This is a genomic window from uncultured Porphyromonas sp. (genome assembly GCF_905372525.1).
Taxonomy (GTDB): Bacteria; Bacteroidota; Bacteroidia; order Bacteroidales; family Porphyromonadaceae; genus Porphyromonas.
The window spans coordinates 1-41,789 of sequence record NZ_CAJPPN010000020.1 but is presented as its reverse complement, the minus strand read 5'-3'; the positions used below and the strand labels follow the sequence as shown (position 1 = coordinate 41,789).

The 41,789-nt window shown below is 55.8% G+C and carries 29 protein-coding genes; 8 read left to right on the top strand and 21 right to left on the bottom strand.

Translation table 11 applies throughout. The annotated features are described in order from the left end of the window. Positions 1–950: 950 nt before the first annotated feature. From QZ170_RS05205 to QZ170_RS05140, 14 genes are all read right to left on the bottom strand, one after another. Entirely contained in the window at positions 951–3,293 is a 2,343-nt protein-coding gene (locus QZ170_RS05205; RefSeq protein WP_297178150.1) for a penicillin-binding protein, read from the bottom strand. A 24-nt stretch (positions 3,294–3,317) separates the two neighbouring features. Then, a complete protein-coding gene (locus QZ170_RS05200) occupies positions 3,318–3,782 on the bottom strand; it encodes an FtsL-like putative cell division protein (protein ID WP_297178147.1) in 465 nt (154 codons plus the stop codon). Next, positions 3,782–4,705: a 16S rRNA (cytosine(1402)-N(4))-methyltransferase RsmH gene (rsmH, locus tag QZ170_RS05195; protein ID WP_297178144.1), complete on the bottom strand. Its 924-nt coding sequence runs from the start codon at positions 4,703–4,705 to the stop codon at positions 3,782–3,784. The genes QZ170_RS05200 and rsmH overlap by 1 nt, the downstream gene beginning before the upstream one ends. A 195-nt stretch (positions 4,706–4,900) precedes the next feature. Then, positions 4,901–5,716: a purine nucleoside phosphorylase I, inosine and guanosine-specific gene (locus QZ170_RS05190; protein WP_297178141.1), complete on the bottom strand. Its 816-nt coding sequence runs from the start codon at positions 5,714–5,716 to the stop codon at positions 4,901–4,903. A gap of 135 nt (positions 5,717–5,851) precedes the next feature. Next, entirely contained in the window at positions 5,852–7,954 is a 2,103-nt protein-coding gene (locus tag QZ170_RS05185; RefSeq protein WP_297178139.1) for an Ig-like domain-containing protein, read from the bottom strand. A 67-nt stretch (positions 7,955–8,021) separates the two neighbouring features. Further along, positions 8,022–9,347, bottom strand: a complete 1,326-nt coding sequence (locus QZ170_RS05180) for an L-serine ammonia-lyase, iron-sulfur-dependent, subunit alpha (RefSeq protein WP_297178137.1) — start codon at positions 9,345–9,347, stop codon at positions 8,022–8,024. A gap of 58 nt (positions 9,348–9,405) precedes the next feature. After that, positions 9,406–10,257: a 5'-nucleotidase, lipoprotein e(P4) family gene (locus tag QZ170_RS05175; RefSeq protein WP_297178134.1), complete on the bottom strand. Its 852-nt coding sequence runs from the start codon at positions 10,255–10,257 to the stop codon at positions 9,406–9,408. A gap of 22 nt (positions 10,258–10,279) precedes the next feature. Next, complete coding sequence (locus QZ170_RS05170) at positions 10,280–10,873, bottom strand: thymidine kinase (protein WP_297178131.1); 594 nt, start codon at positions 10,871–10,873, stop codon at positions 10,280–10,282. A gap of 3 nt (positions 10,874–10,876) precedes the next feature. After that, entirely contained in the window at positions 10,877–11,326 is a 450-nt protein-coding gene (gene tsaE, locus QZ170_RS05165; protein WP_297178129.1) for a tRNA (adenosine(37)-N6)-threonylcarbamoyltransferase complex ATPase subunit type 1 TsaE, read from the bottom strand. Positions 11,327–11,437: 111 nt separating this feature from the next. Continuing rightward, positions 11,438–12,310: a carbon-nitrogen hydrolase gene (locus QZ170_RS05160; RefSeq protein WP_297178152.1), complete on the bottom strand. Its 873-nt coding sequence runs from the start codon at positions 12,308–12,310 to the stop codon at positions 11,438–11,440. 95 nt (positions 12,311–12,405) lie between these two features. Then, positions 12,406–13,473: an agmatine deiminase family protein gene (locus QZ170_RS05155; protein ID WP_297178126.1), complete on the bottom strand. Its 1,068-nt coding sequence runs from the start codon at positions 13,471–13,473 to the stop codon at positions 12,406–12,408. A gap of 23 nt (positions 13,474–13,496) precedes the next feature. Next, positions 13,497–14,135 carry a nicotinate-nicotinamide nucleotide adenylyltransferase gene (locus QZ170_RS05150; protein WP_297178123.1) on the bottom strand — a complete coding sequence of 213 codons (639 nt, stop codon included), beginning with the start codon at positions 14,133–14,135 and terminating at the stop codon, positions 13,497–13,499. After that, positions 14,128–15,315 carry a nicotinate phosphoribosyltransferase gene (pncB, locus tag QZ170_RS05145; RefSeq protein ID WP_297178120.1) on the bottom strand — a complete coding sequence of 396 codons (1,188 nt, stop codon included), beginning with the start codon at positions 15,313–15,315 and terminating at the stop codon, positions 14,128–14,130. Before pncB ends, QZ170_RS05150 begins: the two co-directional genes overlap by 8 nt. Positions 15,316–15,537: 222 nt before the next feature. After that, entirely contained in the window at positions 15,538–17,682 is a 2,145-nt protein-coding gene (locus tag QZ170_RS05140) for a S46 family peptidase (RefSeq protein WP_297178118.1), read from the bottom strand. 726 nt (positions 17,683–18,408) lie between these two features. Between QZ170_RS05140 and QZ170_RS05135 the strand changes: the two genes are divergently transcribed. After that, positions 18,409–19,011, top strand: a complete 603-nt coding sequence (locus tag QZ170_RS05135; protein ID WP_297178115.1) for a master DNA invertase Mpi family serine-type recombinase — start codon at positions 18,409–18,411, stop codon at positions 19,009–19,011. Positions 19,012–19,023: 12 nt separating this feature from the next. Beyond that, complete coding sequence (locus QZ170_RS09125) at positions 19,024–19,479, top strand: TaqI-like C-terminal specificity domain-containing protein (protein ID WP_365300019.1); 456 nt, start codon at positions 19,024–19,026, stop codon at positions 19,477–19,479. Here QZ170_RS09125 and QZ170_RS05130 read toward each other — a convergent pair. The 6 genes from QZ170_RS05130 to QZ170_RS05105 form a co-directional block, all read right to left on the bottom strand. Further along, complete coding sequence (locus QZ170_RS05130; RefSeq protein ID WP_297178112.1) at positions 19,469–22,819, bottom strand: TaqI-like C-terminal specificity domain-containing protein; 3,351 nt, start codon at positions 22,817–22,819, stop codon at positions 19,469–19,471. The two genes, QZ170_RS09125 and QZ170_RS05130, sit on opposite strands and share 11 nt — an antisense overlap. Before the next feature lie 15 nt (positions 22,820–22,834). Then, positions 22,835–26,293 (bottom strand): helicase-related protein, encoded by a 3,459-nt coding sequence (locus QZ170_RS05125; RefSeq protein ID WP_297178109.1) that lies wholly within the window; start codon positions 26,291–26,293, stop codon positions 22,835–22,837. Positions 26,294–26,318: 25 nt separating this feature from the next. Then, a complete protein-coding gene (locus QZ170_RS05120) occupies positions 26,319–26,951 on the bottom strand; it encodes a ribonuclease H family protein (RefSeq protein WP_297178106.1) in 633 nt (210 codons plus the stop codon). A 1-nt stretch (position 26,952) separates the two neighbouring features. Next, entirely contained in the window at positions 26,953–27,663 is a 711-nt protein-coding gene (locus tag QZ170_RS05115; RefSeq protein ID WP_297178103.1) for an NAD-dependent deacylase, read from the bottom strand. Between the two features lie 2 nt (positions 27,664–27,665). After that, the gene (locus QZ170_RS05110) at positions 27,666–29,846 is read right to left on the bottom strand and encodes a S46 family peptidase (RefSeq protein ID WP_297178100.1); all 2,181 of its coding nucleotides are present in this window, start codon (positions 29,844–29,846) and stop codon (positions 27,666–27,668) included. A 202-nt stretch (positions 29,847–30,048) separates the two neighbouring features. Next, complete coding sequence (locus tag QZ170_RS05105) at positions 30,049–31,143, bottom strand: metallophosphoesterase (RefSeq protein ID WP_297178097.1); 1,095 nt, start codon at positions 31,141–31,143, stop codon at positions 30,049–30,051. Positions 31,144–31,333: 190 nt separating this feature from the next. On the opposite strand from QZ170_RS05105, the gene QZ170_RS05100 reads away from it, so the two are divergent. Continuing rightward, positions 31,334–31,837, top strand: a complete 504-nt coding sequence (locus QZ170_RS05100; RefSeq protein ID WP_297178095.1) for a 3'-5' exonuclease — start codon at positions 31,334–31,336, stop codon at positions 31,835–31,837. Between the two features lie 172 nt (positions 31,838–32,009). Here QZ170_RS05100 and QZ170_RS05095 read toward each other — a convergent pair whose 3' ends face one another. Further along, positions 32,010–33,428, bottom strand: coding sequence for a hypothetical protein (locus tag QZ170_RS05095; RefSeq protein WP_297178093.1), 1,419 nt, complete (start codon positions 33,426–33,428; stop codon positions 32,010–32,012). Positions 33,429–33,926: 498 nt separating this feature from the next. Between QZ170_RS05095 and QZ170_RS05090 the strand changes: the two genes are divergently transcribed. From QZ170_RS05090 to QZ170_RS05070, 5 genes are all read left to right on the top strand, one after another. Beyond that, a complete protein-coding gene (locus QZ170_RS05090) occupies positions 33,927–35,264 on the top strand; it encodes a DUF4105 domain-containing protein (RefSeq protein WP_297178090.1) in 1,338 nt (445 codons plus the stop codon). Then, positions 35,261–36,853: an alkaline phosphatase family protein gene (locus tag QZ170_RS05085; protein ID WP_297178086.1), complete on the top strand. Its 1,593-nt coding sequence runs from the start codon at positions 35,261–35,263 to the stop codon at positions 36,851–36,853. Before QZ170_RS05090 ends, QZ170_RS05085 begins: the two co-directional genes overlap by 4 nt. A gap of 112 nt (positions 36,854–36,965) precedes the next feature. Then, positions 36,966–40,268, top strand: coding sequence for a preprotein translocase subunit SecA (gene secA / locus QZ170_RS05080; RefSeq protein ID WP_297178083.1), 3,303 nt, complete (start codon positions 36,966–36,968; stop codon positions 40,266–40,268). A 617-nt stretch (positions 40,269–40,885) separates the two neighbouring features. Beyond that, positions 40,886–41,179, top strand: coding sequence for a hypothetical protein (locus QZ170_RS05075; RefSeq protein ID WP_297178080.1), 294 nt, complete (start codon positions 40,886–40,888; stop codon positions 41,177–41,179). A gap of 34 nt (positions 41,180–41,213) precedes the next feature. Further along, positions 41,214–41,759, top strand: a complete 546-nt coding sequence (locus tag QZ170_RS05070; protein WP_297178078.1) for a 1-acyl-sn-glycerol-3-phosphate acyltransferase — start codon at positions 41,214–41,216, stop codon at positions 41,757–41,759. Positions 41,760–41,789 lie beyond the last annotated feature (30 nt).

Sequence of the window (41,789 nt, the reverse complement as noted above, 5' to 3'; positions counted from 1 at the left end):
GGGTACACTATCGTATACACGCGTGTACACTCTTGTGTACACGTGGGTACACTATCGTATACACGCGTGTACACTCTTGTGTACACGCGTGTATACTTTTCCCTCCTAGATAGCAGGGATATGTCCACTAAGCATACATCTAGGGTACAGCTACTTCCGTATTCGGTCTATACCCCTCGGCGACTTCATGCTTGCCCTCCAGCGTATTCATGGATCTGCCCTAGGAAAGGAGGTGCAAAATAGCTAACCTTAGCTCAGCCTTCATCTCGCCGGGGAGACTGCTTCAGCATGTACACGTACGAGCATGATAGGCACATATAGGGGGGTAATGGGCATACCGAGTGGAATGTGACGAAGAGACCGGGGGTGAGGGACGGGGGTACTGAGTGAGGAGGCAACGGGTATACCGAGCGGGAGGTGACGAAGAGACCGAGGGCGAGGGACGGATATACTGAGCAGGGGGTAACGGGTATACCGAGTGGGATGAGGCGAAGAGACCGAGGGCGAGAGACGGGTATACCGAGTGGGATGTGGTGAAGAGACCGAGGGTGAGGGACGGGGATACCGAGTGGGGTGGCAAAGAGTATACCGAGTGGGGTGTGACGAGGAAACCGAACACGAGAGACGAGTATACCGAGCAGGAGGCAAAGGGTATACCGAGCGGGAGGTGACGAAGAGACCGAGAGCGAGAGATGGGTATACCGAGTGAGGGAGTAACGGGTATACCGAGTGGGATGTGACGAAGAGACCGAGGGCGAGGAGATGCTCCAACAAAAAATGCCCTCGTCACGTAGGTAAGGCGACGAGGGCGAACTTTATTCGTCCTCGACTTGGGCTGTCCCGTGCTCCTCAGTGCCTACTCGATGAACTAAGGATAGACCCTTAGCCGAAGGGGCACACTAGGGGAGGCTACCCGAGCCTCCCCACTCCTTCGGGGAGCGTATAATGGGCTAGCGAGCGAAGCCCAGCTGTAGAGTTACCTCCGTCCCCCGACGTGCAGGGCTACCCGAGGGGATAGACTGCGAGAGGACGTTGCCCGCACCTATGAGACGTGGGGTATAGCCCATCTTGCGCAGGAGATAGCAGGCATCCATAGCACTCATCCCCACGACTGCGGGGATCCGCCCAAGGCTCTGTGTGTAGGAGCGGACGTGCATCGCAGTATCGATCTGGATATAGCTCCCCGTACTCTTGGTAATCTGTGGCGTGGGGAGTCCTAGCTGAGAGAGAAGCGAGATGAGGGTCGTAGCCCTACCCGAGGCGATGGGGCGAGCATAGGCCGAGGGGTGGCGAGAGGTAGGGAGGGAGTCTATCGGTATAGGTGCCTCTAGCGCCAGCAGGCTCTCCGCTATCCTACGTATGATCGGTGCCGCCATCACCCCACCACCTGCACTATACTGGCTGGAGGGCTTGCGGATAACAGCGATACAGGAGTACTTGGGAGCCTCAGAGGGGAAATAGGCGCAGAAGGAGACCTGATGACGCACATGCCCCGTGGAGTCTCGGTAGCCCCCTCGACCCGAGGAGAGCTGTGCCGTACCGCTCTTGCCACTGATAGCGACGAAGGAGGAGCGTGCCTTCTTCCCCGTCCCCTCGGTGACTACCCTTCGGAGCATTTCCTGGATCTCACGAAGCGTCTCTGGCTTACAGATCTGTTCGCGGACGACTGTGGGCTCAAAGGTCTTGAGGATCGCATCCCGCTGACGGATCTCGGTGACGAAGTACGGGCGCATGTAGCGTCCCCCATTGGCGATCGCATTGAAGAAAGCCAGCGTATAGATCGGGGGGATCTGGGTCTCGTAGCCATAGGACATCCAGGGAAGTGTGGTAGCCGACCAACGGTCTGGGTTATCCGAGCGCTTACGGATACGGGCACGAGCATAGCCGTCGATCTCGAGCTTGAGGTCCTCCCCGAAGCCTAAGTCACGGATCTTCTGTACGTAGTCGTCGGGGCGATGGGCATAGCCACGATAGATGATCTTAGCTACGCCCACATTGCTGGAGTTCACGATCGTCTGAGCTACAGATAGGCGTCCATAGCCCCCATGATGAGCGTTGTGGTCTCGCACCGTGGAGCCCCCGACCTTCCACAGGCCATTGCCGACATCGATCGTATCGTTGGGCTGGACGACACCATCATCGAGAGCAACCATCATCGAGGCGACCTTGAAGGTAGACCCTGGTTCGCTCATATCTGCTACAGCCATATTGGTCGTCTCACCATAGCCCCCCGAGGGCATACGCTGTAGGTTGGAGATCGCCACTACCTTGCCCGTCGGCACCTCCATCAGGACGACCGTCCCGCTCTCGGCCTCGAGCTTAGAGAGCTGCTCCCTCAGGTTACGCTCCACGATACTCTGGATATTCATATCGATCGTGGTATAGATGCTGGCACCCTCTACAGCGGGCTCGGTGACGATACTCTCGTAGCGCCCAGCGTTGTAGAAGCGTACGCCATGCCCTATCTTGCCTCGCAGGTAGCTATTATAGCTCTTCTCGATACCACTACGGCCATCGGTGAGCCCATCCTTGTTGGATACCGAGTAGAGCTGTCCGATGGTACGATAGGCCAGCGACCCATAGGGATAGATACGCTTGGTACGATCCTCTCGGATAAGGAGCTTGCTGAAGAGGCTCTCTCGGAAGCGACCACGACGAGTGGGGATAGGAGCAAAGGGGGCAGAGCTCTGCATCCCCTGGAGCTGCATGTAGGAGAGGTCTAGGCTGACGACGGCACAGTGTCTATCCTTGCGCTTGAAGCCCTTGCGCCAGTGTTCCTTGAGCATAGCTCTGGATAGGCCATGCTTGCCTAGGTCGTATACGCTATCGACGAGGGAGGCTAGATCCTCTAGCCCCTGGTCAAACTCCCGCTGGAGCTCTAGTACCCGAGCCCTCTGGAGGGAGTCCTTGGACGTCTGCCCCTTGGGAGGGAGCGGACGGTGAAGAGGGGCAAGTACCTGAGCATTGAGGTCAAGGAAGAGACGGTAGTAAGGGGAGGTGATCGCTACGGGATGCCCCTCTCGGTCATGGATCGTACCTCGCAGCGGGGTCTCGGTGATCGCCCTAGGGGGGTTAATCACCCGAGCCATCTCACGGTAGACAGCCCCATCTGCACTGAAGATGAAGAGGACAATACGTACTACGACGAGGAGCATAATCACGGCGAAGAGAGCCATGACATAGGGATAGCGGTCCTCGGTCAGTCGCTTCCATTCCTCTCCACGTCTTTGTCTAGATAGCACCCCCATGAAGAGGACGGAGAGTGCCCTGAGGATCTTTCTTAGCCTATTCATTCAGTCATCCATATAGAGGGGGCGCTACTTCTCCGGTGTAGGGAGCGCATACTGCCCCGTGTCAAGGAGTAGATAGGGAGGCTGGGTGGCGGGGACGAGGGGTAGATGGTACTCCCCTACTCGATCTAGGATATTGCCGATACGCTCGTACTCGATACGCTCGGCAGAGATGAAGAGCGACTTGTAGCGTATATCTCGTAGCTTCATCTCAAGTGATGTGACCTCACGTAGGTTGAGGACATACACATAGGGCCAGGCAATACTCACGAGGCCACAGATGATCACGAAGACCATAAAGAGCCAGTTGCGTCTCAGCCAAGGAGTATTGAGGAAGTCCTCCTCCCAGCCCTCGAAGAGCGACTGCTCTTCATCCTCATCCTCCGGGCTCTGCATCCTTGGCTCTCCCTGTGGGAGCTCGTCCGAGAGAGGGTGATTGACCTCCTCTGACTCTGTATATGGTGTGGGGGTGTCCATTCCTTGTACAGTCATTATAGTAGCTCGGCGATACGTAGCTTAGCACTGCGGGAGCGGGGATTGGTAGCCTGCTCCTCGGGGCTAGGTGTGATGGGTCTACGGGTCACGAGACGCCACGAGGCACGTCCAGCCCCATAGATCTGTGCCTCTGATGGGGAAGTCTCCTCGGCACTGCGCAGGAAGTTCTTCACGATACGATCCTCCAGCGAATGGTAGGTCATCACGACGAGCCGCCCTCCGGGTCTGAGGACACGCCGACTAGCCTCTAGGAATTCCTCTAGCGCCGTGAGCTCCTCATTCACCTCTATGCGTAGGGCTTGGAAGATACATGAGAGCTGCTTCTTCTCTTGGTCGGGACGTACTGCAGGGCGCACCGCAGAGATGAGGTCTCCTACTGTCGAGAGGGGACGTAGGCTACGAGCCTGTACAATGAGCTGTGCCAGCCTACGGCTTTGCTTGAGCTCCCCGTAGCGATAGAGGATATCAGCTAGCGCTGCTTCCTCATACTCGTTCAGTATATCACGGGCAGACCGACCCTCGCGATTATTCATACGCATATCCAGCAGAGGGGACTCCGCTCTGAAGCTAAAGCCCCGCTCTAGGTCATCGAAGTGGTGGGAGGAGACCCCCAGATCTGCCAAGATAGCATCCACACGCCCGAGACAACCATAGTAGTCCATGAAGCGATCCAGATAGCGAAAGTTACTTGCGATGAAGGTGAAGTGCTCGCCCTCCTCGGCACGAAGGGCTGCGTCGGGATCTTGGTCAAACGAATAGAGATGTCCCTCCCCTCTGAGGTGGCTTAGGATCGCACGGGAGTGTCCTCCGCCACCAAAGGTCACATCTACATAGATACCCTGCTCTGTGAGGCACATGCCCTCTAAGCATTCCTCGAGGAGGACAGGTACATGATAGTCTTCTGCTCGTACTATACTCATCTAAAATCTATTATCCTAGCAAAGATACGTAATATAGCCTATATCACCGATAGCAGCATAGATACCTACTAGAGCGAGATAGCCCCACTCTCCCATCCCGACGATATGATACGTAGGGGTGGAGGAGTGGGGCTATCTCGCTCCGCTCTACTTAGGGAGCACCATTCCACGGGGGATGGGACTATCTAATCCGTCCTAGATCTGGCGCAGGAGCTCGCTGAAGATGCGTCCCATACGGTCGGAGGCGGCATTAGCGGCACGGATCACATCGTCGCCGTCATTGACGAAGTCGTCATCGAAGTGCCACCCTTCGTTCGTGATCACCGACATACCGAAGACACGGATACCAGCATGGCGAGCTACGATCACCTCGGGTACGGTACTCATACCGATGGCATCACCACCTGAGCGTGCCCAGTAGTTGTACTCTGCTGGGGTCTCATACGAAGGCCCTGTAAGGCCGACGTAGACACCCTCCTGCACATGGATACCGAGCTCCTGAGCGATAGCCTTAGCCTTCGTGATGAAATCTCTATCGTAGGGGCGGGTCATGTCGGGGAAGCGTGGGCCGAACATCTCCATATTGGGCCCGATGAGTGGGTTGGGGAGGTTATTGATATGGTCTCGGATGATCATCAGATCCCCTACTCGGAAGGTCTGATTGATCCCCCCGGCAGCGTTCGACACTAGGAGGTTCTCGATCCCTAGGAGCTTCATCACCCGTACGGGGAAGGTCACCTGCTCCATAGGGTAGCCCTCGTAGTAGTGGAAGCGTCCCTGCATGCAGAGTACGGGTACACCGGAGAGCGTGCCTGCGATGAGGTTCCCCTTGTGCCCTATCGCAGTGGAGTGTGGGAAGTGTGGGATCTGGGTGTAGGGGATGACCGTCGGCTCCTGGAGCATCTCCCCGAGTCTGCCGAGACCACTACCGAGGATGATAGCGGTACGGATATCCTTAGGTAGGCGTGAGGCGAGGTAGTTAGCTGCCTCGTGATAATGTTGTTCGAGCATTGCTGAGTAGTCTTACTGATGGTTGCTAATGTCTATTGCCTGAAGAGCATAGCAAATATAACAATAATCAGGCAAGGGGAAGGGATGGGGTGAGCCTTGGCTCCAGGGGGACTGCTTGATGCCTCTAGGCTGTCGCTACTTCTTGCGCCCCCAGCGCTTGTAGTATTCGATGTTCTTATCCTCCCGCTTCTTCTTGGCTTCATCGGGCTTCACCTTGCGTAGGGCTTCGGGCTTGGAGAGGAAGGGCGAGGTCGCATATACCTCCCACTTCTCTTCCGAAGTAAAGCCCTTCTTTATGGTGAAGGTCTGTGGACAGTAGTACACGGGCTCTGGATCTCGGCTGGGATAATCTCCCGGGGTGAAGGCTCCATTAGCATCCTCATCCAGAATAAGTCGTAGGTAGTACTCCCCGGGCTTGAGGTCTCGGAAGGTCACTTGGCAGGTCTCCAGCGCCTTGGTGGGGAGCGTATCCCCCTTCGCTAGGCTATTAGGGAGCGGAGGACTCATAGACCCTCGAGGGCTTGAGGGGAGGCTATCCCCCTTTGCTCGCTGCTTCTGCTGCTGGATCAAGCCCTGAAGCATCGGGTCTTCCTCTGGTCTAGGAGTAGCTAGGGTGTCCGTCCCCTTCTTAGTGCCTGTGGAAGCAGTTATGGGGTGGGCTAGCTGTGTGGCTAGTACGAGATCGCCCTTGTCGAGGAGCTCTACGAGGGCATGTTCCTTGACACCATGGAGCGTCACGGTGAGGTGCCCGAGCTCTGCCTCGGCCTCTGTCGCCTGAGTGAAGGCGACCGAGTCTGAGGCTACCCCATAGAGGTCTCGTAGGGCTGCCGAGTCTATCTTGACCTGGTACTTATCCCCATAGCTACGAGCGAAGAGGAGCTGATAGCGCAGGCGATCAAGGCTATCCTGCTGTAGGGTGAAGGGGTGCTTCGTCGTAGTAGAGTCTCGGGTCACCTCTAGGTGGATGGTCTCCTGAGGTAGAGCCACGAGGGGACGTGTCACGGTGAGGATCAAGCTGTCCCCTGGGGTACCTGCCATCAGCCCCTTTGCACCAGAGAAGGTAAGCTGTAGGGGGGACTTCTTCTCCTCCTTGCTCTTCTTTCGCTCCCTCACCTTTGGGCGCAGGAAGGTCAATGTGTCCGTACGCTCCTCGATGCGAAAGAGGGAATCCGTTCGCTGGTAGGTCACCGTAAAGCGTACCGAGTCCTGAGCGATCAAGGCGGGATCTCGTAGCCAGTAGTCTACAGCCCGTCCTCGGGCAGTCGCCCAGTAGATTAGGCTATCGGATGTATGAGGGCGGTCGAGCGATCGTAGGCGGGGGATACGCCGAGGCTCCGTGAGGAACTCTAGCCGACAGATCAGGCTATCGGGGCGACTATGTCGCTCCAGCCCCTGGCGCTCTACGACGGGGACAGAGTACCTCAGCGAGATATTGTCGGGGTAGTAGAAGGTATAGGGATAGGACACGAGTGAGTCCCGATGCAGTGTATCACGTCTGACGATGGAGTCAATGCGTATCGTATCGGTGCGGACACTGTCCCGTAGGGTGGTACGGTAGTCTGTATGGTCAAAGGCAAGCCCCTCGCTCCGCTCGTTGTACTTGTAGTTGCGGTCATTATCCTTGAGGGCAAAGACTCGGTAGGTCGTGTCAGGTAGGCCACGTAGGGTAAACCGTCCCATTCGGTTCGTCCTAGAGACGTAGGGGAAGAGCTCACGCCTCAGGGTACTATCCGTAAGCGTAGAGGCTGTATGAGCCCCTACGAGCAGGTCTGCAATAGGCTCATAGGTCAGAGCATCTACGATCTGCCCCGAGAGCTGCATGGAGTCTATATGATCCCCCGTGGAGATGAGATAGCCGAAGTCCTCTAGGGGATTGTCCTCATTATTGTCCTGGATAGCATCTCCGAAGTAGAAGCTATAGGTCGTATTCTTCCTCAGACTATCCTCGAGGATGATCACGACGCTCTTTCCATTAGCTGTAATGCGGGGGGGCTGGATCTGGGCGGGTGAGACAATGATTTTATCCTGCTCAGAGGAGAGCTTGACGTACTCGTCGAAGCGGAGGACGAAGCGACGCTCCTTCACCCCAGTAGCATGTGGCTGAGGATGGGCACTGACGAGCCGAGGGGGCTCGGTATCGTAGGGTCCCCCCTCGGGAGAGCCTTGGTTGGCACATCCCCAGAGAGCTAGGGAGCAGAGGAGGAATGAGAGCGCGAAGTGTAGCGTCCTATTTGTCATCGATCGAGTAGTCTTAGTCGTATTCTAATGTTGGGTATGGAGACTTTCCCAAGCCCCAGAGCTGGGGCTAGCCATGCCGTCCCTTGCTGGTCATGATCTTCAGTACCTTGAGGTCGGTCTCAGCCATACCATTGCGTCCGAGGTCGGCGAGGTTGCGGATGCAGCAGTCTATATCCTCCTCGACGATCCCCTCGTTGGCGGTGACAGCATGTCCCTCCATCGCCAGGAGGGCAGAGATGAGGGCTGAGCTCACGCCCGTAGAGGCCTTCAGGCTGCAGCTCGGCTTGGCTCCGTCACAGATCATCCCGGAGACGTTGCCGATCATATTCTTGACAGCGCCTATGGACTGCTCCTTCGTCCCGCCGAGCAGATAGGTCAGAGCGCAGGCCGTCCCCGTACCAGAGACGACCATACCACAGAGGCAGGAGAGGCGACCGAGCTGCTGCTTGATATACACCACGAGCAGGCTACTCATCATGATGGCACGGGTCGTCGTCTCCTCGTCCTTCCCCTGGCGCTGAGCGAAGGTCAGCACGGGGAGCATCGAGGAGATCCCCTGATTGCCACTCCCCGAGTTGCTCATCACGGTGATAGGAGCTCCATCCATACGGGCATCGCAGGCCAGGCTCGTGGAGGCGAGCATCTGTGTGAGTGGGGTATCCCCGAAGAACTGTAGTCCGAGGTCACTGTGGAGCATCTTGCCCAGAGCATGTCCATAGTTATGAGTCAGGGAGAAGTCACTCGCACGCTTGTTCTGTAGGGCTGCCTCGTAGATGAAGTGGATGTCCTCTAGGGGGGCGGTGAGGGCATACTCGTAGACGAGGTCAAAGGTGAGCTGGATGTCAGGCTCCTGCTCGGCCGTGGCCTCCTCGGAGCAGCCACAGGGGGATGTCTTGACCTCGAAGCGATCGAGGCAGGAGGCCCCATCCAGCGAGAGCGCGGAGAGCCCCGTATGGGTCTTCTCTAGGACGGAGCGGGCCACGTGCCCAGCTTCGTCGGTGAGGATAACCTCGACGTAGAGCTTGTCTACGTCACCCTCCTTGAGCTGGACAGAGATCAGCTCCTCAGAGACAAGTTGCTTAGCCCTAGCTAGCTCCTCATCGGAGAAGGTATCGAGGAGCTCCAACTGCTTCTCTGGAGTAGCTAGGACGATCCCTAAGGCGATCGCTATAGGGATGCCAAACATCCCTGTACCAGGGATGCCGACGCCCATAGCGTTCTTGAGCATATTCGTGCTCAGTAGTACCTCGGCTGTCCGTACGGAGCCGGGGAGGATGGCCGCAGCATAGGCGACGGTGAGGGCTACAGCAGCAGGCTCTGTACAGCCTGTGGCGGGGACGACCTCCCGATGGATGAGGCGGCCGATCTGTTCGTATTGACGTGTAGTTAGCATGGGAGCGGGACTTTAGGTGTGTATAGTATCGTGTAGTGACTGAATGCTTGTCTTGGGACTATCGGTGGGAGCGAAGGAGGGTACGTAGCTTGGCATCCTTCTCCTGAAGTGGAGGGTAGCCTCCGTTCATCGCTGGCTCCCAGGTGCCGTAGTTGGGATTGGGTAGGACGATGAAGCGTCGGCCGAACTCCTGGGCAAAGGTCTTGACCCCCTCATCCCGCTTCGCCTCGTCACGTACGTCGAAGAGGTGATCGAAGTCCCCGAGATTGTCTCCTAGGAGCATCAGGATCTCATGTGTGCGGAGGACGGCATTGCGCCGAGCTGTCTTATCCGACTGTCGGGAGGCATCACGGAACATGAAGTGCTCCTCATCCACCTGGGGGAAGCCTAGGGCGATGAGGTTGCGCTTCGTACCTGGCTTATTGATCTCATCACGATTGGAGATATAGTAGATCGATACCCCGAGGGAGTCTGCTAGACGGAAGAACTCCACAGCACCGGAGAGGGCTACGGCCTCACCGAGGTCACACCAGTGATCCCACGAGGCCTGCTCATAGTCCTTACCCTCGAGGGCCTGATGCACGGAGTTGGCACTATTATCTACGATAGTCTCGTCTATGTCGGTGACGATCGCCCACTTCTTCCCCCTATTACGTGGGTCAGAGGTGGCAGCTAGGAGACGTTCGGTAGCGATGTTGTAGGCCTGCTGACAGAGCGCCTTGTACTCTGCTGAGTGCTGCATCCAGGCCGAGGAGAAGAGCTTCCCCCCTAGGGTGGGGCTCATGTACTGTCCCCGCTGTGCATGCTCTATCGTCGTACGTTGCCCTACAGAGATACTGCAGCTAGGCAGGAGGGAAAGGCTGAGAGAGAGAGCAGCAGAGGTGGCTAGGAGTGTCCAGGGTGATTTCATATCTTCTGTCTATAGTAGAGATTTATTTGTCGTCGGTAGCGTGTAGGTGCTTGAGGTAGCAGGTACGGCATAGGGGGCTGTACTCGGTGGCTTCGCCGAGCATCACCTGTTGCTCTCCCAGCACGAGGCGGTAGGAGTAGTTGGCCCAGTGCCCACACTCCACACAGATAGCGTGGAGCTTGTCTACCGAGTCGGCGATGGCACAGAGATCGGCCATAGGACCGAAGGGCTTGCGTCTGAAGTCCAGATCCAGCCCTGCGATGATGACACGTATGCCTTGGTCAGCTAGAGCCTCCACGACCTCGGGGAGGTGATTGTCTAGGAACTGCGCCTCATCAATCCCGACGACATCTACGTCGGAGCCAAGGAGGAGGATATTCGACGAATGGTCTACGGGGGTAGAGGGGATCTTATTCTGGTCGTGGGAGACGACTTGTACCTCGTCATAGCGGGTATCTAGGCTTGGCTTGAAGATCTCTACCTCGAGCCCTGCGATCTGGGCGCGGCGTAGGCGACGCAGGAGCTCCTCCGTCTTGCCACTGAACATCGAGCCACAGATCACCTCTATGCTCCCCCGCTGGCGTGTCCGCCCTGTCTCGAAGAGGTTGTAGTACATACGCTAGTCCTCCCCTCGTCTATAGCGTGCGGTGAGCCTGCGGGCTCCCCCCTCGAGCTCCTCGAGCGTCACGCTCACGGTGTCGGCGGGTAGTATATCACGGATGACCTCGGGCCACTCGATGAGGCATAGGGCGCCACTCTGTAGGTAGTCCTCCGCCCCTAGGCTGAGGGCATCTGAGAGCTGCTCTAGGCGGTAGCAGTCGAAGTGGTAGATAAGCTCCCCCGAGGGCTCCGCTCGATACTCATTGATGATCGAGAAGGTCGGGCTATTGATCACGTCCGTGACCCCGAGCTCCTCACATAGAGCCTTGATGAAGGTCGTCTTCCCTGTGCCCATAGGGGCATAGAAGGCGAAGACATCCCCCCAAGGGAGCACCTCCTGGACGAACTGCCGTACGACCCCGGGCAGAGCTCCCAGCTCGGGGAGCAGATATACTGTCTCTGTTTCCATTAGCTTCTCTTCTAGCTCGTACACGGATCTCCCGTGTGGGAGGTCGTCTACTGCCTACAAATTTATAACAATAGCTTCACAAGACTAAACGCAGGCCTCACCACGATCTATCTAACGGCGATAGCGCTTGGTGAGGTCAGAGAAGGCGTCGATACGCCGATCCCGCAGGAAGGGCCACCAGCGACGTACCCGCTCGCTACGTGCGAGGTCAATCTCGACGACACAGGTCGCCTCACGCTGGTCAAGCTCTACGAGCAGCTCCCCCTGAGGGCCTGCGACGAAGCTCCGTCCCCAGAAGGTGATCCCACCGGTCTGCCCCGACGGGTCGGCCTCGTGTCCGACACGGTTCACCGTGACGACAGGTAGGCCGTTGGCTACAGCATGCCCACGCTGTACGAGCTGCCAAGCGTCGCTCTGTCGTGTCTGCTCGCCCGAGGCATCACTGCTCTCCCACCCGATCGCCGTCGGATAGATGAGGAGCTCAGCCCCCGATAGCGCCATGAGGCGTGCAGCCTCGGGGTACCACTGATCCCAGCAGACGAGCACCCCGAGGCGCCCGACTGAGGTCTCTATGGGCTCGAAGCCGAGATCTCCGGGGGTGAAGTAGAACTTCTCGTAATAGGCGGGATCATCGGGGATATGCATCTTGCGGTACATCCCTGCGATAGAGCCATCACGCTCTAGGACGACAGACGTATTGTGGTAGAGCCCTGCTGCTCGGCGCTCGAAGAGGGATAGGACGAGGACGATACCTAGCTCCCGAGCTAGCTCCCCGAACTCTCTCGTGCTCTCTCCGGGGATGCTCTCCGCCTCGTCAAAGGTATCGACATCCTCCCTCTGGCAGAAGTACAGCCCATTGTGTAGCTCCTGTAGGACGACGAGCTCGGCGCCCTCGCTAGCTACCCGACGGATAGCCTCCCGGAGGCGGCGCTTGTTGTCACTACGATCGGCGGTATTGGCCTGCTGTATGAGGCCGACCTTCAGTATTCTCTTTGCTCTCTGGCTCATTGTCGTTGTTTTATCCTTTACCCTCTATCCCTCCCTACCCTATACCGAGGGATAGGGAGGATAGAGATCTGCTATTCACGCCACTTACCCTTGTTCATGAAGCCCCGAGGGAACTGCATCGTAGCGCAGTGGAGGCTACCGTGCTGCTTGACTAGAGGACGGCAGTACACGGGGACGATCGTACGATCGGGTAGCGCCTGACGGAGGGTCTCTAGGGCGAGTTCGTCGGTCTCCACATTATATATAGGGACGAGCAGAGCTCCATTGACGAAGAGGAAGTTGGCATACGTCGCAGGCAGGCGCTCTCCCTCCTCATCGTAGATAGCAGGGGGCAGGGGTAGCTCGATCAGCTCGTAGGGCTCTCCCTCGGCGGTACGGAGCTCCTCCAGCTCTCCCCTCATCCGCCCTAGAGCTTGGTAGTGAGGGTCATTCCCGTCGGTACACCCTACATAGGCGATCTGCGTAGGCGAGAGGAAGCGAGCGAGGGTATCGATATGTCCGTCGGTGTCGTCGCCCTCTAGAGCACCATGCTCTAGGACGATCAGTCGGTCTGCCCCCAGCACCTCTCGGAGGTAACCCTGTAGGGCCTCCTCTGAGAGACCGGCATTCCTATTGGGCTCGAAGAGGACACTCGCAGTCGTCAGGAGGGTCCCCTGCCCATCGGACTCGATCCCTCCGCCCTCAAAGGTCAGGCTGAGTGCGTTCGTATAGCCCATCTCGGCGATGAACGAGCGGGAGAGGAAGAGCGCACGTGAGACGAGGTTGTCCTTGTGTGCGGGGAACTTCAGCCCCCAGGCGTTGAAGGTAAAGTCCACGATCATCGGGCGCTCTGTCCCCGCCTCGTCCCGTACGCTCAGGGAGAGAGGGGCATAGTCCCGACACCACGTATCGTTCGTATCCATCTCCATGACGAAGAGCTCGTGTCGGAGGGGCTTCGTCATCAGGAGCGTGCGTACCCGCTCGGGGTCACGAGCTAGGACGAGTAGATCCTCCCACTCTAGGATCGCGTGTGCGAGCTCAATGTAGCAGGACTCGATCTCGGGGAGCATATAGGCCCAGTCCATCGTGGCATTGGGCCAAGTGATCAGGACGAGGTCTTGCTCCGCCCATTCGGGGATGAGAGTCACATGATGTGCCATTTCCTTAGTTTCGCTTCTTTAGTTTAGTTCTTATCCAGTGCTCGTAGCTGCTCTACGAGCTCCTCCCAGAGCTCGGGGCAGGCCGTCTCGTCTCGGAGATCCTCCCCCCGTAGTGCGGCTCGGCGGATGTCTGTAGCTGAGAGCTGTATCTCTGGGGCATCCCTACAGATATATATCTCTGCCTCTAGCCCCTGAAGCAGCTCCCCGCTGATGGGATAGTCAGGACGAGGATAGACGTAGAGGCGTACCTCCCTCAGGAGCCGCTCATAGTCATACCACCGAGTGATCACCCCGAGGTTGTCCCCACCGATGAGGAGGGAGAAGGTCGTCGTGGGGTGGAGCATCCCGAGGGCACGTATCGTCCGTATGGTGTAGTGCGGCTCGGGTAGGAGCTCCTCTATAGGACAGAGGCTCAGCCTATCATCTCCCGCTATCGACTGCTGGAGGTAGTAGGCTCGCCAAGCGAAGGGCAGGGGGCGTAGCCCCTCCTTCAGTGGGTTCAGTGGACTGAGTACGAACCACAGCTCGTCACACAGCCCCCGCTCCACCATGTAGCGTGCGAGCTGTAGATGGGCACGGTGGAGGGGATTGAAGGAGCCGAAGTACAGACAGACCTGCCGTCCCCCCCTCTGCCCCCGAGGGGAGCTCCCGCCACTAGGCATTGACGGGTAGGCCTAGCGTCTCCTGTGCGAGACGGATTTCCTCTGGCTCGCCCGTGTGCTTACCTCCTACGTCACTGAGCTTGACACAGGGGTGCCAGCGCTCCTTCTCCGTCATCTTGCACTCCCATAGCTTCATCACGATATTCAGCGGGCGGACACCATTGCCTACGTCGTTGGATAGGTTGGTGCCGATACCAAAGGTCGCACCGATGCGCCCCTTGCAGTAGTCTGCGATCTCTATCGCCCGCTCGGGGTCGAGGCTATCGGAGAAGATGATATACTTGATCGTAGGATCCACCCGTAGCTCCTTGTAGCGAGCGATCGCCTTGTCGGTGAAGAGCAGGGGATCGCCGCTGTCGTGGCGGAGGCTGGTGAAGAGTAGTGCGTGCTTCTTGCTGAAGTTGCGCATGAAGACATCTGTCGTATACGTATCGGTGAGCACCGTCCCGAGGTCACCGTCGTAGACATTGATCCAGTCCTCCATAGCCATATAGTTAGCCATCTTGTAGCCAAACATAGCCCCGTGGAACTGGATCCACTCATGGGGGTGCGTCCCCGTCACCCGAAGCTGGTGCTTGTAGGCGAAGTACACGTTGCTCGTCCCATAGAAGTTCGCCCCCGAGTGCTCCTTGAGGAGCTGGGTCATCCGATCCTCCACATCAGCACTGAAGCGGCGGCGCATCCCAAACATAGAGAAGACGATCCCTGCAGCACTCATCTTGCGAGCCTTCTGGATGATTGCCTCCTCGGCATACGACATATCGGGCTGTATCCCCTTGACCTTGTAGTACAACTCGCTGATCAGTGCCAGCAGGGGGGTCTCCCAGAGGGTCACCCGGTAGAGGAGTCCCTCGGCTGTGAGGGAGAGGTGCCCCTCAGCATCCTGAGTGACCGTCACCTCATCGGGGTCGAAGCGGAAGCCCTTCACAAAGTCTATGTAGGTGGGGGGAAGGTAAGGGAGTTCACGGGAGAGGAAGGCAGCCTCATCACGGGTCAGGGCAAGCTCAGACATCTGTCTGATCTCCTCACGAAGGGCCTCGGCGAAGCCCTCAGGATAGACGGTCTTACCCCTATCGATGAAGCGGAACTGCCCGTAGGCTCGTGGATAGAGCTTGGAGTAGGCATAGCTCGTCGTGAACTTATATAAGTCAGTGTCTAGGATACTTCTAATGATCGGCATAAGTAAGTATAATTAAGTCGTGAAGGCTAGGGCTGTAGTCACCCTGCCAGCACAAAGATAGCTATTTCACCCGCACCACACTAGGCATTCGCACCCCAGAGGCAGGGCACGAAGACGAGACCTCCCCCCACGCTCATGAGCTCATGAGCGTGGGGGGAGGTCGATACGCTACCTCTAGGACAGCCTCTGTGGAGGCAGCCCCTAGGATACGGGATCAGTGCTCTAGCGTAGGGAGAGCTCCTGGATCAGGCGGGAGCACTTACCCCACTTGTCGATCGTGAAGAGTACGTAGCGGATGTCTACGACGATCGTACGCTGGAGCTGGTGCTCAAACTCGATGTCTCCACTCATCGCCTCCCAGTTGCCATCGAAGGCGAGGCCGAAGACCCGACCATTCTTGTCAAAGACGGGGCTACCGGAGTTTCCCCCCGTGATGTCGTTGCTGGAGATGAAGGCGACATGGAGCTTGCCATCCTTGTCCGCCCAACGTCCCCAGTCGCCCTTCTTGACGAGCTCTAGGAAGGAGGGGAGGATATCGAACTCTGGTGAGCCTGGTGTATACTTCTCCAGCAGACCACGTGTCGTGGTGAAGTAGTCGTACTCCACTGCGTCGGCGGGGCTGTAGCCCTTGATCGTACCGTAGCTCATACGCATCGTGAAGTTGGCATCACTAGGCATCGGCTGGTTAGGGTTCATCTCCCTACGTCCTGCGAAGTAGAGACGATTGCCACGATGTACGGGCTCTGCTAGGGGAGCCATCGTCTCCTGTAGGGGCCTGAGGATACTCCGGGTCAGCTGAGCGAGCTGGAAGGCGGGATCCTGATGGAGCACCTCGGTGAAGTCTGGACGCTGTACAGCAGCGAGTACCTTGTCCTTGTAGGGGACGATACTCTTAGCGAAGAGTGCCTTGGCATAGGCCTTGGTATCGCCTCCATACTCCTGGTCGATGAGGTCAAAGATCGGAGCGATGCGTTCACGAGGCACGCGTAGTCTCAGGACATCGAGCATAGCGGGTAGCACCTGCTCATCTAGGCTGGGGACATAGTCCTTGTAGACGTCCTCGATACCGGCACGGATCTTCTCGGATTGGCTCTGCATATCCTTGTAGGTCACATCCTTCAGCCCACTGGCTAGGGCGATGACCTCTGCCCCACCAAAGGCCTCGCTGAGGTAGATCGCCTCACGCTGTAGTCCCCCGAGCTGCTTGTAGGCAGCCTGCATCTCGTCGAGGATACCCTGGTACTGTCGGGTCTTCTTGCCTCCGGCCTTCACCCACTCCTCGAAGGCAGCCTCCTCGGCACGCTTCTGCCCGAGGACGTCGAGCTTGACGAGCGCTTGGTTCATCCCGATGGAGTTCTTCCAGTAGTTGGAGCTACGGGCATACTTAGAGGCATACTTGATACGAGTGGCTTGGTCTGCGTTCATCGCCTTGCTCCAGATAGCCTGCTTGATACCACGCACCTCGATACGGGGCTCATTCCAGTCCTTCATCCTATTCTCGATAGCGAAGGAGGGGATGTAGCGGGAGGTAGACCCGGGGAAGCCAATAGTCATCGCATAGTCGCCCTGCTGATACCCCTCAGTGGAGACCGTAGCGAAGTACTTGGGACGGTAGGGGACATTGTCCTTGCTGTAGGCGCTGGGCTGATTGTCCTTGTCTGCGTAGACACGGAAGACGGAGAAGTCCCCGGTGTGGCGTGGCCACATCCAGTTGTCCGTGTCCCCTCCGAACTTCCCGACTGAGCTCGGGGGAGCGAAGACGAGGCGCACGTCATGGAAGACGTCGTAGGTCAGGAGGTAGTACTTGTTGTTGGCGTAGTAGGGGCGTACCTCGGCCTGCTTGTAGTCGCCCTTGTACTTCTTCAGCTCAGTGACCTCTATCTGCTGACAGATCTTCTGGATCTGAGCCAAGCGGTCGAGCTCGTCCTTGGGCTTCTTGAGGCCAGCGAGCACCTGCTTCGTCACATCTGTGATCTTCGTGAGGTAGCTCACCGTGAGCCCCTCGATCGGGAGCTCCTCGGCGAAGCTCTGCGAGACGAAGCCATCACGCAGGTAGTCGTGATCCACCGAGCTCTGGGACTGGATCGCATCGAAGCCACAGTGATGGTTCGTGAAGACGAGCCCTTGGCCCGAGACGGTGACCCCGGTACAGCCACGACCGAAGATGACGACAGAGTTCGCCACACTTGGTTTGTCCAGACTATAGAGGGAGTCGATGGGGAGGCGGAAGCCCAACTCCTTCATCTGTGCGATATTCTCCTTCGTCAGTTCATTGAGGAGCCACATCCCCTTATCTGCCCTAGCCTGCGAGGCGAGCAGGAGGGCGGAGGTGGCCAGGAGTAGACCTTTCTTGAAGAATTGTTTCATCGAATATTGAGTTTAATGTGAATAGGTTGCGACAAGCATGTTCGTAAAGATACAAAATAAAGCTATTCTACTCCCTCCAGAGTCCCTCGGCGGGGTGGAGCCTAGGGCTCATACGGAGTCACCAGAGGTCGGGGACAGAGTGCCCGAGGAGCACCAGCCCAAGATAGCTGTATCTGTACCCCAGACCTAGGCTTGACCGAGTATACACAGCCTATCTAGGAGGGTCGGAGTGTACACGTGTGTATACCATTGTATACACGTGGGTACACTAGAGTGTACACGCGTGTACACAACAGCGCTCTAAGTATCATCCCAGCGGGGCTCTCCCGCAGGTACATATCTCGGGGCTAACGACTAGAGGCTAGAGGCCAAGGTGTAGGCTCCCCTAGAGGCTAAATAATCCCCCCGAGGTACCCGAGGGAGGAGCATGCCGAAGGAGGCCATACGCCCCTCCAGCGAAAGGGGCTGACTGCCGCAGTGAAATCTTCCTACCTTTGGATGGACGTATCCCCCTAGGGTCGCGTGCTCACGCAGACTCCCCCAGAGGCCTACGTCGTCCCAGGAGCCCAGATGGTGGAGCATCATCCCCTATCCACCGCACCAGAGCAAACTATAGGCGTGAGCTCCCCGAGCTCAGGATCGATAGCAGGGGACACTCCCCCACGTCACTGGATACTCTCGGTAGGCTACCCTCCCCTCCCCCAGCACACAATAAGCAGTACAACTATGATATACGGATATATACGAGTCAGTAGCGATAAGCAGACCGTAGAGAACCAACGCTTCGAGATCACCAACTTCTGCCAGAGGCAAGAGCTAGGGATCGATGATTGGATCGAGGAGACCATCAGCGGTACGAAGGCCTATAACAAGCGGGAGCTGGGTCGCCTACTACGCAAGGTCAGCAAAGGCGACATCATCATCTGCTCCGAGCTCTCTCGTCTTGGGCGCAACCTCTTCATGATCATGGAGATCCTCAACATCTGCATGACCAAGGAGTGTCGCGTCTGGACGATCAAAGACAACTACCGCCTAGGCGACGACATCCAGAGCAAAGTCCTCGCCTTTGCCTTCGGGCTCTCTGCCGAGATCGAACGCAACCTCATCAGCCAACGAACAAAGGAGGCACTAGCCCGCAAGCGTGCCGAAGGAGTGACGCTGGGGAGACCTAGAGGAAGCAGGAATACTTCTCACAAGCTCTCAGGCAAAGAAAATTATATACGAAGTGCACTGAGTAACGGAGTAAGCAAGAGCACAATATCTAAACGCTTGCACGTTAGTCGTAGCACCTTATATATCTATATCAAGGATAATCTTGTAGGAGTATAAGGGAGGTTTAATATAGATGGTCGATGGTATCAATTCGGTAGAGGGCAAGGTATAGCATATAGTGGTATCCCCAAGCTCTTAGCACCAGAGATCTCTCTTGGTGGAAACTTTGCGTATGATAGAAATGGTCATTTCTATCACACGACTAAGGTTTATGGATACATCAAGAATAAGAATATAAATATCAGCTATGAGACCCTGATGGCTATTCTTAACTCTCAAATATGTTGGTGGTACTTGTCTCATACGGGAACCATCCTAGCAAATGGATACTATAGATTCAAACCTGCTTATATTAAGAGCTTCCCCATTCCACATGTATCACCTCAGACGGATAGTTATATCCAAGAGATACTGAAGAAAGGAGGACAAGAATCTGATGAGCTCAGAAGAGTTATTTGTTCTTTATATAAGCTGTCAAAGGAGGAGTTCCTCGTTGTATACGGAGGTAATGACGTCAGTCGGTGAGAGGTATATCTACACCATATATCTTGCAAATCGTCTTATCAATAACCAATAGCAGAGTATTAATTTGAGGTGCCGCCTTTTGCCCCTCTAGGATTTCTTGGACGGAAGATTCAACCAAAGTATAGTCTGCATCCTCTATATCCTCTCTTCTTGGAATAGGGAATGGAGTAACATAGTTGGTCTTAAATGTGTAATACCCACCTCTCAACACATATCCTGTATTCTGGATAAAGAACCAGAAGAGCCGAGAATTGAGCAGTCCAAGAAGGAATTGGTAGCTGTATTGGCTTTCGGGCTTCTTGATGTATCCATAAACCTTAGTCGTGTGATAGAAATGACCATTTCTATCATACGCAAAGTTTCCACCAAGAGAGATCTCTGGTGCTAAGAGCTTGGGGATACCACTATATGCTATACCTTGCCCTCTACCGAATTGATACCATCGACCATCTATATTAAACCTCCCATTTTCTCGACCACGAAGAACATCTTCACATGATTTCAAGTACTTATAGCCTAAAGGGAATACCCTTGCTATTTCGGTCTCCTCATATAGGCATGCCCCCATGTCACCTAATTTATAGGGAAATATTACACACCTATTTGTCTTTATATCATCATATCTATGGACGTCTTCTCCTTTTAGTAAGGGCTTTACCAACCCTTTCTCTACTTGTACTCGCTCTCCTAACTGCATCGAATATCCTTCTATAACTGTATCAGATATCTCCGAGACATCATATAGAAAAAAGACGTTGTCTTTGCTTGTGGCAATACCTTGGTAGACTTTATCGAAAACATCACCAAGAGTCAATGGCTGTTGCTTCAGCTTTAATAAGACCTGATAGACCTGGTTAGTCGCAAGGATCCAAGGTTGTTTCTTAAATTGCTTATAGTCAATCGGTGTAAAGTCAGACTCTTTCAATGAATCAAGATACAACTTAATGTCCATAGAGGTATCTAGGTCGTGTGCTAATTGCGTGTAATATAGCCTCTCCGACCCTCTCTGGAAGGTCTGTATACCACTATATGTTGAGGCATTAAACACTTGGTAGTCGGAAAAGTTGATGATCCGTGCGGCAGCAGAAAGACTGCATAACAATGCTCTCAATCCTTTACCGAAATCAGCGTTACTCCACTTAGTGGGTGCAATATAGTTTACACTTCCACACTCGGACACTAAAGACAACCCTAATTCGATAAAAGGCACATATAGATCAAAGGAAGCATCCGCAGACTTATATAAAGCTTTTAGGGCATCAACCAACGAGGGATCTACAGATTTAAGTCCTTGTATCCTAAGATAGGGAGGGTTACCGATGACGATGTCGAAGCCGTTGCGACCTGAGGGGCGATTGAACACTTCATTAAACCAAGTATGCCAAAGGAAGAAGTGTGTATTGGCCGAGACATTGATACCAGATAGGTTTACCGTATAGTGTTGCTCTTTGAGCTGCTCGTCGATAGCTTGACTAATCTTTTTATGTAACGTGGCCTTACGTTTGTGATCCGTCTCGCCATAGTAATCACTTATGGCCTGACGCAGTTGCCTCCTATAGACATCTGCTAGGTCATCAAATAGCTCAACACACCCATCCTCCTTCCTCTGCGTCAGAGTACTTAGGTCTACCCCTTCGTACCACTCTAGCAGAGAATTGCCTTGCATGATCTTGTAGTCGAGGTTAGGGAGTGGCGTTGGTGTCGTTTCGTCAACGACGAGTGAGAGCCAGAAGCGAAGACGGGCAATATCTACAGCCCCCTGCTCAATGTCTACACCGTAGATATTACCCTTGATGATCTGGCTCTTGATCTCGGCGGGAGAGACGGACAGGTCTTCGAGCGAAATACGACAATAGTATAGCTCCCGTAGCATCCCCATGGGGAATGCCCCCGAGCCAATGGCTGGGTCGCAGACCTTGACCTCCTTGAGTCGCTCTAGTACCTTCGTACCCAGCTCCACACCCTCTAGCTCTAGCCCCAAGAGTAGCTCTGCATCATAGCTCTTTACGAACTGTGAGATGGCTTGGTGCTCTGGGGTGCCCTGATCAATCCCAGTACATAGGTAGGCGATGAGGGACTCCCGGCACATATACTGTACGATCTCCTTGGGCGTATAATAGGCCCCCTTCTCCTTGTTGTCCTCCAGCAGGCTCTCGAAGATCCGCCCTAGCATCTCTGGGTCTACCCCCACTTGGGCATCAGTAGGATCATTCTCATCGATGGTGAAGTTGTATTGGGCGAAGAAGTCAAGGAGATCCTTAAAGAACTCAGGGGGGAACTTTATCAGGAGTGCAGCATTCTCATCACGGTCAAATAGACCTCCATTCAAGTAAGGGATACGTAGCTTATTGCCTCTCTTAGGGAATTTCACCCTCGTGTCAAAGAGGTCATTGTCGGCTCTACGATCGGTATTGAGCGCTTCGTAGAAGAGAGGAGATAGGACGGAGGTGATGAAGTCGGACTGCTGAGCCTCCGTAGCGTACTCATAGAGGTGCTGTATGAAGGATCTATCCCCGTCTCCCCAAGCCTTGTCCGAGGGGACACCGAGCCACCCCTTGCGCTGTAGATAGTGGAGGAATACGATGCGCCCTAGTAACTTCTTGACATAGTCACGTACACGCTTCTCGTCGTCACAGAACTGATCCCGTAGCTGGGCATTGGGCTCGGAGACTTGCTTCTCTTCCCACTTACCCCCTTGCTTGACGTATCGCTTACCCGTGATGTACTCTACAAAGGTCGCATAGTGCTGACGGTACTTATCGAAGAACTCCTTATTCAGCGCCTCGACCGAGAAGGCGTCTTCGATGTCCTTGACCTCTACGGCACCTCGCTTGTCGATGAGCCTCTGGAAGTTGTCCGTAGCCGTACGGCAGTGTTGTCCAGGACCGAGGAGGAAGGTGAAGCGCTTGCTACTCGTGGTGTCTGTCTGACTAGCCCCCTTGTGGCAGAAGGTAAAGCGCCACTCCCAGGACTCCTGGCTCTCCGCACCTCCATCCTCGTAGTGGAAGAGCATGAAGGCTAGGGAATGAGTATCCATGATCCGACGTATCAACTGCTGGATGCCTACCCGATTACGAGCCATCTGGACCTGACTCCCTACCGTGATGTCAAATATCTGCAGGGGCTCTACTCCCACATAGACCTTACCCACCTGCTTGATACTCTGGATCCCAGCGGCTGTCGCTAGGCCCTCGTACTCGGGCTGGTTCGTGAGTATCTCAGCCTCGTACTCATCTACGAAATGCTCCTCCCCGAAGATGGGATAGATGATGTGCTCTAGGAATGATTGAGCCCCTTGGTAGCTGCTACTTAGATACGTCCTCAGAGAATTCTTGTTCACGCTCCTTGCTGATGATTACTTAATGGTTCCTAGTATGATTGAGGCTTCCCCCTGCCTGCTCTCGACCTTGGCAACGAGCTTGCCGATCCCTTCCTCGAGCAGATGATCGATGTCGTGCTGCTCTAGGGCAAACAAACGACTCTCCTTTGCCTCTAGCTCCTCATCAATGAATATGATCCTCTTGATGATATCGATACTGCCCTTATCGACAAGCATTCTCGCACGCCGTAATAGACTTTGCGACGCAGGGGAGAGACCATTGTGCTTCTGGAGCTTCACGATGATACCCTGTGCCTTGGTCCGCAGATCTCCCGCACGGGACTGTCTGATACGGACGAAGTATTGGTTGTATACTCTACAGGCACTCTTGGATAGTTCGTCCCATGAGCTAGGCAGAGGCACACTGGGGGTAGTGGGCTCTACCTGCATCTCCTCTAGTGCCTCAAGTGGGGATATGATCTTTGCCACAGTACCTGTAGCGCTATCGGTCTTGACTACAAGGCGGGCACTATACGGAGCCTTCACGACGAAGTAGGCCGTACCGTGTGCCGCCTGTGCGATCTGCCAGCACGCTCCCGCTGCTGACTCGATCTCGGCATAGCGCTTGGGGTGATCCGCCTTGTACTGCTTTAGCTTGGATATATAGGGCTGTAGAGGGGACTCCTCTCCATCGATTGCCTTCACCATATCGTAGTGTACGATACTCTCCTCATCAGAGAAGATCTTGCTATCCTCGCCAAACAGTACGTGGAAGGACTGGAGCTTGGTATGTGCCTTGTGCACGAGTTGTATCTCGGCATCCCCTTCGGCGCTCGGCATGAAGTTGTAGACATAGACCTCGGGCTCCCGACTCCCGATACGATTGACACGTCCAATGCGCTGCATCAGGCGGGTCGAGTTCCAGGGGGTATCATAGTTTAGGATGACATTAGCTCGGTGTAGGTTTACCCCTTCGGCGAGGACCTCTGTCGTGATGATGACGTCATAGTCACTCTTCTGCTCGCCATCGTAGTTGGCGTCGAAGTTCTCCATGATCACCTGCTCCTTTTCATCCCGGTTGGCCGAGGTGATGACTAGTGGCTTATGCCCCTTAGCCTTGACTGCCCTAGCGAGCGCCTCAACGGTATCGATCGCCTCGGAGAAGATGACGAGCTTGCCTGAAGTATTCTTTGCAGGATCAAATAGCTTTGTCACGAGGCTCTCCTTGAAGGTATCGAACTTAGGGTCCTGTGAGTTCCTTGCCCAGCGGTCGCAGTATCGGGCTATGAGGTCTCGGTCTCTCTTGAGCTCTTTATAATACGCTTCCTTGAAATCCGCTCGGCTGTACTCGGCATTCTGTCCCTGGGTATTCTTCCCCTGTGCTGTTAGCTTCTGGATCTTGGCTCGGATATCTTCTATACAGTCCTCGAAGGTGACGAGCTCGCCTTGTCGCTTCTGACTCTTAGCCTCGTAGTCCAGTTCCTTGTTGACATCGATCTGTGGGCAGACAAAGATGGTATCGTTCTCCCACATCCGGATCATGTTCTCGGTATAGCGGCGGAGGTTCTGTAGCGATCTAGTGAAGGCGGAGAAGGAGCTCTCCAGACGCTTCACCAGCTGTATCTGCATGATGGTCGCGAGCTGCCTAGATACAACGCTGACGTCGCGGTTACCTCGGCCTGCATACTTACGCCCATGCGCTGGATCTATAAAGTATTCTATAGCTCGATAGCGTGCATACCGGAGCCACTCTTCCGTCCGATCCTTATCCTCCTCTGTGGGGGCTAGGAGGGTCATCGTCTCGTAGAAGAGCTGAGCTAGCTCGTCATCCATCACATACTCTAAGCTCTGCGGCCCCATGATCTCTGGGAAGACTATGCCCTGGGACGCTATATCGTCCTGGTAGTACTTCTTGATATCGGTACGTGTCCGACGCTCGAGGATATCACATAGGATGCAGTCACGTAGCTTGCGAGACACCTCATCTAGCCTACGGTGTCGCTCCTCTTTCGAGAGGTCTGTATTGCGCTTGAGGAGCTGGTCGTACTCCTTATTGATCTTAGAGAAGAACAGCTCAAGGTTCCCCCCTTCGGCCTTCTTCAGTGTGCTCTCCCTGCGATTGCGCTCGAAGAGATAGATCTGGTTCATCAAGTCCCTGGGGCCGTTATTCTGAGGTGTCGCTGAGAGCAAGCCCACGTAGGGATATACGCCCGTATCGGTACCGATATGCCCGATTAGCTCGTCCAGCGACTGGTACATCTGCGTATCTTTATTGCGAAACTTGTGGCTCTCATCGATGAGGATCAGCCCATAGTCTTTCTCCTGAAGCGTCCCCGCAAAGTCTCCCGAGTCATAGGTATCGTCATCTCCATCCACCTCGTACCCGTCATCCTCACCCTCACTATACAGTGTATCTATACGGCCTGTGGTGATGAAATCGATATAGGGAGACATCTTATCGCCCGCCTCTCTGTCGAAGGCTTCCACAGTCCTCTTCCAGCTAGACTGGATAGCTGGTGGAGAGATGATGAGCACCTTGGAGCCTCGTCCTTCCTCCTGAGGCACTGATAGGAAGTGCTTGATGATAAGGCATCCCACGATGGTCTTCCCTAGCCCGACGACGTCGCCCAGCATGAAGCCTCCGTGCTCACGCATGATACTGATACAGCGCTTAACGGCCTCGAGCTGATAGTCTAGTTTCTTGACGCTAGTAGGCAGATAGCTCGCTAGCTGATCCCCGAGCGCCTTGTCTACGACTTCGCCAAACTGGAGCTGGAGCAACTTGATATACTGCTCATAGGGGGTGAAGGACTGGGGCTGTACGTGGGGATAGAGCTTGGAGGGCTTGATGATCTGTTCTAGGAATTCCCCATTCCACTCTTGGGAGAGCGCCCACTTTTCCTCGAACCAGTAGATATGCCCCTTTGCAGTAGATCCCACTTGGGGGCTCGCGGTGACACGTGCCGGGTCGGTCTCTAGGTAGTTCAGCTCGGAGTTGCCCGAGAGTCCTTTCTCCGTGAAGTTGGAGCTACCTATGATCCCTAGGGAAAGCTCCTCCCCAGAGAATATATAGCACTTGGAGTGCAAGAATTCCACCTCTTTATCTCCATTCTTCTGGTAGATACGTACCTGGATCTTACCTGTCTGTAGATGCTCGGCTAGGAGCTGGATCACCTGCTCATATTCGGGCTTGAGCTCTAGCTCGTCGATATCAGTACGGATATAGTCTGCAGGATAGGTAGCATCCTTATACTTAGGCTTCTGGAGCAGGGAAGTATATACGTAGGGATCTCTACCGATCAGGAGCTGGAGGAGCGTTCCCTCCCGGCTAAGGAAGGCCGAGAGCTCTGAGAGCACCATAGACATCCCGAGTACATCCCAGTAGCCCGTGGCGATACGTAGCCTATCTATCCCCTCTAGTGCAATACAGTCCTTGAGGTATCTGGCCATCGAGAGGCTTTCAGAGGAATTGTCGATTAGCTGATTATGCATCATCATGATCTATATTATCACCCCGAGGCTAGCCCTTGCGACCATAGTCAGCGGGGATCTCCCCCCAGCTGACCGTATCCCACTTGTAGATGGGGGTCGTATAGGCATGGGTATTCAGCCAATTCTCTGCTCGGCGGATTAGGTCGAAGAGGGGCTCTGACTGCTCATTACGGGGAAGGAGAGTCTTGCATCGCTTCTTCTTGACCCAGGTAAGGGCGATCTGGCTATCCGAATAGATGACGAGTCCCTTGAGCTGGCGCTGCTCCACTAGTGCTAAGGCATGGACGATAGCGAGGAACTCGCCGATGTTGTTTGTCCCAAGGGGGAAGGGACCCATCTCGAAGAGCGTGGTACGGGAGGGCAAGTAGAGCCCTCGGTACTCCATCACTCCAGGATTGCCAGCGCAGGCTGCATCTACGACGATCGCCTCAGGGATTGGGGTCGAGGTCGTGCTCTGCATCTCCTCGGGCACACTATGTCTGCGAGCAAAGGCATAGGCTCCGTCCTCATAGGCACGCAGGGCCTCTTGCTCGCTACCGAAGGCCTTAAACTTAGGGTTCGAATAGCCCGTGATCTGCGCTTGGCATTCACTCCAGCTCTCATAGACTCCAGGCTCGTGCCCAGCCCAGACGACATACCACTTTTGCTTCGCCGTCCCCATCCTACTCCTTGGCTTGGCTAAGGCGATGACACAGCTCCCGTACACCCTCACTGGCCCCCTTCTGTATCTGGATCAGGTCGGGGCGGTAGCTACTGTGTACGGGCTTGGGATCAATTAGGTAAACGGGACAACTCGGTGGCGTATAGGCTAGGAGGCCTGCTGCGGGATAGACCTCGAGCGAAGTCCCGATCACGACAAAGAGATCTGCTCGCTCTGTGGCCTCGATGGCAGGGATCATATTCGGCACCTCCTCACCGAACCACACGATGAAGGGACGTAGCTGAGTACCATCAGGAGCTAGGTCGCCTAGCTGGAGGTCAGGCGCACCTGGCTCTACTGGATAGGTCGTATAGGGGTCACGTACCGAGCGGTTCTTCATCAGCTCTCCATGTAGGTGGATGACCTGACTGCTACCTGCTCGCTCGTGTAGGTCGTCCACGTTCTGCGTGATGATGGTGACCCGATAGCGATCCTCCAGCTCAGCTAGTAGGCGATGTCCCTCATTGGGCTCAGCGCCGACGAACTCCCGCCTGCGCTGGGAGTAGAAGTCAAGCACCCGCTGGGGATCTCGTGCCCAACCCTCGACAGAGGCGACCTCCTCGGGGGAGGCGCCTGCCCAGAGGCCATCGCTATCTCTGAAGGTGGAGAGTCCGCTCTCGGCGCTCATCCCTGCACCCGAGAGTACGACTAGGTGTGGCTTAGTGGAGCTCATGGTTATCTAGGGTCAGAGACGAGGGTAAGCTCATCGATCAGTCTGCGAGCACCGCCTACCTCGTCGATGATGAGTAGGATATAGCGTATATCGCAGATGATGCTACGCTGGTAGTCGGGCAGGTAGTTGATGTCTCCTGCTACACCTTCCCAATTGCGGTCGAAGTTAATCCCGATGAGATGTCCGTACTTATTGAAGACGGGGCTACCAGAGTTTCCACCCGTTGTATGAGTCGTAGCACAGAAGTTCACAGGCATCACATAGCTGCCGTCGGCCTTCTTTATTGCCCAGCGCTTGTTCTCTCCATAGAGCTTCTGCTGATAGACCTCCTTGAGGCGACTAGGCACGGCGAACTCCCAGGACTTGGGGTTCTCCTTCTGCATCACCCCTTCGAGGGTGGTAGGTACGTGGTACTCGACTCCATCTGCGGGGCTGTATCCCTTGATCTCTCCGAAGGTGAAGCGGAGTGTACTATTGGCATCGGGCCAAGCATCCTCTAGCCCATTCGCTGTTCCCTGTGCCTTGTTCGCTAGACCATAGCCCTCGAGGTAGTCCCGGCGAGCACGATCGATCCTCGTATCATAGGGGCGAAGGGCTTCCCTGAGCTCCTGGAGCTTTCCTCGTACCGAGGTGGCAAAGACAGCTAGTGGATCTTCGCCCAGAGCCTTCTTTTGCTCCTCTGCGCTGAGCTTAGCGAAGCGAGCAAAGCCCTCCTCGGAGATGAAGGCAGATTGGGTAAATAGGGCATTGACATAGGCCTCTAGTGTCCCATACTTCTGCAATCCATCGGCTAGAGCCTGTGGCCAGTCCTTACGATCGATCTGAGCGGTGTACTCCGTGAGGACAGCTAAGGCGATCTTGGCATCTACCGAGGGCGAATAGTCCTCATTGCAGTAGGACTTGAAGTACTTACTCAGTGCCGCAGCCTGTAGGTCAAGCCCTGGAGCTCTCGTAGCCTCGATGGCTTGGAAGATCCCTTCGTCTAGGTACCACAGCTGGCGACGCATATTGGCTCGCTCCTCTATGGAACGGTCGATGTCTCGTATAGCTCCCGTGTATCGCTCTCTCGCCTTCTGGTCCGTCTGACGCTGTGCCCAGTCCTGCACATAGGACTGCAGGCGCTCGGCAGGAGCGGTGAAGCCTAGACGGCTAATCCCCCAGTTGGCGCCGATAGCACGCTTATGCCCGTTCTGTGAGCGGGCATACTTGGCAGCATACATGATGTTGATCTTCGGGTCTGCGAGCATCTCACGGAGCATCACCTCCTGACGGATCCCTCGCATGCGGATGCGGATATCGTTGTCGATCTCACGCCACTCCTTGATCTCGCTGGGCAGTGCATAGTGGTTCGTACGACCAGGGAAGCCCATGATCATAGCGAAGTCCCCCTTCTCTACACCTGAGGTAGAGATATTGAACCAACGCTTGGGACGTAGGGGGATGTTGTGCTCTGAGTAGGGGGCAGGATTACCATTGGCATCTGCGTAGATACGGAAGATGGAGAAGTCCCCCGTGTGACGTGGGTACCGCCAGTTGTCCGTATCGGCTCCAAACTTCCCGATGGCGCTGGGAGGAGCGCCCACGAAGCGAATATCCGAATAGACCTTTTTGACGAAGAGCAGGTACTTATTCCCGTTGTAGAAGGGCTTGATCTCAAGTTCTATACCTGCTTGCCCCTTGGCATAGATGGGGGCATACTTGCGCTGGGCTAGGCCATTGAGATACTTAGGGGAGAGGAATTCCATGCCCGTCCCCTTCTTGACCTTCTTCAGTTCACTCAAGACATAGGGGGTCACATCCTCAATACGATCGATGAAGGTAACGACGACCCCCTTGGCAGGAAGCTCCTCGGCGAAGCTCTTTGCCCAGTAGCCCTGCTCGAGGTAGTTGTGCTCCACGCTGCTGAGCTGCTGAATAGCGTCGTAGCCACAGTGGTGGTTGGTCAGGACAAGTCCCTGCGAGGAGATGATCTCTCCCGTACAGCCCCCATCGAAGCTCACGACGGCATCCTTGAGCGAGGTGCCGTTGGGGTTGTAGAGGTCATATTCCTTGAGCTGAATCCCCCGAGAGACGAGGGTAGGATACTTCTTAGCGAGCTGCTCCATGAGCCACATCCCCTCATCAGCCTGGGCGCCGAGGGCTAGGCCACAAGCAGCGAGTAGGGTAAAGATTGTCTTGCGCATATGTCTTGGAATAGTGGTATATGAGTTAGTAGAGTCCATACTTTCCTCCACAAACATACGAAAAAGCAGACAGACCGGGCATGCCCGTACGCCCTAGTAGAGCCCTTCGTGAGTCCCCTCGGGTAGCCCTCTTTCCCCCCTAGTCTTCCCTCGTAACAGGTAGAGTAGCGATAGGGACACCCATACCCGAGAGTCCCGTATGCTAGCTAGCCCTACCCGAGAGCTGGATCACTACATACTCGCTCTGCGTGCCTATGCGGTACTTACCACCCCAGATCCCGATACCACTACTCACGTAGTACTGCGTACGCCCACGACGATGGTAGCCGTGCGAACGCTCGTACATCCTATCGACAATGAGATTGATGGGGAAGACCTGCCCACGGTGCGTATGCCCCGAGAGCTGGAAGTCAATCCCAGCCTGCTGAGCCTGCTCTAGGTGGTGAGGCTGATGATCAAGGAGTAGAATAGGCTTCGAGCGATCAAGGCCTGCCGTGAGTTGGTCTATGGACTTACGCTGAGGATTGGTCTCATCGTCTCGCCCGATGATATAGAGCTGATCTCCGAGGGTCGCCACGGAGTCACAGAGGAGCTGTACCTTGGTCTGGGCAAGGAATTGTCGGCGGTGAGCCTCACCTCCTAGGTACTCATGGTTCCCAAGGCAGGCATATATAGGCGCCTCGATACGATTTAGCTCCTCCGCCATACCATCCTCTAGGACGGGGCGCACGTCACCATCCACGATGTCGCCTGCTATTAGGACGAGGTCTGGGCGTTCGCTATTGACAAGATCGACCCATCGGCTTAGTTCCTCTCGCCCGATCGTATAGCCGAGGTGTAGGTCACTGAGTCCTACGATCTTCAGGGGACGGGCTAGGGGCTTATCGAGCTGGATCGCTAGTGGCACTCGCACCTTCGAGTGATAGACAGAGCTCCCCCAGGCGAAGACCCCGACCATGATGAGGGCGACACAGCCTGCTAGTGGCCAGCTCGGCACGAGCCACGGACGGAGCTGTGGCACGAGACGGAGCAGATCTATGGCGAGGAAGATCATCACTAGATAGAGGAGGTAAAAGACCCAACTCGTCGCCACCGGATAGCCGAAGCGAGTAAGAGAGACTGAGAGCTGAGAGCGGAAGACGAAGCTCAATACGATGAGCACAAAGAGGGCGAACCAGCCGAGGCCGATGATCCAGCGCCAAGCCAGTGGGAGGGGCGCGAGGGTCGCCAGATGCCACCCCGTGTAGCCGACACCTACTAGAGCTAGGAGTAGGGAGGCAATGATCATTCCTATCATTGGATATACTTATTATCTATAGAGATAGTAACCGCCCTTGTAAAGGAATGTTCCACCTCACGACGCCGAGGAGTCCGAGCCACGGAGGTCGGGGAAAGTACGTACCTTTGAGCCCCGGATGCATCACGAGGCAGTAGAGTTCCCTCCCCTCGCAGCATCCCTATCCCACAGCATCCTAAGTAGAAACTCAATGGATACCTTCGTAGCCCTAGACTTCGAGACGGCGAACCGCGAGCGGAGCAGCGTATGTAGTATGGGGCTTGTCTTCGTCGAGGACAGGCACATCGTGGATCATTACTACCGCCTCATCCGCCCCCTACCCAACTTCTATAGCTACTACAATACCGCTGTGCATGGGCTCACAGCATCGGACACAGCCACAGCCTCTACCTTCCCCGAGGTGTGGCAGGAGGTGTATCCCCGCCTGAGGAACCTACCCATCGTAGCCCATAATAGTAGCTTCGACGAAGGGTGTCTGCGTGCCGTCCTCGCCGCCTATGGTCTCCCCCGGCACACCAATCCCTTTCACTGCACCTGCCGTCAGTCCCGACGCCTATTCCCCGAGCTCCCCAATCACCGCCTAGAGACGGTCTCCCAGCACGTGGGCTATCACCTCACGGATCACCACCACGCTCTAGCCGATGCGGAGGCCTGTGCCTACATCGCCCTAGAGGTCTTCAGAGACCTACCCTAAAGCTCCCCAACGGATAAGCCCAGGATAGGGAGGGCTCTACCTAACAGATAGCTGTTCGCCCCCGAGTAGTGCCTAAGACTACTCGGGGGCGAACAGCTTTTATCAGGATACTAAGACCTAGCCGATACTATTAATAATGTAGGGAGGCTGGGAGCATCTCCTGTGGGGCGACCTAGTAGGAGAGGTCTAGTGCCACGGGAAAGAGACGCTGAGGATCAAAGAAGGTCGTACAGCTCTCTGCCATCGCCTTCCAGCTCAGGTTAGGGAGGGCAGCGTACACCTCATGACCATTGATCAGTACACGCACGGGCTTGGTGAGGTCTACGAGCTCGGGGCTGAGGTAGACGCGGATCTTACCCGAGGTCGCAGGGGTAAAGGTCTTCTCATAGCGCATAGGGAAGCTCCACTGAGGACTATTCTCTACCGCCTTATACGTGACCGAGGAGATCTTGAGGTTGATCGTATTGCCCTGGATCTCCTCCTCGTAGAAGAAGCGTTCTATATCCTCCGGAGTATCTAGGGGCTGGAGATTGTAGAAGCCCTGACGATAGACGCCATCGACAGGGAAGTCCTCCCAACGCACACTCTTGGGGTGAGGCGTACGCTTATGCTGAGCAAGCCAGGGGGTGGTAGGCTCATAGGGGATACCGTGACCAGAGCCAGGGATGAGCTGGATGAAATGCTTGTAGTAGCCAGGATAGCGTGCCTGCTGTGCCTCGAAGGCCTCCTTGGTGATCTGGGTCAGCCGGTCTCGGTGGAACATATTGTCCTTCGCCCCTGTACGTAGTGAGAAGGCGATGTGCTGGCAGTTCTCCACAGGGGCATTGATGAGGGGTTCGCCACCTGCCATAGGCCCTGCCCCCGCTAGATAGTCGGCATAGTACGAAGCGAGACGCTGTGAGCCATACCCCCCCTCAGAGATCCCGAAGAAGTAGATACGTAGGGGATCGACCTCGTCAGACAGGAGGGCTAGGCGTAGGAGCTTATCCCAGGCATAGAGCTTAGAGCGCTGCCACCAGCGGTAGAGCTGACCCTCGTTGGGGATCTGTGGGACGAAGTAGATCGAGGGGCCATCCTGGAAGTGACCAGCGAAGCGACGGCCGTTGGTCCACTCCTGCCCCTTGTCCCCCGATCCATGTAGGTAGAGGAAGAGGGGATAGCCTACCGTAGGGCGTGCCCCCTTGTATCCGTAGTAGAAGGGCATCCGAGCAGGATAAGATTGTCCCCCATCCTCTTCATTGGGGAGGTTCCAGATATGACTCGGCATCGTCTCAGAGATGAGGGCTGGAGCAGGGAGCTTCTCCTCACTAAAGGCCTTGTTGGACTCACGCCAGAGCTGCCACATCGCACTGCGGTATGCCTCTAGCTCGGAGAGCTTGAGCTTGTGCTCGGGTGCTACGGGTTCGGGGGTAGATGCCTCGGCAAGAGAGCCAGCGAAGAAGGTACGGGTAGCCTCCCCTAGCTTGGCCGGGAGCCTGACCGTAGGCTTTGGCTTCTGGGGGGCGGGCTTGGGGGGAGTGGGTGAGGCGTTAGAGGGGGTACAGCCTAGCATTAGGAAGAGGCTGGCTACTAGGGAGAGCGGTTTCTTCATCAGAGGGTGAGTCAGTGAATAATAGGATAGTGTTATGCGAATACTATGTAGATAGTGAGTGCAAAGATAGCACGTAATACGTCAGCACACGTACTCTTCTGTCATCGGGGAGCCCCCTAGAGTAGCGGGAAGCTCCACCAAGCCACTACACCAGCTCCTCCTGACAGAGCTATACGCTAGGCCTTGCTCCCCGGGAGGGGAGGATACACTCCCGATATATACTCTCCCACGCTCTCGGTGAGAGGGCATCGGTGTACACGTGTGTACACAGAGGGGCTCTCGGTAAGAGCGCAGAGGTGTGAGTGAAGGGCTCGGTATGAGGTGCTCTACGACACCACAGAGCGGGGGCTGGGGCATGTCTCGGGGTATTCCCTACGCAGGTACCCTAGCGCTGTGCCTCTCAGAGCTAGATAGTTTTCTTATCTTTGTGTGCGATCGGGGGGTAGACTCTAGCCTAGGACATAGAGCTAGAGAGATGATCTCCCCGAGGTATTGGCTATGCATATTAGAGCACTCTATCAGCGACTGACCTCATATCCACAGCGTCTATATCGACCCCTACTGCTCCTCGTGGTGGCTCTCTGCGTCCTCATGGGTCGAGCAGGTACAGCCTCGGCACAGGACTCCTCGGTACTGATGCAGATCCCCTCGATGCTGAGCCCAGCAGCTCAGATCTCCTTCATCGCAGCAGCCCCTAGCGAGGACGAGGTCTATACCGTCTATGGACACGCAGGCCTACGGGTACAGGACGCACAGCAGGGGCTGGATGTGGTCTTCAACTATGGGATCTTCGACTTCTCCGAGGACTTCCTACTCCGCTACATACAGGGCAAGACGGACTATATCGTCCTACCGATGCCTACCGAGGTCTTCCGAGAGTCGTACGCTGGGAGGGAGCTACAGGAGGTAGTACTAGAGACGACTAGCGGTCAGCGTAGTCGCATGTGGGCTCTCCTGCTGAAGAATATCCAGCCTGAGAATAGAGTCTACCGCTACAATGCCTTTCGCAACAACTGCAGCACACGACCTCTGGACCTTTACTTCGAGACCCTCTCCCTCCCCCCAGACCTACAGGGACCTCTGGATATGGTCGCCCTACACTTCGATGACCAGCATAGTCCCTATCTGCGACCGACTACCTGGCGTCAGGTCATTAATAGATTAGAGGCAGGCTTGCCCTGGCTCGTCCTCGGGACAGACCTAGCGATGGGGCCAGAGCTTGATCAAGAGATGCACCCTCTGGAGCGTCTCTTCATCCCCACTGACGCAGCGAAGATCCTCTCGAGTAGCTCCTATGGACGTATGGGAGCGACCGACACGGTCTGGATCAAGCCCTGTGCACAGTACATCCGTACGGAGGGTACGGAGCCTGCACCACATGGAGGGTTCGACTTCACGCACCCGCTCATCATCTTTAGCCTCCTACTTCTGCTCTCGCTGACGATCTACGTGCTCCGTGCCCGAGGGCGGAGGATCTACGGCTTCGTAGAGTTCGTCATCTACCTAGTAGCCGGTCTGAGCGGGTGCCTACTCCTCTATATATCCTGCTTCTCGGAGCACCCAATGGTCTTCCCGAACTGGAATCTCCTAGCACTCCACCCTGGCTACCTCATCCTGGCTCTCTTGATGCCCTTCGGTAGTCGTACGGTGGAGGTACGTCGCATCCTCAGCATAGCCCTACTGCTCCCGCTACTAGCCTTCCCCATCGTCGCACTCTTTGCAGGTCAGGTGATCAACCCAAGCGTCTATGTGATCGCCCTCTCTCTCTTCGTCCTCTGTCTGGGTCGAGCTCGATGGTTCCCCTCCTTCCTCGTCCCCCTGCCCAGCCTATCATGAGTGTGAAGCGGAGTCCCCTACCCCAGAGGAGCATGCGCCTCCTGCTGACCTCCCTGCTGGCACTAGTAGCTCTACAGCAGCCTACCCTAGCAGCCGAGCTCCCTCGGCTCGTGGTCTACATCACCATAGAGGATCTGAGGGAGGACTACCTAGAGGAGCTCCGTCCCTACCTCTCTGCCCAGGGGCTACAGCGGATGATAAGCGAGGGGAAGCTCTACCGTCAGGTCGCCTTCCCTCTGGCGGAGACCAACCGCGCCTCTGCCACGGCGACGCTCCATACCGCATCCTACCCGTACGTCCATGGTCTAGAGCGTCCCGCACGCTGGGTACCGTCACAGGGGCGCTGGGAGAGTATCTTCACAGACCCCAGTGTGCTGGGGAACTATACCCGAGACACCTATTCGCCCAAGAACCTCCTCGTGCACACCCTCGGCGATCGTCTGAGGGAGGCCTCGGCAGGCTCCTCGATCGTCTATTCCGTGGCCTCGGATGCCGAGGTAGCTATCGCCTCAGGGGGATGGTTCGCTAACGGAGCCTTCTGGCTAGACAGCAAGATAGGCTCGTGGGCTACCTCCACCTACTACGAGGAGATGCCTAAGTACCTAGAGGCCTACAACCGCTCAAGTGAAGGCCCCAACAAGCGTCTCATCTCAGGACAGGTGGTGTGGAGTCCCCTACAGACATATGCCCCCAAGGGGGGGAGACAATGGTCTGACTGGGGTAAGGGCTTCTCCTATCGCTATCAGGGTCATCAGGTCGCAGACTTCAAGCACAGTGCCCTAGCCAACGAAGAGGTCACGACCCTCGCCCTACGCCTCATCGATCAGGGGGGCTATGCCGAGAGTCAGAGCACCGGTATGCTCGCCCTCTCCTACAGCCTAGATGTAGCCCCACGGGAGGCTCTCACCTCGGAGCTCACCGTAGAGGAGCTGGACGCCTATGTGCGACTAGACCGCAACATACAGACCATCCTCTTGGAGCTAGACCGGAAGTTTGGTCAGGGGAACTACCTCGTCGCCCTCACGGGTACGGGCTATACCCACTATCGTCGTCCACGGATCAAGGGGGCTGAGGCACGCTACGGACGCTTCAGTACCAAGAAGGGTGCTGCCCTGCTCAATCTATACCTCTCCGCCATACACGGGCAGGGGAGCTGGGTGGAGCGTCTAGCAGATGGACGGATCTACCTCAACAAGAAGCTCATCGAGAGCAAGAAGATGCGCCTGTCCGACCTACAGGAGCAGTCCGCAGCCTTCATCGAGGAGATGCAGGGTATCGGATACGCCGTAGCCGGTCATCACCTCATCGCCCAGTCCTCCCTGAGCGACCTCGGTATCGCCCTCAGGCGATCCGTCCACAACAAGTACCTAGCCGACGTCTACTGGTCACTCATCCCAGGCTGGGAGGTAGAGGAGACCGCAGACAACCCCCACCTATGGCTCCACTCTACAGCCATAGCCTCACCCTGCCTCCTCTTCGGAGCAGGTATCAACCCCAAGACCTTTGACTACCCGATCCTTACGGCACCCGATGTCGCTAAGGCTATCTCCCACGTACTGCGCATTCGTCCACCGAATGCAGCCCAGTAGCTCGTGGGGATCCCTCGAGCATAGATTGGCACAGTCCTTGGTAGTATCCTCTCGGTAGGAGAGGAGGCTATCACTTCACTTATTAACAGCAACAATAATAGTATATACATAGATGGGATTTTTAGATGTACTGTCGAAGCTATTCGGCAATAAGTCACAGCGAGACCTCAAGGAGATCACTCCTTGGGTGGAACGCATCAAGGCGGTCTATCCCGAGATAGATGCCCTAAGCAATGATGAGCTACGTGAGCGTACGGCTCAGCTCAGACAGCGTATCCAGGAGTACGTGGCCAAGGAGCGTGAGGAAGTCGCCTCCCTACGAGCTAGCGTAGAGGGCAAAGACCTAGACGAGCGTGAAGCTATCTGGGGCAAGGTAGATAAGATAGAGAAGGAGATCCTCGAGAAGCTCGAGGAGGTACTAGATGAGATCCATCCCGAGGCCTTCGCTATCGTCAAGAGCACGGCTCGTCGCTTCGCCGAGAACACCGAGATACGTGTCCGTGCTACCGACTTCGACCGAGACCTCAGCGTCGACCACGACTTCGTACGTATCGATGGGGATACCGCAGTCTATCAGAACCACTGGGTAGCAGGCGGTAATGAGATCACCTGGGATATGGTACACTATGATGTACAGCTCTTCGGGGGGACGGTTCTACACAAGGGCAAGATCGCAGAGATGGCTACGGGTGAAGGTAAGACCCTCGTAGCGACTCTCCCCGTCTTCCTCAATGCCCTCACCGGCAATGGAGTCCACGTCGTGACGGTGAACGACTACCTCGCCAAGCGTGACTCCGAGTGGATGGGTCCCCTCTATATGTTCCATGGTCTCAGCGTAGACTGCATCGACAAGCACCAGCCCAATACGCCTGCTCGTCGTGCCGCCTACGACGCAGATATTACCTTCGGGACGAACAACGAATTCGGCTTCGACTACCTACGTGACAACATGGCTACCAGCCCTGAGGATCTCGTACAGCGCAAGCACAACTACGCCATCGTGGACGAAGTGGACTCCGTCCTCATCGACGACGCTCGTACCCCTCTGATCATCTCGGGGCCTGTACCTAAGGGAGACGATCAGCTCTTCGAGCAGTTCCTACCTAACGTAGAGACGGTCGTAGCAGCACAACACAAGCTCTGCCAGCAGCTCCTGATCGACGCCAAGAAGAAGATCGCCTCCGAGGACAAGAAGGAGCAGGAGGAAGGCTTCTTCCTACTCTTCCGTGCCTACAAGGGTATGCCCAAGAGTAAGCCTCTCATCAAGTACCTCAGTGAGCCAGGTATCAAGACCGGTATGCTCAAGGTCGAGGAGGAGTACATGGCCGACAATATGCGTCAGATGCATATCGTCACCGAGGAGCTCTACTTTGTCATCGACGAGAAGCACAATAGCATTGAGCTCTCCGACAAGGGGATTGACCTCCTCACCCGTGGTACCGATGACCCCACCTTCTTCATCCTCCCCGACATAGCCTCACAGCTGGCTGAGCTCTCTGGGCAGGGCCTCTCCAGCGAAGAGATGGCACAGCGCAAGGAGGCACTCCTAGCGGACTATGCCGTCAAGAGCGAGCGTGTACACACCGTGAACCAGCTCCTCAAGGCCTATACCCTCTTCGAGAAGAACGACCAGTATGTCGTCATCGACAACAAGGTACTCATCGTGGACGAACAGACGGGGCGTATCATGGACGGACGACGCTACTCGGATGGGCTCCATCAGGCTATCGAAGCTAAGGAGCGTGTCAAGGTAGAGGCTGCCACCCAGACCTTCGCCACCATCACGCTACAGAACTACTTCCGTATGTACCACAAGCTCGCTGGTATGACCGGTACGGCTGAGACCGAGGCTGGTGAGCTCTGGGACATCTACAAGCTGGACGTAGTCGTGATTCCCACGAACCGCCCTATCGCTCGTCACGACCTCAACGACCGCATCTACAAGACGGCACGTGAGAAGTACGCCGCCGTCATCGAGGAGATCGTCCGTCTCGTAGACCTAGGCCGTCCGGTACTCGTCGGGACAACCTCCGTCGAGATCTCGGAGCTCCTGAGCAAGATGCTCACACTACGTCACATCCCACACAACGTCCTCAACGCTAAGCTCCACCAGAAGGAAGCAGAGATCGTCGCTCAGGCCGGGAAGCCTGGTGTCGTCACCATCGCGACCAACATGGCAGGCCGTGGTACTGACATCAAGCTCACCCCCGAGGTCAAGGAGGCTGGCGGGCTCGCCATCCTAGGTACAGAGCGTCACGAGTCTCGTCGTGTAGACCGTCAGCTACGTGGGCGTGCGGGTCGTCAGGGTGACCCGGGTTCCTCTGTCTTCTTCGTCTCACTGGAGGACCATCTCATGCGCCTCTTTGCCTCGGACCGTCTCTCTGCGATGATGGACCGTATGGGCTTCGAGGAAGGAGAGGTACTGGAGCATAGCATGCTCAACAAGGCCGTAGAACGTGCACAGAAGAAGGTCGAGGAGAACAACTTCGGTATCCGTAAGCGTCTGCTCGAGTACGACGACGTGATGAACTCCCAGCGTGAAGTCATCTACAAGCGTCGCCGTCATGCACTCATGGGCGAACGTATCGAGATGGACGTGATGAATACCCTCTATGACGCAGGGCGTATCCTCATCGACACGCACCATCCGATGGAGGACTACGAGGGCTTCTCGGAGGAGGTGATCCGTCTCTTCGCTATCGAAGCTCCCTTCGACGAGCAGACCTTCCGCCGGAGCAAGGCCGATGAGCTCACCGACCTGCTCTATGACGCTGTAGAGGCTACCTTCGCCCGCCGTACACAGCTCATCGCAGACCAAGCTTATCCTGCCATCCATCAGGTATACACCGAGCATGGTCAGCACTACGAGCGTATCATGATCCCTCTGACTGATGGACGTGGAGCCTATCAGGTCGCTTGTAACCTCAAGGAGGCTGACGAGACCAAGGGACGTAGCATCATGCGTGAGTTTGAGAAGGCCATCGTCCTACACATCATCGACGAGCAGTGGAAGGAGCATCTACGTGAGATGGATGAACTCCGCAACTCCGTACAGAACGCTAGCTATGAGAACAAGGATCCTCTGCTCATCTATAAGCTCGAGTCCTACGAACTCTTCCGCACGATGATCGAGGAGATGAACCGCCGTACAGCGAGCATCCTCATGCGCATCCAGCTCCACCTCGCCCCAGCCGATACCGAGGCTCCACGGGAGGTCGATGTACGCCAGGAGCAGGCTCCTGCTCACCGTCCCGCTCCTCAGTATCGTGAGAGCAGACATGAGGTAGGTAGCGCTGAGGCTGAGGCCGAGGCTCGCCGTACCCCCGCCCAGTCTACGCATACCATCGGGCGTAATGACCCTTGTCCTTGCGGTAGCGGCAAGAAGTTCAAGCACTGCCACGGCAAGAACCTCTAGCCTACTCCAGAGGGATAGCCTCCCAGAGAATATAGCCCCGACAGCTCCCGAGCAAGCTGCCGGGGCTATTCTTTGGTTCCTATCCCACCTCAGGAGTTATCGCCTATGGGGATGGGGACAACTTAGTCTGGGAAGGGGAGCGGTCTAAGGAAGGGGAGCAGAGACGACGCATGATCTCGCTCGCACACTCTCCTGCCTTTGGACCTTCGGGGGTATTATTTCATATCTCAGGGAGCCTTAGCCCATCACGGAAGAGCCTAGGTATCATCCCCAAGAAACAAGCATACAAGCGAGCCCTACAGAGGATATACTTAGAGCGATGTAGTGTACACGCGTGTATACTGTTGTGTACACGTGGGTATACAGTTGTGTACACACGTGTACACTCATCCCTACAAGGTAGGAGGGATTCGCTTGGCATATCTAGACTAGGGCACGGATAGTCCTATCTTCAGTGTATACTCCTTGACGACCTTGCCCTCGCACCATGGTGATTTCATGCATTAGCCCTGGGGTGGGGGATGGGGCAAGCTCTGTTATTTCTATTATCTTTGTGCTAAGCTTATTAGGATAGTTATCTCTGTAGAGTGTACCCTCCCCAAGCTCCACCAAGTAGTATGGCAAGTAAACGACAACTCAAGAAAGACGTCATCGCAGAGGTTATGCGCCTCTTTGACGAAGCCCTGATCATCCGCTCTGTAGCTGATAGCGAAGCGATGCAACGTGAGCTGGAGGATCTGATGGATGACATCATGGTCTTCACTGACGATACCCTGCGACGTATCGACCACCCCGACGGCAAGGACAATCCTGCTCTCGTGAGGAGCTACTATCGTGCGCTGCGTCAGCATATAGCGGAGAACGCTACGCACATCTCTGATCGTCTCGATCAGTTCATCGAGGGGCTCTAGCCTAGGCTACCCCTGCTACCCAAACCCGATTATTTTGCGAAAAATATTTGCCCAAAGCCTCCTTCGCCTACTTGGCTGGAGGATACTTCCCCTGCCGCAGGATCACCCCTCTGGTAGCGTCATCTGTGTCGCTCCACATACCAGCAATAGGGACTTCACCCTCGGACTACTCTACTCCTGGGCTGTCGGCATCAAGTCTGGCTTCCTGATGAAGAGTGACTGGTTCTTCTTCCCTCTTGGCTCCATCCTACGTGCTCTAGGCGGTGTACCGATCAATCGAAAGGAACGCTCCCAGACCGTAGATCGTATCAAGGAGCTCCTCGTACGTCAGGGGCAGATGCACATCGCCATCACCCCCGAGGGGACACGCTCACGAGCCGAGAAGTGGAAGAGTGGCTTCTACCATATCGCCACAGCCGCTGGTCTCCCCATAGAGCTGGCTGTACTGGACTACAAGCGACATGAGCTGGGGATCTTCGAGGTCTTCCACCCTACGGGCGACCTAGAGGCTGACCTTAGCTATATCCGCTCTCGCTTCAGTGCTGAACAGGCTCGCTACCCCGAGAAGTTCACACCCTAACGCTCCCACCCCTATGTCCCTCCTCTCTCC

What these genes read in the sequence shown, in the direction of transcription:
- QZ170_RS05185 (WP_297178139.1), bottom strand. Translation starts at nt 7,954, where the DNA reads ATGACAAATAGGACGCTACACTTCGCGCTCTCATTCCTCCTCTGCTCC.
- QZ170_RS05120 (WP_297178106.1), bottom strand. Translation starts at nt 26,951, where the DNA reads ATGGGGACGGCGAAGCAAAAGTGGTATGTCGTCTGGGCTGGGCACGAG.
- QZ170_RS05205 (WP_297178150.1), bottom strand. Translation starts at nt 3,293, where the DNA reads ATGAATAGGCTAAGAAAGATCCTCAGGGCACTCTCCGTCCTCTTCATG.
- QZ170_RS05170 (WP_297178131.1), bottom strand. Translation starts at nt 10,873, where the DNA reads ATGTACTACAACCTCTTCGAGACAGGGCGGACACGCCAGCGGGGGAGC.
- QZ170_RS05175 (WP_297178134.1), bottom strand. Translation starts at nt 10,257, where the DNA reads ATGAAATCACCCTGGACACTCCTAGCCACCTCTGCTGCTCTCTCTCTC.
- QZ170_RS05125 (WP_297178109.1), bottom strand. Translation starts at nt 26,293, where the DNA reads ATGATGCATAATCAGCTAATCGACAATTCCTCTGAAAGCCTCTCGATG.
- QZ170_RS05085 (WP_297178086.1), top strand. Translation starts at nt 35,261, where the DNA reads ATGAGTGTGAAGCGGAGTCCCCTACCCCAGAGGAGCATGCGCCTCCTG.
- QZ170_RS05150 (WP_297178123.1), bottom strand. Translation starts at nt 14,135, where the DNA reads ATGCCTAGTGGCGGGAGCTCCCCTCGGGGGCAGAGGGGGGGACGGCAG.
- QZ170_RS05180 (WP_297178137.1), bottom strand. Translation starts at nt 9,347, where the DNA reads ATGCTAACTACACGTCAATACGAACAGATCGGCCGCCTCATCCATCGG.
- QZ170_RS05135 (WP_297178115.1), top strand. Translation starts at nt 18,409, where the DNA reads ATGATATACGGATATATACGAGTCAGTAGCGATAAGCAGACCGTAGAG.
- QZ170_RS05155 (WP_297178126.1), bottom strand. Translation starts at nt 13,473, where the DNA reads ATGGCACATCATGTGACTCTCATCCCCGAATGGGCGGAGCAAGACCTC.
- QZ170_RS05095 (WP_297178093.1), bottom strand. Translation starts at nt 33,428, where the DNA reads ATGAAGAAACCGCTCTCCCTAGTAGCCAGCCTCTTCCTAATGCTAGGC.
- QZ170_RS05075 (WP_297178080.1), top strand. Translation starts at nt 40,886, where the DNA reads ATGGCAAGTAAACGACAACTCAAGAAAGACGTCATCGCAGAGGTTATG.
- QZ170_RS05110 (WP_297178100.1), bottom strand. Translation starts at nt 29,846, where the DNA reads ATGCGCAAGACAATCTTTACCCTACTCGCTGCTTGTGGCCTAGCCCTC.
- tsaE (WP_297178129.1), bottom strand. Translation starts at nt 11,326, where the DNA reads ATGGAAACAGAGACAGTATATCTGCTCCCCGAGCTGGGAGCTCTGCCC.
- rsmH (WP_297178144.1), bottom strand. Translation starts at nt 4,705, where the DNA reads ATGAGTATAGTACGAGCAGAAGACTATCATGTACCTGTCCTCCTCGAG.
- pncB (WP_297178120.1), bottom strand. Translation starts at nt 15,315, where the DNA reads ATGCCGATCATTAGAAGTATCCTAGACACTGACTTATATAAGTTCACG.
- QZ170_RS05200 (WP_297178147.1), bottom strand. Translation starts at nt 3,782, where the DNA reads ATGACTGTACAAGGAATGGACACCCCCACACCATATACAGAGTCAGAG.
- QZ170_RS05105 (WP_297178097.1), bottom strand. Translation starts at nt 31,143, where the DNA reads ATGATAGGAATGATCATTGCCTCCCTACTCCTAGCTCTAGTAGGTGTC.
- QZ170_RS05140 (WP_297178118.1), bottom strand. Translation starts at nt 17,682, where the DNA reads ATGAAACAATTCTTCAAGAAAGGTCTACTCCTGGCCACCTCCGCCCTC.
- QZ170_RS05190 (WP_297178141.1), bottom strand. Translation starts at nt 5,716, where the DNA reads ATGCTCGAACAACATTATCACGAGGCAGCTAACTACCTCGCCTCACGC.
- QZ170_RS05100 (WP_297178095.1), top strand. Translation starts at nt 31,334, where the DNA reads ATGGATACCTTCGTAGCCCTAGACTTCGAGACGGCGAACCGCGAGCGG.
- secA (WP_297178083.1), top strand. Translation starts at nt 36,966, where the DNA reads ATGGGATTTTTAGATGTACTGTCGAAGCTATTCGGCAATAAGTCACAG.
- QZ170_RS05090 (WP_297178090.1), top strand. Translation starts at nt 33,927, where the DNA reads ATGCATATTAGAGCACTCTATCAGCGACTGACCTCATATCCACAGCGT.
- QZ170_RS05115 (WP_297178103.1), bottom strand. Translation starts at nt 27,663, where the DNA reads ATGAGCTCCACTAAGCCACACCTAGTCGTACTCTCGGGTGCAGGGATG.